This is a genomic window from Pseudalkalibacillus sp. NRS-1564 (assembly GCF_050467905.1).
GTDB classification, from domain to species: domain Bacteria; phylum Bacillota; class Bacilli; order Bacillales; family Guptibacillaceae; genus Guptibacillus; species Guptibacillus hwajinpoensis_B.
Genome location: NZ_JBITPM010000005.1, coordinates 1 through 57,671 on the forward strand (window position 1 = coordinate 1; position 57,671 = coordinate 57,671).

The 57,671-nt window shown below is 39.2% G+C and carries 41 protein-coding genes (1 of these 41 running past the window's edge); 5 read left to right on the forward strand and 36 right to left on the reverse strand.

Annotated elements, in window-relative coordinates; translation table 11 throughout:
* Positions 1-170: 170 nt before the first annotated feature.
* The 11 genes from ACIFPW_RS02045 to garR all read right to left on the reverse strand — a co-directional run bounded on the left by ACIFPW_RS02045 (position 171) and on the right by garR (position 19,607).
* A complete protein-coding gene (locus tag ACIFPW_RS02045; RefSeq protein WP_430241638.1) occupies positions 171-1,670 on the reverse strand; it encodes a glycoside hydrolase family 32 protein in 1,500 nt (499 codons plus the stop codon).
* A gap of 42 nt (positions 1,671-1,712) precedes the next feature.
* Positions 1,713-2,309 carry a YesL family protein gene (locus ACIFPW_RS02050; protein WP_430241640.1) on the reverse strand — a complete coding sequence of 199 codons (597 nt, stop codon included), beginning with the start codon at positions 2,307-2,309 and terminating at the stop codon, positions 1,713-1,715.
* 40 nt (positions 2,310-2,349) lie between these two features.
* The gene (locus tag ACIFPW_RS02055; RefSeq protein ID WP_430241642.1) at positions 2,350-3,375 is read right to left on the reverse strand and encodes a LacI family DNA-binding transcriptional regulator; all 1,026 of its coding nucleotides are present in this window, start codon (positions 3,373-3,375) and stop codon (positions 2,350-2,352) included.
* A gap of 213 nt (positions 3,376-3,588) precedes the next feature.
* The gene (locus ACIFPW_RS02060) at positions 3,589-9,501 is read right to left on the reverse strand and encodes a GH32 C-terminal domain-containing protein (RefSeq protein WP_430241644.1); all 5,913 of its coding nucleotides are present in this window, start codon (positions 9,499-9,501) and stop codon (positions 3,589-3,591) included.
* Between the two features lie 162 nt (positions 9,502-9,663).
* The gene (locus ACIFPW_RS02065; protein ID WP_430241646.1) at positions 9,664-11,880 is read right to left on the reverse strand and encodes a LamG-like jellyroll fold domain-containing protein; all 2,217 of its coding nucleotides are present in this window, start codon (positions 11,878-11,880) and stop codon (positions 9,664-9,666) included.
* A gap of 80 nt (positions 11,881-11,960) precedes the next feature.
* A complete protein-coding gene (locus ACIFPW_RS02070) occupies positions 11,961-13,559 on the reverse strand; it encodes an ABC transporter substrate-binding protein (protein ID WP_430241648.1) in 1,599 nt (532 codons plus the stop codon).
* 105 nt (positions 13,560-13,664) lie between these two features.
* Positions 13,665-14,582 (reverse strand): carbohydrate ABC transporter permease, encoded by a 918-nt coding sequence (locus ACIFPW_RS02075; RefSeq protein WP_404681227.1) that lies wholly within the window; start codon positions 14,580-14,582, stop codon positions 13,665-13,667.
* A gap of 13 nt (positions 14,583-14,595) precedes the next feature.
* Positions 14,596-15,552: an ABC transporter permease gene (locus tag ACIFPW_RS02080; protein WP_430241651.1), complete on the reverse strand. Its 957-nt coding sequence runs from the start codon at positions 15,550-15,552 to the stop codon at positions 14,596-14,598.
* Between the two features lie 357 nt (positions 15,553-15,909).
* Positions 15,910-17,259: a GntP family permease gene (locus tag ACIFPW_RS02085; protein WP_430241653.1), complete on the reverse strand. Its 1,350-nt coding sequence runs from the start codon at positions 17,257-17,259 to the stop codon at positions 15,910-15,912.
* A 19-nt stretch (positions 17,260-17,278) separates the two neighbouring features.
* Positions 17,279-18,706, reverse strand: coding sequence for a four-carbon acid sugar kinase family protein (locus tag ACIFPW_RS02090; protein WP_430241655.1), 1,428 nt, complete (start codon positions 18,704-18,706; stop codon positions 17,279-17,281).
* A complete protein-coding gene (gene garR / locus ACIFPW_RS02095; RefSeq protein ID WP_430241657.1) occupies positions 18,699-19,607 on the reverse strand; it encodes a 2-hydroxy-3-oxopropionate reductase in 909 nt (302 codons plus the stop codon). Before garR ends, ACIFPW_RS02090 begins: the two co-directional genes overlap by 8 nt.
* Positions 19,608-19,812: 205 nt before the next feature.
* On the opposite strand from garR, the gene ACIFPW_RS02100 reads away from it, so the two are divergent.
* Positions 19,813-20,433 carry a GntR family transcriptional regulator gene (locus ACIFPW_RS02100; RefSeq protein WP_430241659.1) on the forward strand — a complete coding sequence of 207 codons (621 nt, stop codon included), beginning with the start codon at positions 19,813-19,815 and terminating at the stop codon, positions 20,431-20,433.
* A gap of 65 nt (positions 20,434-20,498) precedes the next feature.
* On the opposite strand, the gene ACIFPW_RS02105 is transcribed toward ACIFPW_RS02100, so the two are convergent.
* Entirely contained in the window at positions 20,499-21,368 is an 870-nt protein-coding gene (locus ACIFPW_RS02105) for an alpha/beta fold hydrolase (protein ID WP_430241661.1), read from the reverse strand.
* A 293-nt stretch (positions 21,369-21,661) separates the two neighbouring features.
* Between ACIFPW_RS02105 and ACIFPW_RS02110 the strand changes: the two genes are divergently transcribed.
* Complete coding sequence (locus ACIFPW_RS02110; RefSeq protein ID WP_430241663.1) at positions 21,662-23,023, forward strand: trypsin-like peptidase domain-containing protein; 1,362 nt, start codon at positions 21,662-21,664, stop codon at positions 23,021-23,023.
* 137 nt (positions 23,024-23,160) lie between these two features.
* On the opposite strand, the gene ACIFPW_RS02115 is transcribed toward ACIFPW_RS02110, so the two are convergent.
* From ACIFPW_RS02115 to ACIFPW_RS02165, 11 genes are all read right to left on the reverse strand, one after another.
* Entirely contained in the window at positions 23,161-25,323 is a 2,163-nt protein-coding gene (locus ACIFPW_RS02115; protein ID WP_430241665.1) for a GDYXXLXY domain-containing protein, read from the reverse strand.
* Positions 25,324-25,833: 510 nt separating this feature from the next.
* Positions 25,834-26,598, reverse strand: a complete 765-nt coding sequence (locus ACIFPW_RS02120; protein ID WP_430241667.1) for a DeoR/GlpR family DNA-binding transcription regulator — start codon at positions 26,596-26,598, stop codon at positions 25,834-25,836.
* 227 nt (positions 26,599-26,825) lie between these two features.
* Entirely contained in the window at positions 26,826-28,172 is a 1,347-nt protein-coding gene (locus ACIFPW_RS02125) for a sulfatase family protein (protein WP_430241669.1), read from the reverse strand.
* A 243-nt stretch (positions 28,173-28,415) separates the two neighbouring features.
* On the reverse strand, positions 28,416-29,042 hold the full coding sequence (locus ACIFPW_RS02130; RefSeq protein WP_430241671.1) for a YesL family protein: 627 nt from the start codon (positions 29,040-29,042) through the stop codon (positions 28,416-28,418).
* Positions 29,043-29,304: 262 nt separating this feature from the next.
* Positions 29,305-32,016, reverse strand: coding sequence for a glycosyl hydrolase (locus ACIFPW_RS02135; RefSeq protein ID WP_430241673.1), 2,712 nt, complete (start codon positions 32,014-32,016; stop codon positions 29,305-29,307).
* 141 nt (positions 32,017-32,157) lie between these two features.
* Positions 32,158-33,678, reverse strand: a complete 1,521-nt coding sequence (locus tag ACIFPW_RS02140) for a sulfatase family protein (protein ID WP_430241674.1) — start codon at positions 33,676-33,678, stop codon at positions 32,158-32,160.
* A 161-nt stretch (positions 33,679-33,839) separates the two neighbouring features.
* Positions 33,840-36,497 (reverse strand): family 78 glycoside hydrolase catalytic domain, encoded by a 2,658-nt coding sequence (locus tag ACIFPW_RS02145; protein ID WP_430241676.1) that lies wholly within the window; start codon positions 36,495-36,497, stop codon positions 33,840-33,842.
* Positions 36,498-36,548: 51 nt separating this feature from the next.
* On the reverse strand, positions 36,549-37,376 hold the full coding sequence (locus tag ACIFPW_RS02150) for a carbohydrate ABC transporter permease (RefSeq protein ID WP_224882546.1): 828 nt from the start codon (positions 37,374-37,376) through the stop codon (positions 36,549-36,551).
* The gene (locus tag ACIFPW_RS02155) at positions 37,376-38,287 is read right to left on the reverse strand and encodes a carbohydrate ABC transporter permease (protein ID WP_430241678.1); all 912 of its coding nucleotides are present in this window, start codon (positions 38,285-38,287) and stop codon (positions 37,376-37,378) included. The genes ACIFPW_RS02150 and ACIFPW_RS02155 overlap by 1 nt, the downstream gene beginning before the upstream one ends.
* A gap of 80 nt (positions 38,288-38,367) precedes the next feature.
* Complete coding sequence (locus ACIFPW_RS02160) at positions 38,368-39,711, reverse strand: ABC transporter substrate-binding protein (protein ID WP_430241679.1); 1,344 nt, start codon at positions 39,709-39,711, stop codon at positions 38,368-38,370.
* A 420-nt stretch (positions 39,712-40,131) separates the two neighbouring features.
* Positions 40,132-41,634 carry a hypothetical protein gene (locus ACIFPW_RS02165; RefSeq protein ID WP_430241681.1) on the reverse strand — a complete coding sequence of 501 codons (1,503 nt, stop codon included), beginning with the start codon at positions 41,632-41,634 and terminating at the stop codon, positions 40,132-40,134.
* Between the two features lie 140 nt (positions 41,635-41,774).
* On the opposite strand from ACIFPW_RS02165, the gene ACIFPW_RS02170 reads away from it, so the two are divergent.
* Both ACIFPW_RS02170 and ACIFPW_RS02175 read left to right on the forward strand, forming a co-directional pair.
* Positions 41,775-42,377, forward strand: coding sequence for an AraC family ligand binding domain-containing protein (locus tag ACIFPW_RS02170; protein WP_430241683.1), 603 nt, complete (start codon positions 41,775-41,777; stop codon positions 42,375-42,377).
* Complete coding sequence (locus ACIFPW_RS02175; protein WP_430241792.1) at positions 42,374-42,637, forward strand: helix-turn-helix domain-containing protein; 264 nt, start codon at positions 42,374-42,376, stop codon at positions 42,635-42,637. The genes ACIFPW_RS02170 and ACIFPW_RS02175 overlap by 4 nt, the downstream gene beginning before the upstream one ends.
* A gap of 386 nt (positions 42,638-43,023) precedes the next feature.
* On the opposite strand, the gene ACIFPW_RS02180 is transcribed toward ACIFPW_RS02175, so the two are convergent.
* Together ACIFPW_RS02180 and ACIFPW_RS02185 are read right to left on the reverse strand one after the other, a co-directional pair.
* Positions 43,024-43,905, reverse strand: a complete 882-nt coding sequence (locus ACIFPW_RS02180) for a LysR family transcriptional regulator (RefSeq protein ID WP_430241685.1) — start codon at positions 43,903-43,905, stop codon at positions 43,024-43,026.
* Between the two features lie 41 nt (positions 43,906-43,946).
* A complete protein-coding gene (locus tag ACIFPW_RS02185; protein WP_283153774.1) occupies positions 43,947-44,924 on the reverse strand; it encodes a formylglycine-generating enzyme family protein in 978 nt (325 codons plus the stop codon).
* Between the two features lie 184 nt (positions 44,925-45,108).
* On the opposite strand from ACIFPW_RS02185, the gene ACIFPW_RS02190 reads away from it, so the two are divergent.
* Positions 45,109-45,786, forward strand: coding sequence for a sulfite exporter TauE/SafE family protein (locus ACIFPW_RS02190; protein ID WP_430241687.1), 678 nt, complete (start codon positions 45,109-45,111; stop codon positions 45,784-45,786).
* A 756-nt stretch (positions 45,787-46,542) separates the two neighbouring features.
* On the opposite strand, the gene ACIFPW_RS02195 is transcribed toward ACIFPW_RS02190, so the two are convergent.
* The 11 genes from ACIFPW_RS02195 to argH all read right to left on the reverse strand — a co-directional run.
* The gene (locus ACIFPW_RS02195) at positions 46,543-46,677 is read right to left on the reverse strand and encodes a hypothetical protein (RefSeq protein ID WP_430241689.1); all 135 of its coding nucleotides are present in this window, start codon (positions 46,675-46,677) and stop codon (positions 46,543-46,545) included.
* Positions 46,678-46,862: 185 nt separating this feature from the next.
* Positions 46,863-47,627 (reverse strand): DeoR/GlpR family DNA-binding transcription regulator, encoded by a 765-nt coding sequence (locus ACIFPW_RS02200; protein WP_430241794.1) that lies wholly within the window; start codon positions 47,625-47,627, stop codon positions 46,863-46,865.
* Positions 47,628-47,708: 81 nt separating this feature from the next.
* The gene (gene rhaB / locus ACIFPW_RS02205; RefSeq protein ID WP_224882750.1) at positions 47,709-49,190 is read right to left on the reverse strand and encodes a rhamnulokinase; all 1,482 of its coding nucleotides are present in this window, start codon (positions 49,188-49,190) and stop codon (positions 47,709-47,711) included.
* Positions 49,187-50,413 carry an L-rhamnose isomerase gene (gene rhaI, locus ACIFPW_RS02210; RefSeq protein ID WP_283153771.1) on the reverse strand — a complete coding sequence of 409 codons (1,227 nt, stop codon included), beginning with the start codon at positions 50,411-50,413 and terminating at the stop codon, positions 49,187-49,189. Before rhaI ends, rhaB begins: the two co-directional genes overlap by 4 nt.
* A gap of 31 nt (positions 50,414-50,444) precedes the next feature.
* Complete coding sequence (locus ACIFPW_RS02215) at positions 50,445-50,810, reverse strand: sensory rhodopsin transducer (RefSeq protein WP_283153770.1); 366 nt, start codon at positions 50,808-50,810, stop codon at positions 50,445-50,447.
* A 22-nt stretch (positions 50,811-50,832) separates the two neighbouring features.
* Complete coding sequence (locus ACIFPW_RS02220) at positions 50,833-52,899, reverse strand: bifunctional aldolase/short-chain dehydrogenase (RefSeq protein WP_430241691.1); 2,067 nt, start codon at positions 52,897-52,899, stop codon at positions 50,833-50,835.
* 92 nt (positions 52,900-52,991) lie between these two features.
* Positions 52,992-54,311, reverse strand: coding sequence for an MFS transporter (locus tag ACIFPW_RS02225; protein WP_224882532.1), 1,320 nt, complete (start codon positions 54,309-54,311; stop codon positions 52,992-52,994).
* 410 nt (positions 54,312-54,721) lie between these two features.
* A complete protein-coding gene (locus tag ACIFPW_RS02230) occupies positions 54,722-55,231 on the reverse strand; it encodes a pyridoxamine 5'-phosphate oxidase family protein (protein ID WP_430241693.1) in 510 nt (169 codons plus the stop codon).
* Positions 55,232-55,327: 96 nt separating this feature from the next.
* On the reverse strand, positions 55,328-55,645 hold the full coding sequence (locus ACIFPW_RS02235) for an SDR family oxidoreductase (protein WP_430241694.1): 318 nt from the start codon (positions 55,643-55,645) through the stop codon (positions 55,328-55,330).
* Between the two features lie 16 nt (positions 55,646-55,661).
* Positions 55,662-56,078, reverse strand: a complete 417-nt coding sequence (locus ACIFPW_RS02240) for an SDR family NAD(P)-dependent oxidoreductase (RefSeq protein ID WP_430241696.1) — start codon at positions 56,076-56,078, stop codon at positions 55,662-55,664.
* A gap of 367 nt (positions 56,079-56,445) precedes the next feature.
* Positions 56,446-57,671 carry the 3' portion of an argininosuccinate lyase gene (gene argH / locus ACIFPW_RS02245; RefSeq protein ID WP_430241697.1) on the reverse strand. 250 nt of this gene lie beyond the right edge of the window, so only the last 1,226 of its 1,476 coding nucleotides appear in the window; its start codon lies off the right edge, out of view; the stop codon is at positions 56,446-56,448.

Sequence of the window (57,671 nt, forward strand, 5' to 3'; positions counted from 1 at the left end):
TAGGATAAGGAGTAGGAGATGAATCTCCTACCCCAACATTTGATTTAGAACCAATTCTATTAAGTCGTTTAATAGTAAAACATAGTTAAAAGGTCGAGTTTCCAATTGGAAACTCGACCTTTTAACTTTATCAGTAGGTACATGTCTTTCTCCTATTTCCCAAATACAAGTTATGAATTAGTCCACACTGATTTCAATCGATTTATCTCCATCGAATGAATAAAAATTTCATCGCTACTGTATAACTCCAGACCATTACTATCCTCTTTAGGAAACACCAAATTTGTAACGATCGTTTCCCCACTATTCCCAAAAATCTCAATGGAGGATCGATCAATTAATACGGTCAATTGCAAACGCTCATGAAGTGAGTCCATCTTTACTGTCTGCTTACAGGCAAAAGAGGAATGAAAAGAAGAATCTCCTGATCGAGTTCGATCAAAAGTTAGCCTATCTGTTTTTGCATTATATTCGATGACTGTCTCTTCATTATCAGACTTTAAGACCTTTAAACCTACTATTTCTGATGAACCGGGATTAAGATCAATGGTTATTTCAAGTGTGTTTTCATGAATACCGCTTAGCACATTTTCACCTGATGTTACCTTTTGTTCTTTCAACAGTACAAGAGGCTCTTTAATATTCTTAAGTTCTGTAACTGGCAGTTGGGTAAGTAGGACACCAGCTAATGTGGATTTCAAAACTAGCTCTCTAGGGATTGTCATCGCGCTTCTCCAACCTTCTGTAGGTGTTTCATTCGCGTAGCGCCAGTTACTCATCCATCCAATCAAAATCCTTCTCCCATCATGATCTGGTAAATCTGACCACGTTACGCCTGCGTAGTTATCTCTCCCGTGATCAAGCCAGCACACATGATCTGGGTGATGATCGTTTCGAAACGTTTTACCATCAAATTCACCAATGAAATATTGTGTTTTTGAACCACTATCGACATCTGGATGGTCGCCAAGGCTAACGAGTAATACCCACTTTTGTTTGGATGGATCGTGGTCGACTGGTAGTTTAAATAAATCAGGGCATTCCCATACCCCCTGGTGCGATCCTTCTTTCTCTCCAAACGTGCTGGCAAACTCCCAGTCGATTAAATTTAATGACGTATAGATACTAATGGATTGCCCTGAAGCGATGACCATCACCCAACGATTCGTTTCTTTGTGCCAAAAAACTTTAGGATCTCGAAAATCTAGAATTCGAGGTTCTGATAGGACCGGATTCCCTTTATATAATGTCCAGCTCCTCCCATTATCGCTACTGTAAGCTAGGCTCTGCCGTTGGCGTGGTCTGTCGGATCCAGGATATGTATCCGCATGAGTAAAGATTGCTACGAGACCACTTTGCCCATTAAAGAACCCAGTTGTATCATCCCAGTCGACAACTGCACTGCCCGAGAAAATAGCCCCGTTTTGATCGGGTTTTAACGCAATAGGGAGATGCTCCCAGTGAATCAAATCTTTACTCACTGCGTGTCCCCAATGCATCGGTCCCCAAACACTACTATAAGGATGATATTGATAGAATAAATGATATTCTCCGTTAAAATAAACCATCCCATTTGGGTCGTTCATCCAATTTGATTCTGGAGTGAAATGAAACTGAGGTCTATGCTTCTCTGAATAGTTGCTTCGAGGAACGACTTGTTCAACATCCAATATTCAGCACCCTTTCCTTCAACAAAGTTTTTAACTAAACCATTAATTAATTTGTAGTTTACTAATTGCTTTAAGAAACCAATAACTAATAAAGTAAGCTAACGTACTTGTGATAAAAAATAGTCCTGCTGGGTTATCTAACAAGAAATAGACTGTCCCAAGGGTAACAACCCCAATTATGATTGTTGAATATGGACTTGCTACAACAAGAAAAAACGAATTTCGCACCAGTTCGTGCCACTTTGCTTTCACGTGAACCATCATCGGAAATAAGTATATAGTCATAAGGACAAAAATGATGCTTAGAAAGACACTTACGATAAAAATCACAACTTCAAGCACTGATCCAGATAAGGATACGATTTGGAAATTTAGGTATAAAGAAAGTCCAACTAAGCTCCAAATAAGGGATAAACCAAAGCTTTGTTTGAAATTCTCCTTAAACAACTTAAAGAAAGTAATGAAAACACCTGCATCTCCTTTTTTAAGTTGCCATGTTCGTACCACACCGAACAAAGCTGCTGTTGAAGGGAAAATCGTGATAATCGGAACACACATGATCGCCCAGATGAAACTGAGAAAGAGGAAATCTACTGCTTTTTCTAAAAAAGAAAATACCCTATATTTATGATTTCCCAACTCACTCTCCTCCCGTCGTTTACATACTCACTTGCTACTTTTAACATGAATTTCGTATTTCTAGGCTTGATGGCAAGCTCACACAGGAAGATTCTTTCTGCGGATTTTCTAAACGTGCGATCAACAATTCTGCTGCTCTTTCGCCTATCTCATGAATTGGCTGTTTAATAATGGTTAAAGGTGGATTGGTTGCTTCAGTCCATTCATAGTTATCATAGCCAATTACAGCCATCTGTTCTGGTACTTGAATCTTGCTTTTATTTAACGTTACGACTGAACCTAATGTGAGAATGTTGTTCCCAATCATGACCGCCGTGCATTTGGATTGCTCCAATAAAAACGCCATAGCATTTTTCCCAGCTTCCAATGAGGCTTCATCGATCACGATCATTGATTCGTCAACCTGGAGATTGTTTTCTCGTAAAGCATGTTTATATCCTCTAAGTCGTTCATCACTAGTCGTTAGTCCAAGTGGTCCGGATATATATCCTATTCTCTGGTGCCCCTTTAGAATTAAATGATTCATCGCCTCATACGTGCCTTTGAAGTTATCGACAAGCACACAGTCACAATCAATCCCCTCTGGCTTTCGATCAATGAATACAATGGGTAACTGATCTTCAAATTCTTTTAAATAGCTATGATCCCCGTAAGTTGGAGCCATAATTAACCCATCGATCATTTGATTTTTAAACATATTGATTTGTTGAATCTCATTTTCAATTTCTTCATTTGAATTACTTAGAATTAACTGATAGCCAATTTCCTTAAGCTTTTTCTCAATGCTGTGCGCAATTGACATAAAGAAAAAGCCCGAGGTATCCATTTCTTTAGCAGGAATAATCAAACCGATCGTTTTTGAACTGCTGCTTCTAAGACTTCTAGCTACGAAGTTCGGACTGTAGTTAAGATCCCGCATAGCCTGATAGACCTTTTTCTTCGTATTTTCAGAAACATACCTCGTTCCGTTAATCACGTGAGAAACGGTGGCCGTTGAGACACCTGCTTTTTGAGCGACATCTTTCATTTTTGAACGCATATTGTTTCCATCTTTAACGGTGCCCATATCCTTTTCACCTACTTATCAGATTACTCGCCCTTTTAAACTGCGAACCACGTGACGCGTAATCGATTACGTTACTTTTTATAAAAGAAGCTCTTACAAAGAGCTTAAGTAAACGATTACGTATATTATAACTTTAATTATAGTTATTAAAGTAAGCGCTGTCAATTAACTTTCTACGTTAAATAAAGAGGATATATTTCTTTAAGAACGAGTTTAATTCGTATTGATAATACTGGCTCCATTTAACTGATAGATAGCTAAAGAGTTTAAAGTTACTTCACCATCGATCGCATATAGTTCTACCTGATCACTCGTTAATTCAGGAAAGATTTGATTAGATAACACAACCTCACCATCATTTCCAAACACTTCGATGGAAGAACGATCAACAAATAAGTGAAGTGTAACTGACTCATTCGAAGGCAACATGACTACTTCGTGCTTAGCAGCAAAAGAACTACTAAAACTCGTATCACCAGACTTAGAACGATCTAAAGATAACGTAGCATTTGCTATGTTGTAACTAACTTCTGTGAATTCGTCATGACCTACCCGAACTTTAAAACCAAATTCTTTCGCAGTTGACTGATCTGTTTGAAATTCAGCAACAATTTCTAACGTATCTCCTTTCATATCAGATAATAGATTCTCACCAGGTACCACTACTTCATTCGTCCAATAATTTTCTTCCCCTCTTAAACCCTGAAGCTCACTGACAGGAGTTTGAACGAGGCGAGCACCTAAATTCGAAATGCTTTTCAAGTTTAATTCCTTTGGGATTGTCATTTTGCTTCTCCAAATAGAAGTTGGAATCGCTTGACCATACTCCCAATTGTTCATCCATCCCATCGCAACTCGACGTCCATCAGGTACATGATTAAAAGTTAGCGGCGCATAATAGTCAGCCCCATGATCGGCATATAGTACGGTACTTGCTAGATTGTCATTATGAAAGGTCGCTCCATCAAAATCACCAATAAAATATTGCACACCTGATCCACCAGCAGGAGCACCTTTACTAAGACTTACCTGCATCACCCATTTGGTGTTGTTTGGATCATCATCCACTGGCAATGGGAAAAGATCTGGCACTTCCCAAACTCCTTCATGTGATCCTTGATTTTCACCAAAGTCGCTCGCAAACGTCCAATCTTTCATGTTTTCCGAATGATAGATGCGAACAAATTGCTTTTGAAATTGATCTTCCACTGCAAGCAGCATCACCCATTGATTGGATGCTTCATGCCAGAATACTTTCGGATCTCTGAAAACGGAGAATTGGTCGAGGTTTGTGAGGACGGGATTTCCAGCATACTTCTGCCACGACCGACCGTTATCATTGCTGTAAGCGAGACTTTGACTTTGGTTTCCGCCTTTTTCATGCGTAAACATGGCCACCATGGCGTCTTTCCCAAACCCGGCCGTATTGTCTTCATCTACGACAACGCTACCTGACCATATAAATCCGTTCTCATCTTCTTCTAGCGCAGTCGGCAGTCTTTCCCAATTTACTAAATCCGTACTAACCGCATGCCCCCAATTCATTGGCCCCCATGTTACGCCAGTCGGATTATACTGATAAAACACATGATATTCTCCATTATGATAAACAAGCCCATTAGGGTCATTCATCCAATTTTTTTCGGGAGTATAGTGAAACTGTGAACGGTATTTTTCATACCGCTCACTCGTTAGAATGTCTTCTTCTGAATTGAACACATGAAAATCATCAACATTGATATGACCCCATCCGCCGGTAGCATTGTCCACCACTTTGATGAATACTTCTTCCCCTATATAGGAAGAAGCGTCCCAGTAGATTCTCTTATACTTTTCACTTTCTGTACCGGTCGATTTAAAGAGCTCCTTCCCATCAGCCTCGCGTACGAGAGAAACATATAAGTGATCACTATCCTTCCCCCCACCAATCAAAAAGTCAATCCACCCACTTCCATAGAGGGTAAAGGTCCCTGATTGTATTTCACCTATGTCGGCGTCTCCGCCATCCTTGAAATTCCACAGGTGATAGGCGTCTTGATGATTGAAGCAACAGTCCCATTCCCACTCATCCTCCTGTGTTACATCCTGGTCACTAAAGGCCTCCCCGCTAACCGTCCACCCGCTCAAGTCTCCCGTTTCAAAACCGGGGTTCGTTATCGTTACATTATTCGGAGGCTCTACCGGAGCATTCACATCATCAATACTAATGTGCCCCCATGAACCTTTGGAACGATCAACAACCTTTAGATAAACATCCTCTCCAATGTAATGAGAAGCATCCCACTTAACTCGGGTATAGCCTTCCTGGTTCCCCCCACTTACTTTCATTAACTCTTTCCCATTTGAACTTCTTACTAGTGCAACGTAAAGGTTATAAATATCGTTCCCACCTGATACGAGGAAATCAATTTGTCCATTTCCTCCAAGCGTGAATTTCTGTGAACGTATCGTTCCAATTTCGGCATCATCACCGTTATAAACACTGTATAGATGAAAAGCTCCGTTTTGATTAAATGGACCTCCCCACCCCCAATCATCAGCAGACGTGACATCAAGATCGCTAAAGGCATCGCCTTCCATGACAGTCCATCCCGTTAAGTTACCAGCTTCAAAATCATGATTCACTAACTCATCATGAGGGGGTTCTTCAACGACGGCAATCGCACTCGTTGCCGTATGACCTCCATCCCTTGTTTCCGCTTTAATCGTAGCAGTACCTTCTGAATGAGCCGTAACTTTTCCATTCACAACAGTCGCAACGCTTGGATTACTTGAAGTCCAGATCACCTCTTTATTCGTTGCTTGAGCCGGCTTCACTTCAGGTGTTAATCGTTCTGTATTTCCAGCAATTAACTCTAGCGACTCTGGATGGAGTGATACCCCAGTAGCATTCACCTTTTCGTACGCAGAGTTCATCTCCCAAACCTGTAATGATTTTACGGTGACGGATTCACTTTGCTCATTCGCCCAGAGCTGCACACCTTTCGCATCGTCTCTTGTCGGGTAGGCTCTTGTGGTTAACCCTTTTTGTTCATTTAAATAGGCATTGATTTCAGAACGATCCACGTACACATGGAGATTGATCGTCTCTGAATCAGTATCTACCTCTCCACCTTGGTACCATTTTTCCACATCTGGATCGAGACTTGATTTCGTTCGGTTCACCCAAAATTCCTTGCTACTTTCTTTGAAATACACAATTGTTTCCTCTTCGCCATTCGGTGAACGTCTTAAGCTAATTCCCGATTCATTAGCGGATCCATTGTCTAATTCTAACTGGATCTCAAGCATATCTCCTTCTATGTTAGATAGAAGTTGATTCGCTTCTTCCATGGACGTGTCCGATGTCAGATTAATAAGCTCTTCGCCTCGTAATTCGTCCAACTCTCGGATCGGCTTCATCCCTAACTTACCATCATCTCGATAAAAAACCTCTGTTGGCAAACCATAATTGTGAGCATATCCAGCATCATAATCGTCGTTTGCCGGACGCCTCCCCTGCGTAATACTATGAATAACGGTTCTTCCATCAGGCGTTACCATTCCAGCTGGTCCAGTAAAATGGTCTCCTACATCGAGTAATTGAGGCGCGTCATTATCTGGTGTAAACTTAGCTGTCTCAGGATTCCACGTCCCAATCCAATAGTACGTATACCTCGACTGATACTCTTCTCTTTCCATTTTGGCAGGGTTGATTAAGAAAATATGTTTTCCGCTATCGCCTAATGGCAGCAAAATCGGCAGCTCCCAAACGCGTCCAGTTTCTGGATAGGTTCCATAATCTCCAACAAATAAGTCCCCTTCGAAGGTCCAATCTTCAAAACTAGCATCCTTTGAAGAATACACCAGAGCGGTACCTCCAACGGCTTTACCATCAGCTCCTTCTTTACCAGAAGTCACTAACATGTACCAGGTATCACCATCTTTAAAAACGTAAGGATCTCGAAATTCACCCATGATCCCCTGTCCTTCTTCTTGATCTAGAATCACTTCTGAATTCTTTTCCCAACGGTTAAGATCGTTATCCCCATCCTGCAAATACGTGCTTCTTGCTAAATTAATGCGCTGATTAGGCTGATCACGATCATCACCCGCTGTGTAAAAGATAACAGGCACACCGTTATCATCGACAACAGCACCACCCGCCCACGCCCCCTCGGGATCCACATCATATCGCCCAGGGATAACGGCATCGTCAACATCTCTCCAATGAACCATATCATCACTTACTAGATGCCCCCAGCGAATATGATTCCAGTATGGACCTCTAGGATTACTCTGATAGAACACATGATATTGACCATTAAAGTAAATAGGACCACCTGGTTCATTTCCCCAATGGTTCGGAGGAGACATATGAAACTGTGGCCGATGTTGATCGTCCGCTAAAAGACTTCGATCTGTTTTCACGTCAGGGGTTGGTAGATTACCATCTAAAGCGCTTACATAAGATTCGTAGGAATCTTTCACATTCCCAGGACTTAAGGCCTGACTATAAATTTTCACTTCATCCATAAGCCCGCTAAACATATTTAAATCAAAGCCATACAACCACATACCATCATTGTTTTTTCCGATCAATAAATCTCTTACACTCGGTTCAATCGCAGATCCTGCATCAAATTTTCGTGATGATACCTTTTCACCATTCTGGTATAAAACAGCTTCTCCAGTGGTGCTATCGTACGTTGCGACAATGTAAGACCACTCATTTAAAGGGAGTAGTGTATCTGACATCACTTCATGCCAATCCTCACCAGTACCAAACTGTAACCCCCACGTGCCATGTCGGAAATTCCCTAGTATGAATCCTTCTTTCTTTTCCCGGTTATGCTGATTCACGATTGCAGATAACCGGCCTTCGTCTCCATGTTCAAAATTTCTTGGAGCTACCCAGGCTTCAACCGTTAGCGCTTCTTTAGGCACTGGTAGTTTCGTAGGGCTATGCGTAATCCAGGTAGAGTACCCATCAAATAATAAAGAACCGTTTGAAATGCCGTCTTTCCACAGCGGATCCTTGGCTTCCTGAAAGACTCCCTTACTGAGATGGTAATCAATTAAGTTGGTTTCTCCTGTGACTTGCTCTACAGTATCCTGACCAGTACCTTCATCTAGACTCCAGTGAGCCATTAATCCGTCAGCAAAAGGAGAACTGTTCGTTCGAAAGTCATCAACATTGATATGTCCAAACGCCCCTTTAGCATGATCTACGATTTTGATTATCACTTCTTCACCAATGTATTCTGAAACATCCCAGTAAACGCGCTGGTACTTTTCCGTATCTCGTCCGGTTTCTTTTCGCAACTCTTTTCCATCAGAAGTTCTTACGAGAGCAACATATAGATTCTCATCGTCATTCCCTCCTCCAATAAGAAAATCGATTCCCCCATTTTGATCGATCGTAAATGGCTCTGAGTGCAGCTCACCTACTTGATCGTCTCCACCATCGTTAAAATTCCATAAATGGTAGCGTCCCTCATGCAAAAATTCATCGCCTTCACTCCATTCATCTTCATGAACAAGGCTTTCTGGGCCAAATGCATCTCCGCTTACAATTTCCCATCCCCTTATTTCGTAAGGAGTTAGTGCCGTATATTCGAAATCATGATTATAAATAGAAGGCTCCACATGGTCATGTAAAGAAGCAGTGGCAGGAACATTCACATCATCAAGATTGATATGCCCCGTTGTCGTTGAATCAACAACTTTAATCCTAACAACTGTGCCTATATGAGCTGAGGCATCCCAACTCTTCTTGGAATATGTATCTGTCCCAGTCCCTGTTTCCTTCATTAATTCTACTCCGTCTGATTCTCTAACGAGAGAGATCGATAAGTGCTCCTCATCAGAATCTCCTCCTGTGAGGAAATCAATCTGACCATCTCCCCCAAGAGTAAAGGTTTCAGACTGCATGACTCCAACTTTAGTGTCGTCTCCCCGCCCTCCCCAGATATGCCAGAAGTTCTTTTGATCAAATGTTTGCTTATCCCAATAATTGGATTCATCTGTCACATCTTTCTCATTGAACGCGTTACCACTTACAATTTTCCAACCAGACAAATCCCCTGTTTCGAAACTTGGGTTTGCAATGGTCGTTTGAGCATGAACAGAGTTCGAAATATTCATTGGCATAAGGCTACCTATAACTAATAAGACAGTCAGAGAAACCACTTTCAACCTACAGCGATTGAACATGAGTTTGTAAAGCTCCCTTCAAAATAAGTGACTTATCCATTCGGGCAACTAAGGTGACTAGCTTTCATCAATATGACTCAAGGACAAAAAGTCTTAAAATCCAGGCCCCATCTCCCAAACTTCCATCGACTTCACTTTTATGTGATCATTCGCCCACACCGCTATACCTAGTGCTTCAATCTCAGGGTATGCTCTAGTCGTTATACTTTTTAATTCATTGGCATAGCACTCTATGATGGAACAATCGACGTAAATATGAAGCTTTAACTGTTCTCCATTTAGTAGAAGTTCCCCACCTTGAGATTGGACCAGGTTTGAATCATTTGTTTTCTTTTTAACATTCAACGTCTCTTCTTGACGGTTATAGTATAGGAGCGTTTCGACATTCCCACGATCAGACTTTAAAACCTTTACACCATATTCACTCGCAACCGCATCTTGAAATTCAACACAGATTTCAAGCATATTTCCTTTCACATTAGCTAAGATATCATTGCTCTCTTCAACAGATTGATTCTCTAATGAAACAAGTTTTTTCTTGCGAAGCTTTATTAATTCTTCGATCGGTTTAACACCTAATCTTCCATCGTCTCGTAACCATAGTTGCAGAGGAAGACCTCCATTATGTGCCCATCCTGCTTCATATTCAGCTTTAAGCGAACGCCTTCCCTGGGCGATTGTAAACAAAAGCAAACGACCGGTTTTTGGATCAATCATGGCACTTGGTCCTGTGAAATGAAAATCGCCTACATCAATGAGCTGCGGTTCTTTCTGATCTGGTATAAAGCGATAACCCTGTTTATCCCATGTCCCAATCCAATAAAACACTTCTACATCAGCATTTCTTCCAACAGGACTAATAATAAATAGATGCTTTCCCTCGCCAAGCGGAAGTAAAATCGGCAGTTCCCACACTTCACCTAGGAAAGGAAACTCTTGATCCTTATCATCATATAGAAGGCCTTTACATTCCCAATCTACTAAGTTATCAGAAGTAAATATAATGGCTGCTCCACACACCCCCTCTATACCAGTCCCCACAATTTGGTACCAGAGGTCTTCTTCTTTCCATACAAAAGGATCTCGAAACCCATCATGATGCAAGCCTAATCCTTTAGGCTGAACCGTTACGGGAACGGGATGCTTTCTCCATTTCTTTAAATCGATATCTTGATCTTCCCTAAACGTACTTCTTGCAAGACCTGTCATCTGATTTGGCTTCTTTGATGAATGACCTGCCGTAAAGTACAAAACGGGTAATCCATCTTCATCATAAGCGGCGTTTCCTGACCAAATCCCGTCCGGAGCTAAATCATCCGCTTCCGTTTCAATGGCAATAGGTAAATCGCGCCAATACACGAGATCATCACTCACCCAATGTCCCCACTGGATGTTACCCCAATAAGGGCCCTGTGGATTATGCTGATAAAACAGATGGTATTTCCCTTTGAAATAAAGTGGCGCATGTGGTTCATTCATCCAGTGACCCGGTGGTGTTAAATGAAACTTAGGTCGGAATGGGTCATGATCATAAATGCTTCGATCAATCGCAATTTCTTCATAAGGTAGGTGTGGAATCTCTCCTTTATAAGGTAATAGATAGTTAGTGAAGCTCGTTTTTATTTCCGAGTCATTTAATGCTCGATTATAGATCTTAATATCATCGATTAAACCACTGAACATATTCAATGAAAACACGCTTTCAATCGTAAGCGCATCATTGCTTTTACCTATCAAGAGCGCATCATGACTCACCGTCATAGAAACGTTTTGAGCGATTGTTTTCTCAGCGACTTTTTCACCATTAAGATACAATTGAATACGCCCTTCTTTACCGTTAAAGCTTGCTGCAAGATGAGACCACTTCAACTTCGGTAATGGACAATTATCTGCCCAAACTTCGATCCACTCATCTTCTACACCAAGTTGTAATGACCATTTCCCATGGCCATGAACACCAAGAATAAATCCTCGATTCATCTTTCTGTTATGTTGATTAACAATACCTGTTAACCGCTCATCCTCAATCCCGCCGAATGAACGTGGGGCTAGCCATGCCTCAATGGTAAACGCTTGTTCAATTGTAGGGACCCCTTCTTTACTTTCAACCCATGTTGAATAGCCATCAAATAAAAGTGCGTGGTCGTTGATTCCTTTTCGCCACTGAGGTTCATGAACAGGTGAATCGGAACGATCATTAAACACATAGTGAATAGGATTTTTACGAGAGCCGTCATGGACGTGCTTCCCTTGTCCTTCAGAGAATCCCCAATAAGCTATCAGTGATTTTTCCAACTCAACATTCAACATATTTAACACTCCCAGTTTGTAAAGAAAGTTAGAACATCTCAATCATGTTCTAACTTTCTTCATCATGCCTATTCTATTTTCTACTGATTCTTTTTAAAGCGATCCAATCCATCTTGGTAGATTTCCATTAAGCGACTTAGACCCATGTCTTCAAGCTGTTTATTGTAGCTATCCCACTCCTCGTTTACGCCACCTTCCATTAGCCACTGAGCTTTCTTCTGATTCGTAAATTCTTTAATATCTACTTCTAGACGGTTAATTTCATCTAGTTCATCAGGACTAAAGAAGATTTGCGGGTAATTCTCGTCTTCAAGATAAGGCGCATAGATCGAATTCAAATCTTCCAAACGCTGTTTTGCACGCGGTTCCATTTCAACAGATTCCTCAAAGTCTTCTTTCAAAATGGCTACTGGTCCATTTGGTGCTACCTTTTGTCTTAATTCACCCATCACCACATCATCGGGTTGTTCTTTCAATACGAGTTTTCCATCCTTTTCTTCAAAAATTGTACCAATTGGCCCCCAGTTAATTTGAGCTGACATTTGTGTTTCATATAACTGATCTACCCAACGCATCGTGATTTCTGGATTTGCATTTGCGGAAGTGATCGCAAACTCTCCACGAGAGTAGTCTGAGTAGTTGGATCGCCCAACAACTTGATCTCCATTCGGACCTTCAAGCGGTGGTAAGAGGACATAATCATCTTTCAATTCTGGACCGACTACTTCTTCCGATTCCCACCAAATATAAGAACCATATTTTTCGTTTTTCCCTTTAGCAAAGTACTGAGAGACATCTTGAGTAAATGATTCTTTATCAATCAAGCCTTCTTCCATCCACTGATGATAATAGTCTATGGCTTCTTTATATTCCGGTTGAACAGCTGTATAGATAACTTCTCCATCTCTTACAATGCGATGATCAACGTTATCTGGCATATTAAATGCTGCAAACATATCGCCGAAGTTTCCAGTCCAAAAGTTGAACATAAAACTTAACGGAACTTCATCCTGCTTACCATTTCCATTTGGATCTTTCTCTTTGAAAGCAACTAGAACATCGCGATACTCGTCAAGAGTCGTTGGCATTTCCAATCCTAACTCGTCTAACCAGGATTTATTAATCGTCATAAAGTTCGGTACAGCTCCAAGACCAGCTTCTTCTGCACGAGGCAGTGTATAAATATGTCCGTCAGGAGCGGTTACCATGCTCTTAAGTTCAGGCCTCTTCTCAAACAATTTTTGAATATTAGGGGCATGCTCTTCAATTAAATCCTCTAGTGGAATGAGCGTACCATTTTGTCCATACTTCACAATGTCCAGATCCGTAAATTTCGCTGAATAAAAAGCGTCAGGCAAGTCACCACTTGCGAGCATCGAGTTTTTCTTTTCTTCATAACCATCATCCGGAATATTACTCCATTCAATTTTTACATTCGTCATATCTTCTAACGTATTGAAAATTTCCATCTTGTCGTATTTCGGTGCGAGCGGTGCTTTTGGTGATACAAATTCCAGGGTGACTTGATCATCTACAATTGGAAGCCCTTCTTTATTGAAATCAGCCGATTCGGCTTTCCCATCAGAACTACTATCTTTAGAAGAGCAAGCACTTAATACAAGAATGAAACAGAGTAACAAACATATGAAAGGAAAAGACCAACTTTTTCGTTTACCCATCACTAAATTCCCCCCGAATGGTTTTAATTTACGGCAATCACAAGCAATTTCAGTAAAGCCATTTGACCGGCGATCCACCTCCTAATAATGAAGTAAAGCAAATGGTTAACCTTTAATACTTCCAATTAAAGCTCCCTTTACGAAATACTTCTGTATGAAAGGATATAGAATTAACAGCGGTATAGCAGCAACAATAATGACACCATATTTGATTAAATCAGCAATTCTTTGCTGAGCAGCAAACGATTCAACATCGCCAACCATACTGGCAGAAGCTTCATTTTGAATAAGGATTGATCTTAAGATTAGCTGTAACGGATATTTGTCTTCATTATTTAGATAAATTAAAGCATCAAAGAACGAGTTCCAATGTGTAACGGCATAAAACAATACCATTACAGCGATAATCGGTTTCGACAGTGGTAACACGATCTTTAAGAAGAATTTCGTATTTGAGCACCCATCCATTTTGGCTGATTCTAACAATTCGTCTGGAATCGTCGACTGAAAGAACGTTCTTGCCACAATCAGGTTCCAAACCGCAACCGCCTTTGGAATAATGAGGGCCCACATCGTATCTACCATACCAAGGTTTTTAACGACTAAATAAGTTGGGATTAATCCCCCTGAGAAAAACATGGTGAAAACAAACAGAATCATGAAGAAATTTCTACCTACTAAATCTTTTCTCGAGAGCGCATAAGCTGCCATGAGGGTTAACGTAACATTCACTAATGTTCCAACGACGGTGTACAGCACCGTATTTTTATAACCTGTCCAAATCCGATTATCTTGAAAGATTCGTTCATATCCTTCAAAGGTGATTCCCTGAGGCCAAAACCATACATCGCCATTGTAGACGCTATCAGGGTTACTAATCGAAGCGATGATAATAAAATACAGCGGGTACAAAACGACGAGTGAGAGTGTCGTGAGAAAGAGGAAGTTGATGAGATCAAATATCTTATCCTCTTTCGATTTTCTTGACCATAATTTCGAACGATTCATCACAAATTGAGTCATAACTTACTCCCCCTTACCATAGCCCTGAACCGGATAATTTCTTGTCAGCCCTATTAACTGCCCACAATAAGATAAAGTTAATCACTGCGTTAAACAATCCAACCGCTGCCGCAAAACTGTACTGAGCACTCTGTAAACCTACTTTATACACATAAGTTGGGATAATCTCTCCTGCTGAGACATTCAACGGAGTTTGCATTAAATACGCTTTCTCAAATCCGATGTTCATTAGATTTCCTACCGATAGAACTAATAAAATCATCGCGGTAGGTAAAATCGCTGGAATATCGACATGAAGGATCCTCTGCCATTTATTTGCTCCATCCATAATCGCTGCTTCATGAACTTCTGGACTAACACCAGCTAACGCTGCAAGATAAATGATCGCTGCCCACCCTGTCTCCTGCCACAAGCCTGAAGAAATGTAGAGTGGTTTAAACCAACCTGCCTGTGACATAAAATGAACAGGTTCGGCACCAAAAATCATGAGGAAATTGTTTATTAAACCGTTCGGTGAGAAGAAAACATACACCATACCTACAAGAACAACGACCGAAATAAAGTGAGGAGCATAGATAACAGTTTGAACGAATTTTTTGTAACGCTGATTTCTTAACTGATTTAAAAGAAGAGCAACCATGATCGGTAACGGAAAGCCAAATAATAATTGCAGCACACTGAGCTCGAGGGTGTTCTCTAACAGAGTCCAGAACTGAAAGGAATTGAAGAAACGTTCAAAGTGCTCAAAACCAACCCAGGGACTTCCTGAAACCCCCAATGTGGGCATATAATCTTGAAACGCAATGAGGACACCGTACATAGGGACATAGTGGAAGACAATGAAGTAAATTAACGTAGGAAGTAGAAATAAGTACAATTCATAGTTATGTAAAACCTTTTTCCAGGAGCTGTTGACCTTTGGGACACTACGGACATTTCTTCTAGGTAACGCTCTAAGTTTCGTCTCCATAATCTCTCCTCACCTATAATTAATCGTTTACGTAATCGATTACTTTTTCTAGTAAAAAAAATGAATGTTCCTTGATTATTCACTTAATTGGTTCATTATCGAAGAAGAACGACTCATTTAATCGTTTACGTAGAAGCTTTGATTGACTTTATTGTAAGCGGTTTCTTATTGAGTGTCAACTGGTTTTTAGAAAATTGAAATAATCGCAGTTCAACATTTCACCATGAAATGAGTAAATTCTATCAACTGTTTTTCACTCACATTAATGAATAAAGTTCCTATTAGTGAAGCAATCACTACTTTACGATAAAGTCAAAGCAATTGATATCAGTTCAAAAAGCAGGGCAAGTGCCCTGCTTAAATACCCGGTAAAATGCCGGAGAATAAACTAAGAAGATATACCATTCCAAATGCGCTTAATCCTGCTATAAAACCTCCAATTGTCCACGCTTTAATTGTCTCAGATACGGTCAATTTACCGAATCGACTAACGACCCAGAATCCAGAATCGTTAGGAAGCGAAAGTCCAACCCCTCCGGCACAAATCGCAAGACCTAATAAGACAGGTGAAACGCCAAGGTCAAGAGCCAGCGGTCCTAGAATACTTGAAGTGGTGACAAGCGCCACGGTTGTTGAACCTAATGAAGCTCGTAGGATTTGAGAGAAAATAAAGGCTAGCAATAGAGCAGGAATACTCCAGTTCTGCATCGTTTGAATTAAATGGTCTCCTATCCCACTTTGATTGATGACAGCTCCAAAAGCACCACCGGCACCAGTAATAAGGAGAATGACACCTGCCGAATTAATGGCTTCCGTGTACAGAGATTGTTTTGGTGCATTTATATAAGGCGTTAATACTAAAATGGCAACGATTACACTTATAAACAGCGCCATGTTTTTATCTCCAACAAAAGCAAGTGCTGAAGCAAAAGTTGTTCCTGGAACCAGTAGCTGTGAAACAGTATTCGCTAAAATGAGAGCGATTGGTAGGACTAGCATCGCGTAAGCTAATCCTGTACTAATTTCCTTTGAAGGTTCTTCTCTTGCTACTGCGACTTCTTGTTCAGCCTCATCATCAGGTTTCGACTGAACGCGCTTTCCAATAAACATTCCGTAGAAATAGCCGCCTACTAATGTTGCAGGGATCGCGCAAACTAATCCATATATGATAAATAGTCCTAAATCTGAACCAGTATTTTCAGCAACAACGAGTGGCCCGGGCGTAGGAGCAATCATGCTGTGCGACACAATCAGCCCTACACCAAGCGCTGTTACAAACGTCACAATTGAAATACCCGTTTTTCTTGATAAACTTTTGATTAATCCCGTTAGGATAACAAATGCGGCATCAAAATAAACTGGAATTGATACAGCGGTCCCGGTAAGAGCCAGACCAGCTGCTGATTTTTTTGCTCCAAAAACTTTAAGTACAGATTGGGCAATTTTCTCTACGGCCCCTGAAGAAGCTAGAAACTGCCCAAAAATCACACCAAGTCCAATTAGAATTCCAACGCCAGCAAGAGTATTACCAAAACCGCTCGTGATAATGCCTGGAATCTCCACAATAGGGATGCCAATGACTAGCGCTGTTCCGAATGCTACACCAATCAGTGCTAGAAAAGGCTCAAGCTTAAATTTTAAAATAAGAACAAACAAAGCAACGAGAGAAAGTAGAAAGATTAATATAAGCGTGTTGCCAGTTACCATCATGTCAACTCCTTAAAGGTTATACCGTCTCTATATTCTGAACAATGTCTCTCAGCGTTGTAACCGCCCCAACATTTCCAGGGAAAATAATGTAAGGAAGGTGAGGAAATTTGCTCTCTTCATCTGTTTCCCAAACAGGAATACCGGGCGCCGCTTGTCCTAGAACTGTGGCTCTCTTCACTTGCAGACCATTTGTTCCGACATCACTAGACGTAATGCCGCCCTTCGCGATAACGTATTTAGGTGCAATGGAGAAATCTCTTACAATGCTCGTTACAGCATTTGATATCTCAACTGAAAGTTTAAGCTCCTCTTCCTTCATTCCATCACCAAGGTCTAACCGTTCTCGTCTCGTATAGATCACAACCGTTGTTCCTTCTGCAATCTTTGCTTCAGCTTCTTTCCTAACACGCTTTACTTCGGATTTAAACGCTTCAGCTTCCAAAACAAGGTGGCAGTCAAATTCAATGGCGTGAACTTGAGAGAGTTCTTTTAAAGCATTAAGTTGATCAGTAGATTTCTGTACGTGAGAACCCACAACAATAAGTCCTCCAGTCGTAGCGTTTTCCGCAATTAATTGTTCCTTTGTAAGAAGTGGCTTTGTTGGAATATCACCAATTATTTTTGTGAATGTGGCTGCCGTTCTGAAGATAAAGCGTTTTCCATTTTTCATAGCCTTCATTAGGGCAATCGTGAATACCTTAATATCTTCTTCTTCCACAGCATTAACGACCACTTTCCCAAAATCAGTCACGGCTAATAATTGCTCTACCATTCTATCTATTCGTAGTTCACGAATATCTTCTAGAGAGATCGTCTGAACGTCCTCTTTCTTAAACCTTCCAGATGTTTTTTCTTCAACCCACTCTGTTAAGTTGCTTGATTTAAAACCAAATGTGCGATCTTTCGCAAATTCCGTTTCACCTGCTGGAATGAGGACGCTCTCATTTTGAACATAGTGAACATTATGGATTGTCAAGCGCCCGCCTTCTTTAAAAAACGGGATAATCACTTCACCGTCTATCGGTTTATCGCTCTCCTCAATACGGTCTTTCATCACTTCTGTCTCAAGTGGATAGTGCCCTCGTAAAGTCGAATCCCCTCTACTAATAATGAGATAAGATTTATTTAGATTACTCGCAACGTGGCTAACACGTTCTGCAATCGTTCGATGAAGAATTTCTGTGTCATTTTCTGACAATGCCCGGGAGTTCGTTAGAATGAAAAATATACTAGTATCTTCTTCAAATCCTTGTTTGATTGTCTGTTCTGTCCAATCTGTATAGACGGACACCCCATGAACAGTCTGTACTCCAGTAGGATCATCATCTAGTACAACAATCTGATGGTTAAAATCAGATCTCTCTTTCTTCCAAAGATCAGAAATGGACTCGTAATCAATTGATTTTAATTTCGGAAGCTCTTCTATTACTAGCTGGTTAGACATGCTCCTTCACATCCTTTATTACAACTGTATTTGCCAAACGCTCATAATACTGCACTAGTCCACCGTGATCATCACCAGCTTTTCCATCTCCTTTAAGAGCACTAAACATTTCAAGAACTTGACTTGAAAGTGGGAGTGGAACGCCTATTTCATGTGCTGTTTCCATCACGTTTGTTAAATCCTTCATATTAATGTCAATGCGACCACCCGCTACGAAGTTTCTTTCTAAAATGAGAGGGACTTTCGCATCTAGTACCGCACTACCAGCAAGTCCACCACGAATCGCATGATACATTTTTTCTATATCGATTCCTGCTTTGGAAGCTAGTACAAGTGCTTCAGACATAGCCGCTATATTTACGTTAACGATAATCTGATTTGCTAATTTAGCTGTAGCACCGCAACCATTCCCACCAACTAACGTGATATCTTTACCAAGAACTTGTAGGACAGGCAGTACTCTCTCAAATACTTTCTCTTCCCCACCAACCATAATGGCCAATGTACCATCAATCGCTTTTGGCTCCCCTCCGCTTGCAGGTGCATCGAGCATATGAACACCATAGTTATTCAATTCATTAGCCAACTCTTCAGACACAACAGGAGAAATGGAACTCATATCTACGACGACAGTTCCTTCTTTTGCTCCCTGAATGATTCCGCTTTCATTTGTAATAACGGATTTTACGTGGTTGGAATTAGGAAGCATCGTGAAGATAATTGAGCTCTCTTTAGCAACTTCTTTTGGTGATAGAGCACCATTTGCCCCAAATACAACACATTCTTGTACAGCTGTTTCATTAATATCAAAGACAGTTACTTTTGCACCTGACTTCACTAAATTTTTCACCATCGGTTTACCCATAATTCCTAATCCAATAAATCCTATATTTTCATTCATCTTAATCTCTCCTTTTTTTACAGCGCTTTCATTTCTTATTTTGAGTGTACACGTTTTTTTATATTTTGTATACATTTTATATAAAATTGTATACAAAAATATTGATCACTTTTCATTTGGAGAGTTTCACTCTATAATTCAAGGTAGAGAATTGGTAAATAAATAGTTCATTAAGAAACTAAATTGTTATTAGCAGGAGTTTATTATGAAAAAAAATGCTTCACAATCGGCTTATCAGCATGCCTATGAGAGTATTCGAGATAAAGTGTTAAACGGAGAGATTGCAGGCGGCACAAAGTTGACAGAAGAAAAGCTGGCTAAAGAACTTGGTGTGAGTCGTACTCCAATAAGAGAGGCAATTCGTAAGCTTGAGCAAGAAGATTTGATTCAGGATAAACGAGTCGTCCTCCCAACTGAAAAAGATATGAGAGAAATCTTTCAAGTCCGTATTCTTTTAGAAGGGTTTGCTGCGCGCGCTTCGGCTACATATATGAGTGAAGAAGCGATTGAAGAGCTACAAAAATGTGTAGACATCGGACGAAATGGTAGAACCGAAGAAATTATGAAAGCTAACAAAGCATTTCACGAAATTATTTTAGACACGAACAACAACAAAGTAATGATTAAAATAATGGATCGAATGCAATCGATCATATACCTCTTTCGTAAAACTGTTGTCTACCATAAGCGGCCACATTTGATTGATGAACATGATCAGATTTGCCAGGCAATCAGAAACCGGAATCCAGAAGAAGCAGAAGAACTAATGAAGAAACACCTTGAAGCGGATCTTGCTTTTTTCTTGCATTTTATGGGGCAGGATTAGGCTAATACTTCAATGACTATTAGAGTAGCAAAAAGGCTGCCCCTTAACAGGGACAGCCCTCCTCATCATCTCTTACTTTTTAAAAAGTCGCGCATATAGTGGTTAACCACTTCCGGTTTTTCGTGATGCGGGGCATGGCTTACGCCTTCCATTCGGTGAATTGTAAGATCACTAACATACTCTTCTAACCCGTCCAGATTGCTGTTTTCAAAAGCGGGATCTGCATCGCCCCAAATGATTAACGTTGGCGAATCAAACATTTGATACGGAAGTTCCAATGGCTTTTGTACGTGCTCTTCGAACGGATAGAAAGAAATAGCCCGGTAATAGTTAAGCATTGACTTCATCGCATCCGGCTGTGTCCAAGCCTCTATGTATTTCTCCTCATCCTCTTCGGTTAAATAACCTTTTTTCTTTCCAGGAATCGTCATCATCTTTCTTAATCGCTCTGCATTATTTTCAACCAGCGCTTCATGAGAATCAGGTCGCTGGAAAAATGCCATATAACTACTATCTTCTCTCTGCCCTGGGTTCTCTGCTAGCTCTCGTCTAAATGTATACGGGTGAGGCGCATCGAACATGATTAGTTTGTTCACATATTCAGGTGAGGTGTAAGCTAACGTCCAAGCTACCGCTCCGCCCCAGTCATGGGCGATTAAAACGCAGTCCTTCTCCCCAGACGCTTCAATCAACTGTTTTACATCCTCGACTAGAATGGACATATCATATGAAGAAACCCCTTCAGGTTTGTCAGATACGTTGTACCCTCTCATATCAACAGCAACGACACGGTAATCTTTCGAAAACTCTTCCATTTGATGATGCCAATTGTACCAGAAATAAGGGAAACCATGGAGAAACAGCATCAGTTCGCCTTCTCCTTCTGTTACGTAATGAAGGTTGACATCATTCACTTTCACAAAGCCATCTTTCATCATTTCATCCACCCTTTCTTATAAAGACTTCTAACATCGAGACACTTTACTCCTCTTCTATTTGATGCGCAATTAGGAGGTCTCGTTTTCTGGATAAATAGGAAATATAACCTAATAAGAGTGGGGTAAAAGTGTGATGAAATTCCTACTAAACTGAGCGAGTACAAATTCAAATGATCGTCCGTTCTCTTTCGCTGTTTCTACATTACTTCCTATATATTCTATTTTTGACCCCTCTCATACTTTTAATTAAGGTATAATAATCAACAAAGAATATGAAGGAGGAGATGATTATGTTTTGTCTAAAGTGCGGGACGAAAAACATAGAAAATGCTCGGTTTTGCAGCCAGTGTGGCCACTCTTATACGAGATATCAGCAGAGAAACCGATGGTGGTTGACCGGTATCATCCTTACCTTTTTATTAATGAGCGGTGTCTTTATTTACGCTTTCGTTCTTGATAAAGAACGAACGAAAGAAACGATTCAAACCCCAGTCGAAAAAATCGCTGAGTCTACGAAACTAGTAGAAGATGAAAAAGAAGCAAGTGCAACCACATCACCAAACGTTACTCAGAAAAAAAGCACGACAGAACAGAAAGTTCCTTCCCCTCAAACATCCACAGAAAAAGATAAGAAAGAAATCATACGTGAAGCACAAACAAGAGTGTATACCATTTTAACGGAGGATAGTCTCGGGTCTGGCTTCTTGTTTCAGGATAATGGAACAGTTGTAACCAATGCTCATGTGGTGGCTGGCTATATTGATGTCATCTTGCGCGATCAGAATGGCCAAGAAATGAGTGGCAAGGTGATTGGCATCTCTAATCAGTATGATGTCGCTTTAATTGAAGTACAGAATTTAAAAGGTTCTTCTCCTTTGGAGATGGAAATGAAAGAATCAGAAGTTGGAACAGAAGTAATCGCACTTGGAAGCCCCCAAGGGTTAGAAAACACAGCATCAATCGGATATCTCACCGGGCTTGACCGTTCATTTGCATCCGAATTTCAATACGAAAACGTCTACCAAATCGATGCCCAAGTTTCACCCGGGAGCAGCGGAGGTCCATTGTTAGATGGAAAGACAGGAAAAGTGATTGGCATCAACTCCGCCCTTTTAACGAGCGATGAGTCGATTGCCTTCTCAATCCCAATATACACAATGACGGATCTCTTAACGAACTGGTCGCAATCGCCAATGGATGAAAATGAAGTCGCCAGCACCTTTAACTTCTACAATGAGGTTTCAGCGTATGATGAATATGCAGAAGAGGAAGAAGACACGTACGATGTTCCATATGATGAAGCAAGGCTCGCTAACTTTATCATCAATTTTAGAGGGAACTATGAAACGGCATTGCGAGACGAAAACTTTGGTTATATTGAAGACCAGCTTTTGTATGATAGTCAGGCCTATCATGAAATGGCTAACTATCTAGACGAGATAAGCGGTCAGGAAATGATCTTTAAATTCACGTTAAATGATGTAACCCATATTGACACGCAGACTGATCAAGCGATCGTGAGCACCTATGAAGTTTTTGATTTTATGAATGCAGCTGGGGAATGGAGCATATATGAGCGGATCAAAGACTATTATGTCGTAACAGATGAATATGGGGATTATAAGATTAAGCATATTGAGATATATCAATGAAAAAGAACTCACCAAATTCCCACTTCTTTAGATAATTATGTAGATTTAACATACCAGGTAGAAGAAGCAGGCTTAAAATATTTCACGTAAATATCCAATGAGAAAAGCCACCTTAAAACAAAGTGGCTTTTCTCATTTTAGTCTAAATCTATGAGTATTGCATTTCCAGATTCGCTTACTTTAATACTGGCTGTCGTTTTACCTTCGAATGTACTCCCCGCTCCTTCCGGAATAAAGAAACTCTCTATACCATATTGGACATCATGATCAGAATAGGTGGTGCCATTCACGATAATATCGTCATCAGAAGGTTCATATGATTTATTCCAATCACCTTCGATTTTGTAATACCCTCCATACTCATAACTTCCATCCGAAGTAGAAGCGAGAACAACTTTTATTTTCTTGTTAGCTGGAAGAACGGCACCTGACAACGTTGAAATATCGTAGCGAAGCGTCACATAATCCCCTTGTAACATCGAGCGGGGATCAACAGGTGCAAGAGCAAGACGAATCTCTTTCCCAGATTGAAGCGCTACCTCATTTTTGACGCCATTATAGGTGACGAACGAAATCATCAGAATGACAACCAACCAGATTAATTTCCATCTACTTGCGACGAAAGTGGGTTCTTCATCAGTCGTTTGTGTGTACTTTCGCGATACCGTTCGCGTAATGACTAATACAAGAAGACCAGCTACCAATAGCGTGATCGATTTATGAACGAGCGACCATGCGATGTCATAGTACTTGTAGAACAGAAACGCATACCATAACACGAGCCCTATCCAATAGCGAAATGGGTTCGACTGCCAAGGTTTGTAAAAGACAAGTAGCGTGGATAGAAGAAGAAACACACTATTTAAAAGCCAATATAACCACTGTCCTTCAAAGAAGAACGTTAAGATAAACAGTGGCACGATACTATAAACGAGCGCGTTGCGATTGAACCATCCATCACGTCCGAGAATATGAATCAATCCGTTACCAACGATAAGAACGAGCAACAGTAGCGGTTCGTAGGAATCCAACGAAACAAGTGATTCTTCCATTTTAAAGAGAAATAAAAGAAGTACTCCGTTTGCGAGCAGATAGGCATACGAGCCAATTAAGGGGTTCTCAATGAGTTTAAGTACGACCCCAATCATACCAAAAGAGACGAGCATCACAACGACCGTTTCAGTCTGAAAACGATTGGAAAAGGCATCTATTAAGTTAGCTAATGCTAAGATTGATAACCCAGACAGCAGGAGAATATTTGATAAAAACGGAATTTTCTCTTTTAATGCGAGACCTGGTAGTAACAATAAAAAAAGAGATGAAAACATAAATGCAAGAGCATTATCCCAGCTGAAGGTAAGAAACATGATGCCAGAAAAGGCCGAGATTAACATCACTGTACTAACTATCGTTATCACAAAAAGTAAGGATGATTTGAACATCCGTTTCCAAGTTTCCGACCCCTTTTCACTTCGTTCTAATCTAGGAAGATACTTAACAGTCAGAAATACAATTAAGCCAACAACAATTAGTAAGAAAAACGGCAGAAGATCACCCAACGCATCGCCTAACCCTTCTAACATTTTTCCGAATAGAAATAATCCTAGTGCAATCCCCGATAAGATAAACAGTTCCTTTTCTTCACGATGTTTCCAAAGAAATACGCTGATCAATCCGTAGCCGACATAAAGCCATGCCATAATCGTGCTGTATTCCCAGTAGCCAAAACTAGAAGCGATAAAGACATATTGAATGAAACAAAAGCTACCGAACATGATCCAATTAGAACGGAGCCATGAGGAACGCGACAGAAAAAACCAAGCATGAGTGAATAGTAAATAGATGAATACTAGAATCAGGGCTGTCTCTGGCTCCCAATCTGGAAAATAGGATGATGGAAACACATAGAAATAAAAAGCGAGCTGACTTAATAAAAAACCTAAGACATAAAACGCTTTATATCCCGTAAGTGCACAAAATACGAGCGCTGGAACCAGCCATATCAGATACAGGAGATACGAATCGGCATGTGAATTATACGTTTGACCAATAAGCGCCACGCTAACCCCAAACGCAATCGTTCCAGTCAGCCAGAGCCATCTTTCTAGAAATCGGTGTGAATGCTGAAAACGACTAAGGATTGTCGCTACAATAAAGAACAACAACATCAGTCCAATCGCAAGCGCGATCTTTTCCACCCGCTCGATTCCTTGCCAATTCGATGCGAAGAAATAGATGATGCTACTGATAAGCAGTGATAATCCAAGCAAATATCCTGTATGAATCCGCTTTATATTCATGAGCTCCTCCCCCTTTAACTTACGTTGTGTCAGTAAGACCGTTTTATATGGAGTATATGTTATCTAATTTGTTACTAACTCAAGTATACTAAAAATCTCACAGTCTTTATCCTTATATTACGAAAGTGGCAAAATGGATCATCTGGCTTTCTCTATTAGTAGTGGAATCTCTTCCATTATCTGTATGAAAAACCCTCTTGCTGGAGCAAGAGGGTTTTTCATAAATATCATTTAATTAAATGTACATTGATATAAAAACAATAGATTCATCTTCACAATTTTCTTCAACAAGGAGCTAACTCGTTTTTTATTCATAATCCGTATACCCATTTATTTGAGGATAATATTCTTCAGAAAAATTGCACCCCTTTGTTGCCACAAAAGACAAAGGAGTTGTGATAACACAATATATATAATCGAAATCAAATATCCTGAATACGTTTAGCTTTCCAATTTAATCTCACATATATAGATTGATAAATTCACTTTGACTCTAAGTCTTTCTTATAATTATGTCCCGACACGAATCACATTCATAGAACGTTCCGATAATTTCTGAAAGATTTCGTTATCTATTTTTTGATCAGACAGAATATGATCAACTATATCCAATTCCGCAAATCGAGAGAATGCCTGAATCCCAAATTTGCTATGATCCACCATTACAAAATTGATCTCCGCACTTTCTAGCATTTTTCGCTTGATACGTGCTTGTTGTTCATTGGATTCACTGATACCTCTTACTAAGTGAATACCTTTACAAGATATAAATGCTTTATTGACATGGTAATCATCTAAAGATGATTCTGCTAGAGGCCCTAAATAGGCCATTGACCTTGTATTTAGTATTCCACCGGTTGATATGATTGTAATTTCTTTCTTCTCACTTAATTCAATTGCAACTTTAACTGAATTCGTAACCACAGTTAAAGGAACATTCGGTAAGGCTTTAGCCATGTAATATGCTGTAGTACTCGCATCTAAGATAAGGCTATCCCCTTCAACTACATGTTTTACCGCTTCAATACCAATATCTTTTTTCTCTTGGACATTGATAACCTTTCTTTCTGAGTAAGGAATCTCATGAGAGCTTTGGTTTATTTTAACGGCTCCTCCATGACTTCTTCTTAATTTTTTATCCTTTTCAAGCTTCTCTAAATCCCGCCTTATCGTTTCTTCCGTTACAGAAAACATTTGACTTAATTCACTTACACGAAGGCTATTTTTTTCATTGACGGCATCTACAATTTTTTGCTGCCTTTCTGCCACAAGCATAGGAAATCGACCTCTCTATTTTCGCCATCTTTCTTGTAAAGTAGTGTTAATGTCTTATTATTTCATCTGGCTTCTTTCACTTTAAGAGAGACATATTGTCTTCCCATAGTTAGATGGCAAAGTTTTTGATCACAATGAAACCTAGTATAATTACAATCTAGAAAAACGTATGCCTTGTAACATATAAGACACTTAACTATCATTGAAGATATACACACGCGTCAACATCACAACTTGAATGGGATCGTTCCTTCTTGGTCAACTTCATATCCCCACTTGTTAATATAGGCTTCTCCAGGTAAAAAATCATCATTTCTCTGTTTTAATAACCGCATTAATCTTTGATCCAAATCTTTTTGAAGCTGTTCATATTCATGTAGATCAACTAAATTTTCTGTTTGCAATGGGTCCTCTTTATTGTCATACAAGAGCCATGGCCCGTTCAAATCCTTTACATAAGTATAACGTTCTGTCCGAATTCCTCGATACTCTCTCCCATTATTGGCTCGAACAAATTCCCCAAAAGGGTGTGGACACATAATCAATGCTTCATCAATTTGAAGTGTCATTTCTCCACGGAGATGTGGGGCATAATTGGTCCCTTCCACCGTCTCAGGAATAGGCAGATCGCATAATCCAAGCAAGGTAGGCATAATATCTGGTGTGTTAAATGGAATGCTAACTTTTCTTGCATTATCATCGAATTCACGCGAGTATTGAAGTAAAAACGGCACACGTATCGATTCATCCCAAGGTCTTTGCTTTCGTGTTTCTCCATGAGAGTGGAGCATGTCCCCATGATCGGACGTGTATATAAATATTGTATCCTCTAATATCCCTTTGTCTTTCACTGTTTGCATTAAGTCACCAATACAATCATCTAAGGCAGAAATGTGGGCATAATAACCTGCTAACTCCTCCCTGGCCTTTTCTTTATATGCTTCTGGGATATTTTCCTTTAAAGTTATTTGTTGTGGATCATACATATCCTGATAATTTTTCGGAGCGGTTTTATAAGGATCATGCGGCGGTCCCCACGACAGGACAAGTATAAAAGACTTATCATCATTATATTCAGAGATATAACGTTGCGCTTCTTTGGTCTGAGCGAATGCATCGTAACCTTCCCATTGCTTTAACACACTTTCATTGTCGTAATATTTTGATTCATTGTAATCGTGAGTACAATTCAACACACACCAATGATCAAAACCCTGTCTCCTTTCTCGGGGAATAAACTCACTTCTATTTGGGCCATCTAAATGCCATTTTCCAATGTAAGCTGTACTATAACCTCCATCTTTAAAAGCTTTGCCTAGAGACACGGCTTGATTGCTTAATTGAGCATCATTTAAAAATACCCCGTGAGTTAATGGGTATTGTCCGGTCATTAAACTTGCACGATACGGCGCGCATACTGGCATGCAAGATACAGCTGTGGAAAATTGTAGTGACGTATCTGCTAATTTATCCATATTTGGTGTCTTAACATTGGGATCATTCTCATATCCTACAGCATCAGCTCGATGTTGATCACTGAAGATATATACAACATTAGGTTTTTTTGCGTTCATACCAGGTCCTCCTCGCATATTATACGCTAGCTCTTTATTTAACTATGATTTCCCAAGCGATTAATCTCAAAAAATTATGTCATTTACTGACAGAAAGTGATTTCTGGATAGTAGTTTTAAGGTTTAACCATCATTTAAATTATCAAATAGAAAAAGAAGCGGTTTGTCTGCTAACTTTTCCTATGGACAGGACAAGCAATCCGGGAGATAAAAAAGAGAACTATTCATCCTCAGCTATTATTTTTAATAATTATTTTCTTTCTCTTCTAGTCTTCGAAATGCATCATAACCAATAAACATTATTGAAACTATTAAAATACTGACAGAAAAATATGGAAGCAAAATCGGAAACTTAACATTCATAACTATAAGAAGAAAAGACGTTATAAGCATGAGCACAGTATGAATAGGATAAGCAATACTTACAAAAATGGCATTCTTTAAATATTGAAAAGTTTTTGAGTTAAAATGTACTAAAACCGGAAATAGGAATATCACAATAAAAAAATAAATAAAAATCAACGAGAACAGTAGAATGAACAACAACGTTGATAACCAGCCATCAATATTTTGAACAATTCTTAAATCGAGATACAAGATCAAACCTATAATAACAACTAAATATCCTAATACATTTGATCTTATAAATTCACTTCGATATGATTTCCAGAAAGTTTTAAAAATAGGTATATGTGTATCACCTAATCGCCATTTTCTAGCCACTGCAAAAATACCTGTGGTTGCTGGAAAAATACCAAGAAACACTAGTCCTGCAATAGTAAACGCTAGCCATAGAATATTGATATATGCTATTCTCATAATCCATTCAGAAATTCGGTATAAGACTCCCATTAAGCCGTTCATTTCCATAAGGTTATCTCTCCTTAAATACGTTAGTTATCTCATTTTACCTATATATCAAAGAGTATCTAATATTTTGGGATTATTATTTATATAGACCAGTGAGCTCCCTCCCATGGTTTTGTTAACTTTTAATTTAGGGGAAACTCACTTCTATTCTATTAATATACCAAAATTATCCAAATGTTTTACTAACCAATGCTGTTTGTCGTACAACCTCATTTAAAAGAACTGTGTTAAAAGGCATGGGGGTCTTCAGCCATTATTGTGTCTAGTAAATCACCAACTTAGCAGGACCCATCAAACCAGCAGGAGCTGGATGGATTCGATTAAAATCACTATTAACTGCAGCTCCAAGCGTATTCGTTACCTCGACTATTAGTATGTTTTTCCCTTCCTGCAATACATTTTTTGGCACCTTCCAAACATACGGAGGGCATATCTTTATAGACAACTTATGGTCGTTGATTCTCATTTTAGCCGTTTCATGAACTTCACCAAGATCTATGCTTGCATGACCATTATAAATCCTTTCCACCAATACGCTATTCATCATAAATTCACATTCATAAGATATCGTACCACAAAAAGATTCGAATCCTTCTTGCGTAATCCAGTTTCCAGGATGCGGAAGGGCGTTACCATCGTCTAAGGATGAGATAGGGCTGGTGATATGAGTGCTTTTCCAGTCAGTTAGGGGAAGAGCGTACTCTTCAGATGCATGTACTAGGTTATCTCGATCATCTGTAGTTATAAAATCATCATATTTAATATTACCTATCGGCACGTCGCGATCGTCAAGACCATTCGGACGGAATACAATAAATACTCCCTCATAAGGAGCTAATCTCATCGAAATAAACGTTTTCTCACCGACATGATGGTAAACAGGCAATTTAATGACTGTACCGCTCATCGCATCCCATATTTCTGGCGTTCCGGAAGCGCTAAAAATAACCGTATCCTCAAATACTGATTGTAAGCTCTCATTATTGACAAAGAAGATATCAAGTTCCCTCCCTTGATAGTGGCAAAAACGAAGTTCAGGGAATTCATTCTTCAATTGCAAGCTTCTCAAGTATGGATAGTGATCAAGAATATCAGTCAAATTGCATAAACTAACAGGTACTTCCTTCTCGGTTAAAGATAAAATTAATGAATTTATCAGAGGATGATTTCCCCTACAGTCTTTCTTTACTCCGCACTCTACCTGAAGGAGAAGTCCCCCAGAATCGCGAAATTGCAGAAGTCTTTCGAGGACCTCTACTGGCAGAGTTTCTATTCCAGGCAAAATAACACATGAAAACTGATGCTGAGCAATACATAACTTACCTTCTACAAGACGACACCGATCATGATTCATTAATAAATCCATTGAAAGGATGTCAAAATCATATTGATCTTTCATTAGTTCCTTAGTAACCTTATCAAGCAAAGTTTCATCACCAGCCCAATGAGACTCAGCAGGATACAATACAGCGATCTTTGATACGTGCTCTGAACGCTTTAGCATAAGGCAAGATCTGTTAGCATAGTCGGCCCATTTTCTAAAAAATTTCCACTGCGGGTTATTACCGCCTGCATAAAAATGTGGTGGACAATCTACATCCGGAAAGATAGGAGAAAATGCATGCGGAACATACCAATTTGTACCGCGTACGGTCATCCAATCTGTCAACCATTTCATCTCCCGAAGACCAAGGTCCCAACCATAAGCTCCAAAATTCTCACACATAACCAAATCGGTTCCTATTTCAAGATGGGCCTGAGATTGTGCCAGCTTACCCAGTGTGTAATGAAAAAAATCAGGATTTGAGGCTTCTCGATAGTGAGAAAATTGAGGGTAATTTTCTTCGTAAGGCTCCAACTTTTGCTCTGAATCAACTTGACGCAGTACGAAATCATAGCCACCCATATCAAAGTGGCGAGTTGCACGAAAGTAATGCCCAACTCCATACCCATGGTGCATGTGAGCTTGGTTATCTTCAACTACATGCCCAATAAAACTTACTCCTTCTGTATGGCACCAAGATTGGATTCTTGCAAAAAAATTCTGAGAGAATAGTTGGGTAATCGTATCCATAAAGTCGAAACGCACCCTAGCAGCACGACCGTCAGTATGCTCGTACCACAGCCACTCAATTTCATCGAATAAGTCATATCCTTTATTTTTGTAAAACGCCTCACGCATAGATCGTGTCCAAGGCATACAAGGGGTATCTTCACCAAATAAAACATCATAGGAAGCAAAATTTTCAAAGCTTGTCTCATCGCCAAAGAATCCTTGGATAATATCACCAAAAATATGACCGTAACGTTCCTTTGTTTTCTCATATGTTAAATTAATAAAACAATCGGTAACATTTGGATCAAGGTAATCGACCATTTTATCATACATTCGACCGCTCCACGATGGTTTTATACCTATTACATGGATCATCCAAGATGACGGTTCATTTACCTCCGAGGACTGCCATGACAATAAATCCTCTATTTCATTAAAACGTATACCCAAACTCCATTGGAGAACACCTTTTGTATCGTAAGGTACACACATATATTTAAATATCATTTCCCAATCATTAAAGTTATTTTTGTCAAATTCGTCTTCCAAAGCACTCCAATATATAGACTCTTTAACGAGCACTTTCATTCGAGCCTCAGGCATACTCTGGAGTACTTTACCACCTGCAATACCTGATGGATAATATTCTTCATCAAATATCCAGACCTTCATACCTCTTTTCTTCGCTTCATCTATGCAAATGTCAAGATCTCTCCACCAACCATCTCCCAAATAATCACGATGCGGACGTGATTCAATAATAAATCCTCCACACCCACCTTCATCCATGGCAGCAATTTCTTGACGAATTGAAGATGCATCCTCTCGTGGGTCGCCATGCAACCATAGCAATGGAAAAAGACTACTCGGCGGAGAAGTTGAGGTGAACTGCTCTTTCAATTCTATATAATCTTCCATATACCTACTCCCTCCTACGTTGTAAAACCCCAAAGTTATAACTTGCTAAAAAATTCGTTAATATAAAGATCAGTTTAAATCTATTAGCACATAATATATTTTCTTTATCTGAATATTCAGACATTAGATCCAGTAATTGATTTAACTTTGCAACGGTTCTAACCCCACTTTTCCTCTCAGACTGTTAAAAGCTGGAGATTTTGCCCAAACAACTGCCAAGTGCATTAACAGTTCTGTCTTCAATTGTTCTCGGATTCTGGCAAATTCATCATTTGAATATAAATTAACAAACTCTCTAGGATCTTTTACTATATGATAAAGTTCCCCTTGAATTTCATGGGAAGCCTCTCCAGCATCCCCAATTGCACCTTCTAAATAAAGAATCAGTTTCCATTCACTTGTTCTCCACATATATGCTGGAGCAGCATGAACCGGTACTCCTTTACCATGAAATTCACAAAACGAACCCTTCCGTAACTGATCATCCAGTAAGTTAAGACCAGGAAGCATCGGATTCCGTTTCAAGCCTGCAACGGTAGATAACGTAGGTACGAGATCTGTCAACTCGGCTGGCCTATCATCTGTGATTCCACGTTTGTTTTGATGAATAAAAGAACCTGATAGAATAAGCGGAACACGTACACTGCTTTCATATAAGCAATATTTCGAAAAACGGAAACGTCGTTCACCCAACATCTCCCCATGATCCGAACAGAATACGATCAAAGCATTGTCTAGCGCACCATGCTCCCGCAAACTTTCTAAAACCTGACCGAAATAATGATCCAGCCATGAACAATTTGCCCAATATCTCAACGTTGTGCGCCGGCGTTCTAGTGGGCTCATTGCCTCCCATACATCTCGCTTCTCATGATAATCCTCAAGACTTTCAGGGTTCAGAGCATCCGTTGATGAGAGATGCGTATCCGCTTCCATATCCCAGGGTGGCTGCTCTATGTCAGGGATGGATTCAAGGCTATAAAGATCCTCAAATTCTTTAGGAACATTAAAACCTGCATGTGGTTTCAAAAACGACAAATACAAAAACAATGGTCTTTCTGTATCTATCCTGTCTTCTTCAATAAATTGCAAACATTTTTCAGCTACCCACCCATCGCGATGATAGTTCATTGGAATTTCGCTGGTGCGGCCGATATACCCATTTGAATTCTCTTCTCCCGCTCCATAATCTTTGGTTTCATCCGTGTAGGCTTGCATCCGCTCCGGATGCGTTTCCCTCATCATGACAGCACCTTGTTCGTAGTGACCATTCGATCGAGCCAACCTGACTGCGCGATGCTCGAATCCCCGTGTGGATGGTTCCTCAATTTCATCTGTATTATGATTCCAATGAGTCTTACCAAATCCTGCGGTCTGGTAACCTGCTTTTCGCATGAGCTCCGGAAGAGGGTCTGCAGGTAAAGCCTTTTCATCTGTAATACCATCATAGTTAGTTCGCACGCCTAGTTGTGACGGATATAAACCATACATCATGGAATAGCGGCTTGGGACACACATTGGCGCTTGGCATGTCGCTTGGCTGTATACAATTCCATCATCAGCTAATCGATCAATATTTGGAGTATGAATATGTTTATTGTATCTTCCTATACAATCCCATCTTTGTTGGTCAGTCATTAAAAATATAATATTTGGCTTCAAATCTATCAACCCCTTTACAATAGTAAAACGAACACTTCTAATAGATTATTTCACTTATCTTTCAGACTGTAATTGTATATTTTTTTGAGATATTATAGATCTTAAAAGAGTTATGTTTGAACTAAAAAAGTTACATAGAAATATCTTATTGAACTTTATATTTAAATAATAAAATTATATTCACCTGATCCTAATTGTAATGTGATATTTCCCTCGTCAAAATTCCAATCCAACAAACCTTCCATATCAATTATAACCGAGTCATCTCTCTCTATTATTTCTCTATTACTTATCCCCTTCAATATGACCGTTGCCTTTGTATTAGGGGGTATAGCCAAACTGATCTCCATACCCTTTGAAAGCTTTTTCCATTCCGATCGAATTGTGCCATACATACTTTCGTAGCTAGCTTTAACCCAACTTAACTCTTTTTCAAAACTAGGGCTTATATTAATATGTTTGTAGCCAGGTTGACTTATTGTTGTATCTATACCAGCAACTGAACGATATAACCAGTCTCCTACCGCTCCATAAGCATAGTGATTAAACGAATTCATATCATCACTCCAAAAAGAACCATCCTCTTTGATGCCATCCCAATGTTCCCAAATTGTCGTAGCTCCTTTATTTATTGAATAAAGCCATAAGGGATAATCTTTTTGAAACACTAATTTATAAGCTAGATCACTGTATCCAAAACGTGACAATACGTGACATATATATGGCGTTCCGACAAACCCAGTTGTTAAATGAATATTGTTTTCTATTATTAAATTAGCTAATGCGTCCGCTACTTTTGGACGATCTTCTATTTGCAGGAGGTCAAACATTAGAGCCAATACATGCGCAGTTTGAGTATTGGCTATTAAACTACCATTTGAAGTGGTGAACTCATTGCGGAAATGGTCAAGAATATTATGATGAAGAAGTACGTACTTTTCTGCATCTCCATTGTAATTTAATAGGCGAGCTACTTCTCCAAGCAAGTGTGTTGAATAAGCGTAAAATGCTGTTGCTATCAAATCCTTAGGAGTTGCACCTTCATAACTATCCTCTTTCGCATCTAAACCAAGCCAATCACCGAAATGGAAACCAGTATTCCAAAGATACTCGTTCTCTCCTTGATTTCGTATATACTCTATCCAATCCTTCATACTTTCATATTGTTCCTCTAGTATTCGTTTATCTCCATAACAGACATAGAGTGTCCAGGGGCCTATAACTGCTGCGTCCCCCCAGGCTGATGAAGAATGGTCTTCATCACGAAGTACATGTGGTATGACATGAGGCACCCCTCCATTTGGTAATTGGTCAGCCTTTAGATCTCGCAGCCACTTCGTGAAAAATAAAGCTGTATTCATGTTGAAAGAAGCTGTTCGCATAAAAACATGAGCATCCCCAGTCCAACCTAGTCTTTCATCTCTTTGAGGACAATCGGTTGGAACATCAAGAAAATTGCCTTTCTGACTCCATACAATATTTTGTTGCAATTGATTGATCATATGATCTGAACAAACGAATGTTCCTGTAATTTGATTATCTGAATGAATCACTTTAGCAGTAAAATCATTCAGATCAAATTCTCCTGGCCATCCTTCTATTTTCACATAGCGAAAGCCATAGAAAGAAAAATAAGGCTCGTATTCCTCTTCCCCGCCACCTTTTAACACATAGTTTATAGTTTGTTTCGCCGCCCTTAAATTACCAACATAAAAATTCCCCTCTTTATCAAGTACTTCTGCATGTTGTAGTGTGATTTTTTTCCCACGTACTCCATTCACCTTAAAGTGAATCCACCCTACCATATTTTGCCCTATATCTAACACCGTTTCCCCCGAAGGTGTTCTTATAATGGAAGCTGGATTTAATTCTTCTATGACACGTGTAGGCATATTTTCTTGAGCTATCAGTACGTCCTTCGAATGGTCGATGACCTTTACTCCTGCCCAATCTGAGTCTAGATAATCTGACTGGGTCCATCCCTCCCTCTCTAACCGTGCATCATAGGTTTCCCCGTGGTAAATCTCTGACATTAATACCGGTCCAGTAGCGACTTTCCAATGCTCATCCGTTACAACTATATCTTCAGTGCCATCCTCAAAAATAATATGTAACTGGCATAATAGTGCTAATTCTTGACCATATATATTTCGCTGATCTTGAAAGGCTAGGTTACCTTTATACCATCCATTTCCAATATGGGCCCCTATAGCATTCACTTCATTATTCAATAACTCAGTAACATCATATGTTTGATATTGTAGCCTCTTATTGTAAGAAGTCCATCCAGGGGTAAAAAGCCAATCACCTATCCTCTGTCCATTAAGATGGATTTCATATAAACCTAGAGCAGATGCATACAACCTCGCTTTTCTAACCTTCTTATTAAAAGTGAATGTCTTACGAAGCATGAGACACGAATCGATATTGGTGGATTTAGGAAAGAACTCTCCTGTTATCCAACTCCCTGACCATTCACTTTTGTCCAAAAACCCCATTTCCCAAAAGTTCACATCACTCCACTCAGATACTTTCGAATCATTGCACCAAACTCTGACACGATAGTAATATCTTGTACGAGATGACAAATCAGGCCCCTTATACAAAATATGAACTGATTGATCGGATTCTACTTTTCCTGAATCCCAAAAGACTGACGAAAGATTCCGATCATTTACAGCAACTTGAATTTGGTATGCTACTTGAACAACACCTCTATAATTGGAACTTATTTTCCAACTAATCCTTGGTCGTTTCACGTCTAAGCCGATTGGATTTTTTCTGTACTCACACCTCAGACTTTCTACTTTATAATCCATCTATTCTCTCTCCAGACTCATTAAGTAAATGTTTTTTGAATTTAATAATCATTAGTTTTTCATACCAGTTGACGCTAAACTTTCAACAAAGAAGCGTTGAGCAGATAAGAAAATAATAATTACCGGTAAAGCAGCTAATAAGTTTGCAGCCATCAAAACGTTCCACGGTGCAGAAGAATATTCTGAACCCATTTCTGCTAGTTTTAATGTAAGTACCCAAAGATCTGTATCTTGTGTTAAAACTAGTGGCCATAGATACATATTCCAGGCAGTTAGAAAAGTTAGACAAGAGAAGGTAGCTACGATAGGTTTACTTAAAGGGAGAAAAATTGAAATAAAAATTCTAAACCAATTCGCACCATCCATTTTTGCTGACTCAACCATCTCATCAGGAATTTCAGCTAAAAACTGTCTAAATAAAAACGTTCCAAAACCAGTTTGCGCCATCATAGGAATAATGAGGCCTTGATAAGTATTAATCCAATCCAAATTCTTAATAATCACAAAAGTCGGAACGAGACTAACATGATTAGGTACCATCATGGAAATCAAAAGTAGAATAAAAAATACTTTTTGACCCTTTGATGGTATTTTTGCTAATGCAAAGCCGGACAATAAACACATAATGGCTTGTCCAATTAAAACCGCACTAGTAAATATAGTACTATTAATAAAAGTCTGTAGTCCTAATTCATCCCAAGCCAACAAGTAATTAACCCATTCTATAGTAGAAGGAATAAACTCTGGTGGGAAAAGATACACTTCTTCCGAAGGTTTAATCGAAGTAATGAATAACCATATAAAAGGGAAGAACATAGCAAAACCTAACAGCCATGCTAATAAAACGACGATCTTCTTTTTTATCCACTCTAAGTTCATTATCCTTCACCTCTTTTATTCAATGAAAATTGCACCCATGTTATTATGAGCGAGATGACAATTAAAACTGTACCAAGAGCAGATGCATATCCTAACTGAAGCTCAACAAATGCTTTTTCATACAAGTAATAAATAAGAATATTCGTAGAACCATATGGACCGCCCTGGGTTAATACCGAAATTGCATCAAACGATCCAAAAAACGTCCAAATCATATTTAATATAAATAAAATTAATGTCGCATTTGAAACCATTGGCCAAGTTATATAAATCATTTTCTTCCATGAACTAGCACCATCTAAAGAGGCTGCTTCGTATAAATGCTTGGGTACGCTCTGTAAAGCTGCCATATAAATGATAAGTGTAGCAGGAATATGTTTCCATATGATAACGATTGCTACAGCTATTAATGCTGTACGATCATCCCCTAACCAATCAACAGAAGGAATGCCGAACAAATTTAAGAAGTAATTTAAAATCCCAAAGTTTTTCGAATAAATCCATTTCCAAATAACCGCTGAAGAAACCAAGGATACGATAATAGGAAAAAAATACATAGTCTTTAATATATTTACTCCCACCATCTTACGATTAATCAAGACTGCCATTAAAAAACTAATAATAACGGCAGTTGGTACTGAATATAAAATGAGTAGAATGTTTAATTTCAATCCAGTAACTGCTCTCTCATCATGAAAAAATTTAATGAAATTGTCTATTCCTATAAAAGTTGGCGATTCTACTACATTCCAATTATAAAATGAAAGGACAATAGCAAATACAATTGGAATAAAAGTGAAAATTGAAAAAAGAAGCAGATTTGGAAGATGAAATAATAGTGCCCACCAATTATCTCTATTCTTAAAACCTTTTTTCATATGAGTAAAATATTTTTCAGACGTACTGCTCACTGTGATCACTCACCTCAATCAATTTTTAATATTAGGTACTGGGAGCATTCCCCAGCACCTAGTTTCATCATAAATTTCTCCTAATTATTGAGTCCCTTAGTTGCTTTATCTGCAGCACTCTTCATCACCTTTTCTAAATTTGCTTCTTCACTCAATAAATATGTTTCTAAAGCTTCATCGATTGCACTTTTAAATGTACCACCCGCTTCGACCGGTAAAGGAGGTGAAGTAACGGAATACTTTAAAGTGTCAGTAAAAACTTCATTTGAGTAAGGGGGACCTGGTAGGTCAGTCCAAAACGCGCTATCATATAGTGACTTTATCGGTGGAACTACAGAATAATTCTCTGCAAATATCTTCATGCCGCCTTCAGCATCGTAAATGAACTCCATGAATTTCCACGCTTCTTCTTTATTTTTTGTGCCAGATGATATTGAGAATCCAACAGCCCCTGCCCCGACTTTCTTTTCACCGTTGATATAAGGTAGTTCTACAACATCCCAATCGTCTTCCAAACTATTTCTTACCATTGGTACCTGGGCCCTAACTCCAGTGTGCATAGCTGCTTTGCCAGCTAAAAACGGAGCATTGTCGCTCCCCATATCGTTTTGAACCGACAAAGGGACAAATATTCCCTCCTTCGCAGGTTCTAAAAGCGCTTTCCATCCCTTTATTGCTTCAGGGCTATCAAAAACTGCCTTATCTCCTGCATCATTAACCAGGTCCCCTCCGAAGTTTTTTAATACCGGTTGATAAACAGACAGCCACTTATATCTAATATTTGCTCCATAAGTTGTTATATTACCACTCTCATCTTTTTTAGTTAGTTTTCTAGAAACATCAATAAACTCATCGTAATCCCAGTCGCTTGTTGGATAAGGTTCATTGGCTTCATCAAACAACCTTTTGTTATAAAAAATAACTACAGCATCAGCTCCTAGCGGTAGCATATGTACCTCATCTTTCGTTTTGCTACCAAAAGACTTACCCGTATTTAAAAATGCTTCTTCAAATGAATCTTTCTTTAATTCAGAATCAGACTCTAGCATTTCATCTAAGTTCAAAGTAACTCCAGCATCTGCAAAAAAGGTGACCATTCCTCCCCAACTTGCCATGATATCAGGTAGATTATCTGCTGCAAGATTAGTTGTGATCTTCTGTCTATATTGTTCTTCTTCTGTGGGCCAAGGTTCGAGCTCAACATTAATATTTGGATTCTTTTCCTCAAATGCGGCTATCACTTTCTCAGCCTCATCAGTTAAATAATCTCTTATTGCTATTCTTAACGTACCAGTTTCAGATCCTTCCACTTCTGAGTTATTAGTGTCATTTGATCCTGAACAACCACTAAATATGAGTAGCATCACTAAAATAAAACTAGTTAGTCCCAGGTTTCTAACAGATTTTCTTTTAAAACCTTTCATTCAAATCGCCCCCTTATAAATTTTTAATATTGATAACCTTTCCCTAACATATTTCACAAAAAATCAAATAGATTTAATAATTATGGAAGCGCTATCAATTTATTCAACACTTATGATCATGTTGAATACCCAGCTAGACCCACACTCTAATTAAAAGATAAAAATTCCAGTTGAACCGCATACCCCCCTTTAATATAATTAATTTTCTTAATTTTTGTAATATTCCTACATCTATTAGCTACTATATTACACTCAAAACCCAACTAAGTCAACACAAACAAAGATCATTAATTTTGTTTGTGTTTGTTTTCATGGGGTGAGCTTATCTTTCTAAATTTCTCATGTGCAACTAGTCTAGCCTATTTGATCTTATACTTCATTCTATTGAAACTATGAATTGTAATTACATCTTAGTTTAATTTAAATAACAACTGTTTTTATTTTCATTAAATCTCCTACTTTTTTAAATAAACTTGCATTCTTCCCTACTGACATTGCACAATGGTGAGTTGGAGCTTCTTCAAACCATCTTTCAAAATAAGTATCAGGATCATTATTAAATTTCACATGTGTTTGTGTGTTTCCTATTTTCATTACCTCGTCATTAGTTGCTTCTCCTTCACTGATAATCATTTTTAATTTTCCATCCCAAGTTTGTGTCAAACCAAGCGTTGTAATAGGACCAGATTTAACTTTAGCCTCTACTGAAACACCACTTCCTTGTTTACCATGGTACAACCCCATACCTCTCAGCACAGGTTTGCCATTAGATATATCCAAGTGAAATGGACCATCATGTCCCAATAAAATCGTTTCATGTACGTAGTCTGTGGTAACTACTTCACAAAAACTTCCACCTACTCCAAGAATGTCACACATTTTCATCGCAATATTTGTTTTTAGATCACCCTCGCCAGCTGCCGGAACATTTCGCGCAGTAAGAAGAGAATTACCTACAATAAATCCACTTTGCAGTTTCTCATAAGCATTGGCAGGTGCTCCGTGGTAATAATAAGTTAAACCATCTAGCTTTCTTTCATTCACTAATTTCTCTTGAGCGGCCGCTACACGATATGACCAATTCAATGCTTCCTTAGTCGGTTTCTTTGCTAGTTTTTCTGAAGGAGAGTCTTCACTTATTAGAAACATATCCTTCACTTGTTTTTCTTTCTGTCTTATCTCTGCATCTGTTACCTTCTGCATTATTTCATTAAGGTCACACATTTCCAAAACATCCACTTGAATGCCCGTTTGCGCTTGAATCATGGTAAAATCACTATATAAATCAAGCATCCCATTATAGGTATTGCCTAAAAAACCAAATTTCGCATTATTTAATACACATTTTACATATGCGGCCTGAATCCAGTCCTTAATTTCTTTCCAAGCACGAATTGCCTGTGGATGACTTTTTGTTACTTCGTTTGCAACAGAAATATCCGATGACTTGTCAAGGCCTAACAAGCCACTTACTACTTTGTATTCAATACCCGAACGGTTAAAAGCGTTTGCGAATTCTGTAACAGGGCAAGCTCCACAATTAGCTAACCATTCTTCAGTATTTGTTTCTTTGTAATTTAATTGATCAGTCGGCTGTAAACTTAGAATAATTACTTTTGCGTTCGATCGTTGGTGAATCGGCAGGATCATAGAACTCGTTGCATAGGTGGCTGCATGTACAAATATAATATTTACATTATTTGTGTTAAAATAATTTCCAGCCTCTCTTCCTTTATCTGCTGAGTCAACCAATCCGAAGTTATAAATCTCACCCCACTCGCTCATATTAGCTTCAAGAAATTTACCGTAACCCATCAACCTTTTTTTTAGACCAGGGAACTGCTCCCAATATGCATTAAGACCGGTTGAATAGAGACCGATTTTAGGTTTATCATATTTTATTAATGTATTTACTTGAGACATCTTTACCCTCCTTATTATCTGAATTATCATAATTGTACGCGTTTTCATTTGTAATAACATCGACTTATATTGTGAAAAAATAATAGTATCTTGGTGGAATTAACTTGGATATTACATAATTTAAAAAAGGGGGAATTACTTTGTCTGCTTGGTTAGAAGATGGTTCTTTTGATTGGACGGAGGATTCTTTGAGGCTCTCACTAAACCCGTCAAAACATACTGTAAATTCTTATTTATACATTCAGGAAGTTGGACACTTTAAAGCATATTCATCTTACTTTACAGAGAGACATAACCTTGAGTCCTATTTGATTATTTATACACGAAACGGTAAAGGGAGGCTGTTCTATCAAAATGAAGAATATTTATTAGAACCAAATACAATATGCTTTATAGATTGTAGAAATCATCAATATTATCAAACTAGTAAAGAACTATGGGAATTTTACTGGGTTCATATTAACGGGAGTCAAGTAGAGGATTATTATTTAGATTTTTCACAAGATCACAATGTATGTACTACGGTTAAAGATAATACAGCTCAAAATATCATTCGTACCATGATAAATTTACAAAAGCATAAGACTAGAAGTCTTGAAATCATTACGGCTAGGGAAATCGTAAATCTTCTAACGCTATTAATGATCGAAAAGACACGATCAAATTACAACGATGAAACCAAAATACCCACATACATTTTTGATATACAATCGTTTTTTGAAGAAAATTATTCAAAAAAATAACCTTAGATGACCTTTCTAGGAGATATAAATTAAACAAATATCAAATAGCGAAAACATTTAAATCCTCCGTAGGTATTACTCCTATTGAGTATTTGATCGAAACAAGAATAAATAAATCTAAGGATTTATTAAAGTATACTGATTTACCCATTAATGAAATTACGTATCAAATTGGGATTGATAATGTTACCCATTACATTAATTTATTTAAAAAAAGAGTAGGTACAACGCCTTTGAAATTTAGGAATAGTTGGAAATAATATATCTGTTTTTTCATTTAGGCTATTCAGTTTAACCTTCCACTTTATTAATATTCAACGTTAAATATTCTTGTTTTCCTGTACAATCTTAGGGAATTAATTTGAGTAGCTTTGTTACAACTTAAGAAATATCAGTTGTATTGCCTCTATATTGAATTAATACTTATGTCCATAGAAATCATTATGAGAATTAATTAACATTGTCGAAATATAAAATTCTCTTTTTAATAAAAAAGGTTGAACCAAATTTACATGGTTCAACAAAAGTAACAAGTAGCCAGGATACGTACTTTCTCAAAGAATTTTATTCTATGTCTAATTCTGTTCCTTTCAAACAGATTATAGTTTTTTACTTATTAACTAGTATTTGTCCCCATACTAATGGATTACTTTAATATAAATTTTTCAAAGTTTGACTGTGATCTTTTTTTGAAACGATGTAGCTTTTGCACAATCCACAAATCTCTCATCAAGGTGAAATCTTTTACCGGAATTTCTCTCAATGTTCCATATTTCAATTCTTTTTGAATGGTAATTCTAGGGAGAATACTAACACCTAAGTCAGCTTCTACAGCACTTTTAATGGACTGCATACTCCCTAGTTCCATCTCATCAGTGATCTTATGAAGTATTCCTCTCTTTCGGAGAGCATTTTCCACAATCAGTCTCGTCCCTGAATCTTTCTCCCTCCATATCATCTTTTCCCCTGCCAGGTCGTCAATACTGATGACATCCTTCTTGCTCCATGAATGCCTGAAGGAACTCACGAGAACCAATTCATCATCAGCAATTTTTTGGATATTATATTCTTTACTCTTCACTTCACTTTCAACCATTGCAATATCAATTTCATTGGCGTCTAACTTGGATAACATATACGGTGTATTCCCAATCAACAGGCTGAATTTTATATCTGGATAAAGTTTGCTAAATCGTCCCAATAAACCGGGCAACAAATATTCACCGATTGTTAAACTGGCCCCAACATTCAATACTGTTTCCTGATTTCCAAGGACTTCTTGCATCGCTTCATGAGAAATATGATCTAACTCAATGATTTCTCGGGCATAGGGATAAAGTACCTTTCCGGCCTTCGTTAACTTTAATTTCCCATTATTTCGGTCGAATAGCGACAAACCATATTGATTTTCCAATTGTCTGATTTGCCTGGTAACAGCAGGTTGGGATACGAACCCCAATCGCGCCGCTTTACTAATGCTTCCTTCGTCTACCACACGGCAAAACATTCGTAAGCTTTCTATATTCATAGGTTACTCACCTGCAGCTCTTATTATTGAATAAGATACCTTTAACTATTCGCATCAACTACACACCTAAATCCCATATTTCCGCTAGAGCTGTCGATCGTGTTGGAACTTCGTGCAGCTACTCTGTATCGATTACAATATGATGGATGGCATAGATACGAGCCTCCACGTATTACTTTCGCTTCACCTTTTACTGGCCCTCTCGGGTTCACTATAGAAATTAAGTCAGAGGTTTTTGCAAACCAGTCAGAGCACCACTCCCATACATTTCCTGCCGTGTTATATAGACCATACCCATTCGGTGGAAAAGACTGAGATGGAGCTGTTCCGACAAATCCGTCTTCTTCTGTGTTAACTTTTGGAAATTCTCCTTGCCAAATATTACAGTAATGCTTTCCACCAGGAGTCAATTCGTCTCCCCATGGAAATTTCTTCTGCTCTAACCCACCACGAGCTGCCATTTCCCATTCAGCTTCTGTAGGTAACCGCTTTCCTGACCAGTTACAAAATTCCATGGCATCATTCCAAGAAACGTGAATGACCGGGTGATCCATTCGCTCTTCAATAGAAGATTCCTTCCCTTCCGGCTGGAACCAATACGCGCCTTCCGCCGCATACCACCAAGGGGTTGAAGGCAACTGCTGTACTTTCATTTCAGTATCTTTAGGAAGGAATTTATAGAATACAAATGACCAACCGAATATTTCAGCTTCTGTACGGTATCCTGTTTCTTCGACAAACTGTGCAAATTCTTCGTTCGTCACTGTATGAGAATCAATATAATAAGGGGATAATTTCACAGACCGAGTAGGACCTTCCCCATCGGATATAAAGCCTTCCTCATCATTTGTCCCCATCAGAAACTCCCCGCCCGGGATATATATCAACTTATTACGGAATTTAATCCGCTCTCTTTTAGAAAATTCGCGTTTTTTTACGTTTTCTCCTTTTCCTAAGTCACTCTGTACTTCTGCTCGACTTCCAGTACAGCAGGAGTGATGAAGTTTCTTTTCATTCATAAGTTATCCCATCCCTTATCAAATAGAAGTAGTAACAGATTAGTATCGTAATTATTAAAATTGTATCACGTAACAAAAAAATGACGGCTATTCTATTTTGTTATACCATATTACATTTACTGAATTTACAGTTTGGACCCGAAGTGAGAAAATTTAATAGAAAATCAACTAAGGGGGAATTCACTTGGACATAGGTATTGGGGTGTTAATTCTTATAATCGGAATTCTGGCAGGCGGCTATGGTACAATCGTCGGCGCCGGTGGAGGATTTATTTTTGTCCCGGCTCTGTTACTAATCTTTCAAATGAATCCGGTACTTGCTTCCAGTACAGGGATGGTTATTGTACTTATAAACTCTCTTTCAGGTGTCATAGGATACGCTAGGCAAAATCTAATTGATTATAAAACTGGTCTTACTATAGGAATAAGTGCGTTACCAGGATCAATCTTGGGTGTTTGGTTTCTTCATAGGTACTCCTCCCAATATTTTTATGTCATATTTGCAACTATACTTGTTGCTCTTGGCGTCTTTTTATTCAGTAAAACTTTAAATCGCTCCCCTAAAATACCGCCTACACTATTGGAAAAAGAAGAGAGTGATGAGCCTGATGGTGTTGGTCACCCTTCATTCAATTGGTTCATTCCTCTAGGCATAACAATGGGGATCCTTTCAAGCTATCTTGGAATCGGTGGTGGATGGTTACTCGTTCCGATACTTATCTATGTTTTCAAATTATCAACTCATCACGCAACGGCGACTTCCATCTTTTCATTATGTCTCTACTCCTCCGTAGGCGTCTTATCCCAATTTTTCTATGGGAGTATTGACTGGGTATCTGTCATGTGGGGGGGAGCGGTGTAATAATTGGCGCACAGCTAGGAGTTATTTTATCTCAACGCATCCCCGGCAAAATTATTATTCAGATGCTTTCTGTTTTATTAGTAATTATAGGAGTACGATTATTCTTCAATTAATATAGCTGGTGTTAAAAAACCAGAAGGAAAATAAGTAGCTAGCTCGTTTCTTCATTAAAGTGATCCGTAACTTTTAAAACTTTGCCTTCCTCTAATGAATGACTACCAGTCACCTTTTTTACAAACTCCTTAATCGTCTTAATGTTCACCTCAGACTCCCAATATTCGGAAATTTCGGGGGTTGCATTAACCATTACTACATCCGGATCATCAGCAGACTTATTTAGCAGCTTTTCAACAATCTAATTCATTTAATCATTCTTCTTCTCGTTGTCCTGAATTAACTCACCAGGACTGCTAATTGATACAAAAGATGACTTAGGCACCATCTCTATTATTCTCCTGGGAAGGTTTCATCCATTTTTTTTTATATTCTTTATAATCACAAACAACATTAAACCGCAGATTATTATGGCTAACAAATCCTCGAATAATTGTCTTGCTTTGTCACTCAATTCACCGCAACTATTCCCTCTCTCTCGCATTAACCTGCACTATGCCCTAACCTTACCCTTCCTAATGTTATTAGGCTTCCTTTTTTTATTATCCTACTTTCTCTAAGTAAAGAACGCTTAGGGTCTCCCACGTTGATCAATCATAACAGTGTCTAGTATGTCAGGGCACTGGCCCTGGGGAAGCTTTTTTACTCTCGCATAACGACTAAATGAGAGTTGTTTTCTACGCGGTTCCAAGTATGAACCTTCCCATTTGGAATTTCGGGACTTTGTTCCTTCAGCTTATGCTTTGAGCCAAGTAGCTTGCTGTCTACGCTTAACATCACCGTTACCCGCTAATGTCCAAGACTCGATATGAGCGATTTGCTTAATCTTACTCACTGGGGATTCCCGCCCACTATATGATGCACCCTTTGCGTGGCGCTACAACCGCCCCAGTGATTCCCGGTAATTCCAAATGGAACTCCAGCCAACTGACTGGAGTTCCATTTGGACCGTATTTAAAGATCTAAGTATCTACACGGACCACATTCATTGCACGTTCGGATAATTGTTGAACATAATCATTATCCAGCTTTTGATCGGAAAGAACGTGATCGATCATATCCAACTCCGCAAAACGAGCGAATGCCTGGATACCGAACTTGCTATAATCAACCATCACAAAATTAATATCCGCAGTATCTAACATTTTCCTCTTAATGCGAGCTTGCTGTTCATTCGATTCACTAATTCCTCGGCTTAGATGGATACCCTTACAAGAAATGAAAGCTTTGTTGACATGATAATCCTCTAGCGAAGCTTCAGCGAGTGGACCAAGATAAGACATTGATTTAGAATCTAGAATTCCACCTGTTGATATCACAGTGATTTCTTTCTTTTTGCTAAGTTCCAATGCTACATTAAGAGAATTTGTCACAACAATAATAGGCACATCGGGCAGTGCTTTAGCCATATAATAAGCTGTTGTACTCGCATCCAAAATAATGGTGTCGCGTTCCACAACATGCTTTACTGCTTCAAGAGCAATTTCTCTTTTTTCTTGTACATTCGTCACTTCCCTTTCAGTATAGGGAATCTCTCTAGCACTTTGGTGAAGTTTCACTGCTCCGCCATGGCTTCGACGGAGTTTTTTCTCCTTTTCCAGTTTTTCTAAATCACGTCGAATCGTCTCTTCTGTCACAGAAAATATTTGACTTAATTCAGAAACACGAAGACTTGTTTTTTCATTTACGAGCTCAACAATCTTTTGCTGTCTTTCTGCCACAAGCATCAGCATTCAACCTCTCTTTAAACCATTAACTCTTCTATTCTCACTCTTTATTTTATCATTTGATTTAATTTATTTCTCCTCTTAAATCGTAGGTTGGCTTTCACCAATGTAGTGGCAAAACTTTTCATAAGCTGTCTTCCAGGATTCCTGACTTTCCGGGAAGTAATACGCCATTTTCGTTGCTTTCAATGCTATTTTTCTTGCTTCATCAATTCCCGTAATTCGACCTAGAGCCATTAATTGAACAAGAATATTCCCTATGGCACTAGCTTCTGTAGGACCCGCCCAGACGGGTTTACCTAAGGCATTAGAGGTAAATTGACACAACATCTTATTTTTTATCCCTCCGCCCACCATATGCAATCCAAAAAATTCTTTTTCCGACAGTTTTTCAGTCCGTTCAAAGACATATCGGTATTTCATTGCCAGACTTTCTATAATGCACCTGACAATTTCTCCTCGAGATTCAGGAATCGGTTGATTTGTATTTTTACAATACTCTTGAATTTGTTGCGGCATATTTGATGGGTTTAAAAACAACGGATAATCTGGGTCAATGAAAGATCGAAAAGCTGGCACTTCTTTAGCTTCTTCCATTAAACGCTCATAATTCGTACTTTCATGATGACCCCATATTCGTCGACATTCTTCTAGTATCCAAAGCCCCATGATGTTTTTCAAAAGGCGGAAGCGTCCTCCCACTCCGCCTTCATTTGTAAAATTCAATTCCAATGCCTCTTTATTGATCACCGGTTCTTTTACTTCCGTACCCATTAAAGACCATGTCCCACAGCTTAAATATGCAAACGACTCATCTAATGCTGGAACGCCAGCTACAGCTGATGCTGTATCGTGCTCCCCAACAGCGATAACGGGAATTGGAGAAATCTCCAGTTCTTCACACAGGTCTTCTTTTAAATGTCCTATAATGGTACCCGGCCCTACTACTTCTTGAAAGATTTTCTCAGGAAGCCCTAAAGTATCTAGTAACTCGCTATCCCACTTCATTAAATTAGGGTTAAAAAGTTGTGTAGTCGTCGCATTCGTAAATTCACTTTTCTTTATCCCAGTTAAAAAATAGCGCAGAAGATCGGGAATCATCAGTAACGACTCAGCTTTTTCTAGTAACCACCCATTCTTTTCTTTCATCGCCATCAATTGATAGATCGTATTAAATGTTAGGAACTGAATTCCTGTCTTTTCAAACAGCTTCTCCTGAGTAATCCAATCTTCATGAACTTTTTTCATAACCCCATCTGTTTGATGGTCTCGATAGTGATAGGGATTCCTTAGGAGCTCTCCATCTTTACCCAGTAGTCCGAAGTCAACAGCCCAGGTATCAATCGCGATCCCCTCAAGCTTCGCCCCAGTTTCAACCGCCTTTCCTATCGCAAGCTTAATGTCATGAAACAAACGAAGAATATCCCATTGGAATCGTCCGCTCACTCGGACAGGATCGTTAGTAAAACGATGAATTTCTACCAGTTCAAGTAGATCACCCTTTAGCTCAGCTAGCACCGCCCTGCCGCTACCAGCGCCAATATCAACCGCTAAAACGCTCACCAACTTGCACCGCCCTTACCGCGAGAAAGGATTTTTTCTCCATAACCGCTTTCCTGGTAAGCCTTCATTGGATCAATCGGTAAACCAGATTCTTCTCTCATCGCTTTAAGTAGAGGGGCTACATCAAATTCAAACGCCTGCCTTACCGCATGCTCAGCACCTAACACATCATTTCTTTCTTGAGCTTCCTTAACGTCAGCTAAGTTGATTAGGAGAGCTTTAGCATAAAGTGTTTGAATATTCGTGATTGAGCGAATCATAGCTGGGATCTTCGGTTCCAAATTGTGACACTGATCAAGCATATATGCAATGTTATCCGCATTTTTTCGAACGCTTGGATCATTATCCTTCTGTGCTAAAACGATTTGAGAGAAAATCAAAAACAGTTCATATGGATTATGGGCGGCTGCTATGAGATCATCATCCGCATACTTTCGGCTATTAAAGTGGAACCCGCCTAACCTTTGTTCATCTAGTAGATATGCAACAATATGTTCAATATTCGTTCCTTGGGGGTGGTGCCCAGTATCTACTAATACTTCTGCCTGTGGACCTAACTTCTGAGCCATATTATAGGCCATACCCCAGTCAGCTAGATCAGTGTGATAAAAGGCTGGTTCAAAGAATTTATACTCAATCAACATTCTCATATCATCGTCCATGGACTCATACATCTCACTCAAACACTCTTGCATCCAATGCTTCCGTTTCCTAAAGTCAGCTTGCCCAGGGTAGTTTGTGCCATCAGCAAACCAAAGACTCACATCTTTAGAACCAATCGTTCTAGCGATTTCTACACACTCTAAAAGATGATCTGTTGCTTTCCGACGAATCGAAGCATCAGAATTGGTGACGCTACCAAATTTATAATCGTCGTCTTGAAACAAATTTGGATTTACTGCCCCTAGATGAACATTATGGTCGATAGCATACTGCTTTAACTTCTTATAATCATCGACTTTATCCCATGGAATATGAATAGCTACGCCCGGACAGTTTCCTGTGAGTTTATGGACTTGCGCTGCATCTTCAATTTTTTCAAAAGGATCGCGTGGAATTCCTTCTTGTTGGAAAACTTTAAATCGTGTACCTGAATCCCCATATCCCCAGGAAGGTGTTTCTATGTTTAATTTTCTAAGCTTCGTTTTCACTTCTTCAAGGTTTATTCCTCTATCTTCTTGTTGCTCTTCAAATAAATGATAGTATCGATCAGAATTCCCCATTATCTCTCACCTCTCCAATACTCAGTATCTATTAATCCGCTGCGTATGCTAAAGTTGTCATTAAAGCGTTTTCAGATTGAGTCGTATCTAGTCTACTATATTGCACGACAATTGGTAGGTCACTCGTAACTTCAATTGCATATGGGACCCCTTTTGGGACAGATTCCCCATCTATATGGAGGGAATCTGTTTTTAAGTGCTTTGTACGATTTCCATGAATCTCATATTTTATGTTTTTGATCGGTTCTCGATCTTCAAAGTACAGGTGTATGTCCAAGTGCACAGTCTCCTGGTTACGGTTTAACACACAGATCGCCTCGTGACTTTCTAAAGATCCAGAACTTTTAGGAGGAATATAGGCATCTGGGATAATCCACGATTTCTTTCCGATTGGCATTGGAAAACCTCCATTCAATGATTTAGCGAGTAAAGGCTGCTGGGACTCCGCCATCAACCGTAATCATACACCCTGTAGTTTTCTCAGCATTGCTTGATGCGAAAAACGCGATCGATTCAGCGATGTCTGAAGGCAATATATTAACGTTCAAAATGGTTCGCTTACGGTAGTGTTCTTCTAATTGATCTGGTTCAATTCCATACGAAGCGGCTCTTTCTTCTTTCCATTTCGAATCCCAAATCGCAGAACCTTGAATCACAGCATCAGGTAATACCGTATTTACTCGAATACCGTATTGGCCTCCATCAGCAGCTATTGTTCGGGCAAGATGAGCCTCAGCAGCTTTAGCAGTACTATAAGCAGCAGCATTCTTACCGGCATACACAGAATTTTTCGAGCCGACAAACACCATATTTCCGCCTATTCCTTGCTCCTTCATGAGCTTAAAAGCTTCTCGAGCAACGAGGAAATATCCTTTTACTAATACGTTCATATTCATATCCCATTTTTCAACAGTCGTTTCTTCAAAAGGACTTGAACTGGCCAACCCAGCGTTGTTGACGATAATATCAAGGCCACCGTACTTCAAAACGGATTGTTGTATCGCTTCAGCCACTTCTTCTTCTTTCGTAACGTCCATTTTTACAGCAATCGCTCGTCCAGCTCCATACTTTTCTTCCAGATTAGACGCTACCTGTTCAGCGCCGTCCACATTGATATCTGCCACTACGACATGCGCTCCATCCCTGGCAAAACGCTCGCATGTTGCAGCGCCAATCCCACCTGCACCGCCTGTTACGAACGCAACTTTTCGAGAAAACTCAGCCTCTGCTGGCGAAAGGCTTAGTTTATAAAGTTCCAATGGCCAATATTCGATATGATAAGATTCATTTGCATTAAGTGATACAAATTCTCCAAGTGCAGCGCTTCCTTTCATCACAGCGATTGCTCTATGATAGAGATCTCCGCTCACTTTAGCTGATTTCAGGTCTTTTCCAGTATTAATCATTCCAATACCTGGAATGAGAATAACTCGCGGGGATGGATCAGACATTTTGTCCTCTTCGGAACGATTTGTCTCAAAGTATTGAATGTAATCCTCTTTATAATCCGTTATTCCTGCTTTAATCAACCGGATAAGATCTTCCGTACCTTGATTTTGGGGATCCCAGTCAATAAACAACGGAACTCTCTTCGTATGAACAAGGTGATCCGGACATGCAGCGCCTATTTGTGAAAGATCTTTTGCATCTTCACTGTTAACAAAATCCAAAACTTCCTTATCATCGGAATACGTTAGCAGCATGGTTTTATTCTCACTAACTTCTCCTCGAATGACTGAGAGAATGTGACTTAAAACCTTTTGATGTTCGTTATCATTTAACGACTCATGCTTTTGACCACCAAACATCGCTTTTTGTTTTTGCTTTTCTGTTATATAACTTTCAGCTTCTTGAATCACGGAAATTGTTTTCTCATAACTTTCTTGTGATGTCTCTCCCCAAGTGACAAGTCCATGTTTCTCCATTAAAACTAAATCAGCCTGAGGATTCTGACGAACAGCTTCTGAAATCATTTTTGATAACGTAAATCCTGGTCGAACGTAAGGGACCCAAACAAATCGATCGCCGAATATGTCATTTGCAATTTCTTTACCGTTATGTGCACAGCAAAGACTAATAATAGCATCAGGATGTGTGTGATCTACGTGTTTAAAAGGTAAAAAGGCATGCAATAACGTTTCGATAGAAGAACGTGGATGTTTACTATCAATCATACAATGAGACAAATATCCCACCATCTCTTCATCAGTCATTTCATCTCTTTCCATCAACGGGAGGATATCGTCCATCTTTAATCCAGTAAAGTCCTTTTCTCCCATCGTAGCGAGATCGGAACCACTGCCTTTCACCCACATGACTTCCACATCTTCGCCTTTGAAATCGCTCTCAATCGTTTTCATGGACGTATTGCCTCCACCAAAATTACATACTGAACGATCACTTCCTAATAAATTAGAGCGATAAACAAGCTCTTCAACACCGTTTCGATCATTCGCTTCCTGGCTATCCCATCGGTTCTGAATCATTTTTTCTCCTCCAAACAAGCAATTTTATAAATTCATTATCTATACCATATCAAACTTTTGTTTATTTTTGAACACTTTTGTTTACTTTGTTTTTAATTAAAGTTCCTATTTTCTTCTATTACCACGGTTTCTTTTTGGCCAAAGCGCTCTTCCTCGATTTCTTCAAGGGTTTTACCTCTAGTCTCTGGGGCAAGAATGATGCCAATCAAGAAATGGATTACTAAGAAAACAATCATAACGATTCCAGCCGCTTGAAACCCGAGGTTGTCCATAACTGTGGGAAGTAGAAACGACCATATTGCGATACCAAACCGAACTAAGAAGAACATAATGCCCTGCGCTCCCGCACGATACTTCGTTGGGAATAACTCACTAGCCCATAAACCATAAAACGCTTGAGCACCAAAGCCAGCGGCACATCCCCATAAAATGACGAAAGCAAATAACGAAAACCAATTCATTGGCATGAACGTCAAGATAATCCACGCCACGATTCCCATAACAGCGCCTAAACCAAATAAAAACCGACGGCTATACTTATCTCCAAATTTCATAAAGACAAAGAATGTCGTAGCCACTGTTAACATCCATAAAAATGCTTGAAGTAAATTAGCTTGTCCGCTTGATAATCCACCTACATTTTCATATATGTAAGGCATAAAATAACCCATTGCACCTGCAGTTAAGTTCCAGAAAAGATAGATTCCCACTAATAAGAACAAAGCTTCGCGATTCACTTTGAGAGTAAACAATTCTTTCAGAGAGCTCCGTGACAAGCTTCCAGATAAGCCACTTTGCTTCTCACGTTCTTTCCCCTCTTTCCAAATTTTAGATTCAGATAGCCCCTGTCGGATATACCAGGTAATAAATGCAATGATAAGTAAATGTACAAATATAAGCCGACTACCCATTAAACCTAATGGAGCAAGAAGAACGGCGAGTAAAAATGTTACTGCCGGTCCCACCGACCAGGCAAGCTGTGCTGTTCCAACATGAGCGGCACGTTTTTCATGTGGAGCTTCTTCTGCAATATACGTCCATGAAGCTGGCACACCCGCTCCTACTGCAATACCAGTAATAATGGTTCCTATTAAAAGCATAGGAAAATTGAACGAAAGAGCGATCAACAACACGCCCAGCATATAGGCCAATAAATCATAAGTATAAATAAATTTCCTTCCATATTTATCACATAAATAACCACCAACTAATGCACCAACCGCAGCACCAAAAGCGTTAGCACTCAGGGCACTCAATAACCCTATCGCCATGCTGTCCAGTGTAAGATAAGCTTGCCACAACGTTAAACTACTTGCCGCAGCGATGATCGAACCGGCTTCAATATAGTTTGCCATCGCAACGGATATCGTCGCCTTCCAACCGGTTGTACTTTTACTACCTATTTTCGCCATATTTTTCCTCCTCTTCAAATTAGCAAGCGCTTACAAATAAAGGTGTAAACCTCAGAAAAATAAACCAGTATAGGTTCTAAAGTCTAACTGCAATTATCTGTTTCATTTTTCTGAATATAAACACTTATTTTGCCTGTATTGAAATAGTAAACAATAAAACCAAATAAGTCAACATAAACAAATGTATTCATTTTTGTTTATATTTGTTTTGGATTAGCGGGACGGTTCTAGCGATTCACTGTTGCATAGCAGATTGTATGGGAGTCATACTAAAGCCTCCCCCTAGTTTACTTGTTTTCTGAAATCATCCATATTTAAAACCCCCTTGCTTGCGCAAGAGGGTTTACGTTAAACAAATTCGTTAGAGATTTTTTACTGACCTCGAATCAATAGAATCATTTCTGCTGATTCTAATTCCTATTAAAGTGTACCGTATCTTTTAAATCATTGCCTTCTTCTAATGATTTACTGGTTGTCACCTTTTTCACAAACTCTTTGACCGTTTTAACATTCACTCCCGACTCCCAATATTCAGCGATTTCCGGCGTGACTTTAACCAGTACAACATCCGGATCATCAGCAGAAGTATTTAATAGCTTTTCAACAACCTTATTCATGTACTCTTTCTTCTTCACGCTATCCTGAACCAATTCAGCAGTGCCGCTAATCGACACATAAGATGATCCTGCATACGCTAAGTTTACGGCAGGAGTAAGCTTAATATCCTCATATTTATCCGTATCTTTTTTGGTAATAAACCAGATCTCTTCCTGATCCAATTCGACTTCCTGTGTTTGCATAGGACGAGACATCAGCTTGCCATCTGGAGAAATAGTAGTTAACATTGCTACTTTCTCATCTTTGATCAAATCTTTAATATTTTTAAGGGTTTTCTGATTTTCTAAATGTTGGTTTGTCATTTGTAATTCCTCCTTCAGATAGTGAAACTTGATTTCAAAAAAATAGCTTAGAGACTCTCCTAAGTTAGGCGTTATCTGCTACTAAATTAGGAAAAATTATACTCCAAAGGTGTTCCCACCATTTACATTGATATTTTGTCCAGTAATAAAGTTAGCCTCGTCACTTGCTAAAAAACGCACCATGTAGGCAATGTCTTCCGGTTTCCCTAACCGGTTCAAAGGAAGGCCGTCAATATAACTACCTGCGCTTGCCTCGGAAACGTCACCATGGCGCTCAACCGGAGTAAAACCTGGATGCACAGCATTGACTGTGATGTCAAGTTTCCCTAGCTCATTTGCCCAGGAGCGAGTCATTCCAATGACCGCAGACTTTGCGGTAACATAATTCGAAAAATCGCTATTGCCTAATTCCACAACTTCGCTTCCAATATTAATAATGCGCCCCCACTTTTTTTTCTTTCATAGGCTCCATAACCTCTTTTAAAAGTAATAAAGGGGCCTTCACGGTAAAATGCAGCTGATCCAAGTAATCTTCCCAAGACACTTCTTCCAACGAAAATTCTGGCTGTGGACCAGTGGCGTTATTGGCGAGAATATCAATCGGTTGCTGGAAAGTCTCTCGTGAAACAGCTACCAACTTTTCAACATCTTTTTGATCTGTGATGTCTGCTTGAATAGCGACTGCTTCTCCACCAAGCTCTTGAATATCATGAACAACCGCTTCTGCTTTTTCTTGATTGCTACTGTAATTAATAATTACCTTTATTCCAGATTCAGCAAGTTTTTGGACAATCACTTTGCCGAGTCCTTTTGAACTCCCTGTTACTAGGGCAACTTTTTTACTCATCATGTCCCCCTATCATCACGCTAATTTACTCGTTTCTTTTCATGAGACAAAAGACCAAAAACCTGTCCTTCTGTCTCTACCATTCACCTATACTTTCGTTTCCCGCTTACCCACAAAGTTACACGTTTTTCAACGATCAGTAATTCCACACTAACAAAGCCCTTGTTTCCAAGGACTTTTGCAATCTGTAGGAGTGAAACATAACGCGGATTTTTTCTCCTAGTCACGTTCTTTCAACAGGATCAGTTATGGGGATCCATCAACTATCAAATATTTATTCTTTTACTCAGGATTTAAAAAAATAAGTGCAAAAAATCCCTTCATTACTACGAGCAATCACATTAGAACCCGCTTAACTACTGCTCTATCAACTTTTCAAATTCTCTTTAATCGAATTGATCTGGGTGGAATACGTTTCTATCTTCTCGGTGAGGTTCTTCAACCGCCCTTTACGATCCAACACCATCCGCTCTACAACTTGTGGACTTGGCCCACCTGTTACGCTCCTTCTCTCAATAAACGTAGAAGGGTCACAGATATTTTTCCAATCTTCTTCTAAAAGTTGCACGCCGCCAATCCACCCATTTACTTCAGAAACGCTCACTTCATATAACTCTTTCTTTGCATCATTTGCTTTCTTACTTACGTAGCTCGAAATCTGGTGTGCTTTTCGAAATGGCACACCATAATCTCTAGCGAGGACGTCTGCTAACTCAGTAATCGTAATCATATTTGTTTTGGCTTGCTCAAGTGCTCGTTCCTTGTTGAATTTCATTGTCGTAATGACAGCTGTTAATAGCTTGGTAACACGATTCGCTTTATGGAACCCGTTATATAGGTGCGGTTGCAAATCATCTTCTGTATCCACAATATCTCCATATGGCGTGTTGTGAATCATTTGGATGACGCTTAGTCCTTCGCCAACTGCGCTGCTAGCGAGTGCTCTTGAATGTTCCAATGATACCGGATTTCTTTTCTGCGGCATAATGCTACTTACCTGGACATAAGCATCAGAAACTTTAAGTAATCCTACTTCATTAGACGCCATACGGAGAAGCTCCTGAATCCACCTGCCCATGTTTGTCATCAAACTAACTAATGTAAGAGCGGTTTCTAGCAAATAGTCTCCTGTCCCAATCGCATCATAGGAATTTTCCATCACGTCATCAAACCCTAGTAGCTCGACCATTCGTTCTCGACTGATCGGAAATCCAGTCGTTGTAATGGCCGCCGCCCCCATCGGCGAACGATTCACTGTATTATACGCTTGCCATAAGCGGTCCACGTCTCTTGATAGATTATCGGATATTGCTAGTAAATAGTGACCAAATGTGGTTGGCTGAGCAGGTTGAGTATGCGTGTGAGCCGGCATCACCGTATGAATATGGTCTTCCGCTTGCATAACAATTGATTGCCCTAGCTTTTTAACGTTTCCCAACAAGTCGAGCATATGATCTCGAATCACGATCCGATACATCGCTTCACCCATATCATTTCGACTCTTCGCGATATGCATCTTGCCTGCTAAATCGTCACCAATTACCTTCGCCACTTCGGCTTCTACAAGAAAAAAGAAATCTTCATATTCCGGGA

Bases quoted from the DNA above. Each gene is read 5' to 3' on its own strand.
- ACIFPW_RS02125 (WP_430241669.1), bottom strand. From the start codon at position 28,172: ATGAACGCAAAAAAACCTAATGTTGTATATATCTTCAGTGATCAACAT.
- ACIFPW_RS02225 (WP_224882532.1), bottom strand. From the start codon at position 54,311: ATGGCGAAAATAGGTAGTAAAAGTACAACCGGTTGGAAGGCGACGATA.
- ACIFPW_RS02065 (WP_430241646.1), bottom strand. From the start codon at position 11,880: ATGTTGAATGTTGAGTTGGAAAAATCACTGATAGCTTATTGGGGATTC.
- ACIFPW_RS02150 (WP_224882546.1), bottom strand. From the start codon at position 37,376: ATGAACTTAGAGTGGATAAAAAAGAAGATCGTCGTTTTATTAGCATGG.
- ACIFPW_RS02075 (WP_404681227.1), bottom strand. From the start codon at position 14,582: ATGACTCAATTTGTGATGAATCGTTCGAAATTATGGTCAAGAAAATCG.
- ACIFPW_RS02135 (WP_430241673.1), bottom strand. From the start codon at position 32,016: ATGGAAGATTATATAGAATTGAAAGAGCAGTTCACCTCAACTTCTCCG.
- ACIFPW_RS02120 (WP_430241667.1), bottom strand. From the start codon at position 26,598: ATGCTTGTGGCAGAAAGGCAGCAAAAAATTGTAGATGCCGTCAATGAA.
- ACIFPW_RS02145 (WP_430241676.1), bottom strand. From the start codon at position 36,497: ATGGATTATAAAGTAGAAAGTCTGAGGTGTGAGTACAGAAAAAATCCA.
- ACIFPW_RS02240 (WP_430241696.1), bottom strand. From the start codon at position 56,078: ATGAGTAAAAAAGTTGCCCTAGTAACAGGGAGTTCAAAAGGACTCGGC.
- ACIFPW_RS02220 (WP_430241691.1), bottom strand. From the start codon at position 52,899: ATGATTCAGAACCGATGGGATAGCCAGGAAGCGAATGATCGAAACGGT.
- ACIFPW_RS02200 (WP_430241794.1), bottom strand. From the start codon at position 47,627: ATGCTTGTGGCAGAAAGACAGCAAAAGATTGTTGAGCTCGTAAATGAA.
- ACIFPW_RS02105 (WP_430241661.1), bottom strand. From the start codon at position 21,368: ATGAAAGATGGCTTTGTGAAAGTGAATGATGTCAACCTTCATTACGTA.
- ACIFPW_RS02055 (WP_430241642.1), bottom strand. From the start codon at position 3,375: ATGGGCACCGTTAAAGATGGAAACAATATGCGTTCAAAAATGAAAGAT.
- ACIFPW_RS02090 (WP_430241655.1), bottom strand. From the start codon at position 18,706: ATGTCTAACCAGCTAGTAATAGAAGAGCTTCCGAAATTAAAATCAATT.
- ACIFPW_RS02085 (WP_430241653.1), bottom strand. From the start codon at position 17,259: ATGGTAACTGGCAACACGCTTATATTAATCTTTCTACTTTCTCTCGTT.
- ACIFPW_RS02060 (WP_430241644.1), bottom strand. From the start codon at position 9,501: ATGAATATTTCGAACTCTGTTCATGCTCAAACGACCATTGCAAACCCA.
- ACIFPW_RS02130 (WP_430241671.1), bottom strand. From the start codon at position 29,042: ATGGAAATGAACGGCTTAATGGGAGTCTTATACCGAATTTCTGAATGG.
- ACIFPW_RS02180 (WP_430241685.1), bottom strand. From the start codon at position 43,905: ATGAATATAGAAAGCTTACGAATGTTTTGCCGTGTGGTAGACGAAGGA.
- rhaI (WP_283153771.1), bottom strand. From the start codon at position 50,413: ATGGGGAATTCTGATCGATACTATCATTTATTTGAAGAGCAACAAGAA.
- ACIFPW_RS02080 (WP_430241651.1), bottom strand. From the start codon at position 15,552: ATGGAGACGAAACTTAGAGCGTTACCTAGAAGAAATGTCCGTAGTGTC.
- ACIFPW_RS02165 (WP_430241681.1), bottom strand. From the start codon at position 41,634: ATGTCTCAAGTAAATACATTAATAAAATATGATAAACCTAAAATCGGT.
- garR (WP_430241657.1), bottom strand. From the start codon at position 19,607: ATGAATGAAAATATAGGATTTATTGGATTAGGAATTATGGGTAAACCG.
- ACIFPW_RS02195 (WP_430241689.1), bottom strand. From the start codon at position 46,677: ATGTTAAGCGTAGACAGCAAGCTACTTGGCTCAAAGCATAAGCTGAAG.
- ACIFPW_RS02115 (WP_430241665.1), bottom strand. From the start codon at position 25,323: ATGAATATAAAGCGGATTCATACAGGATATTTGCTTGGATTATCACTG.
- ACIFPW_RS02160 (WP_430241679.1), bottom strand. From the start codon at position 39,711: ATGAAAGGTTTTAAAAGAAAATCTGTTAGAAACCTGGGACTAACTAGT.
- ACIFPW_RS02215 (WP_283153770.1), bottom strand. From the start codon at position 50,810: ATGCCAATCGGAAAGAAATCGTGGATTATCCCAGATGCCTATATTCCT.
- ACIFPW_RS02100 (WP_430241659.1), top strand. From the start codon at position 19,813: ATGAAAAAAAATGCTTCACAATCGGCTTATCAGCATGCCTATGAGAGT.
- ACIFPW_RS02070 (WP_430241648.1), bottom strand. From the start codon at position 13,559: ATGGGTAAACGAAAAAGTTGGTCTTTTCCTTTCATATGTTTGTTACTC.
- ACIFPW_RS02230 (WP_430241693.1), bottom strand. From the start codon at position 55,231: ATGACAAACCAACATTTAGAAAATCAGAAAACCCTTAAAAATATTAAA.
- ACIFPW_RS02185 (WP_283153774.1), bottom strand. From the start codon at position 44,924: ATGAATGAAAAGAAACTTCATCACTCCTGCTGTACTGGAAGTCGAGCA.
- ACIFPW_RS02110 (WP_430241663.1), top strand. From the start codon at position 21,662: ATGTTTTGTCTAAAGTGCGGGACGAAAAACATAGAAAATGCTCGGTTT.